At 71.7% G+C, this 56,694-nt stretch carries 50 protein-coding genes (1 of these 50 only partly in view); 25 read left to right on the top strand and 25 right to left on the bottom strand.

Annotation, left to right across the window (positions count from 1 at the left end):
• Positions 1 to 105 precede the first annotated feature (105 nt).
• From tsaD to OJ997_RS20155, 5 genes are read right to left on the bottom strand one after another with little or no spacing between them, the layout of a single operon-like run.
• Entirely contained in the window at positions 106 to 1,074 is a 969-nt protein-coding gene (tsaD, locus tag OJ997_RS20135; protein WP_270027011.1) for a tRNA (adenosine(37)-N6)-threonylcarbamoyltransferase complex transferase subunit TsaD, read from the bottom strand.
• The gene (rimI, locus tag OJ997_RS20140) at positions 1,071 to 1,580 is read right to left on the bottom strand and encodes a ribosomal protein S18-alanine N-acetyltransferase (protein WP_270027012.1); all 510 of its coding nucleotides are present in this window, start codon (positions 1,578 to 1,580) and stop codon (positions 1,071 to 1,073) included. Before rimI ends, tsaD begins: the two co-directional genes overlap by 4 nt.
• Positions 1,577 to 2,317, bottom strand: a complete 741-nt coding sequence (tsaB, locus tag OJ997_RS20145; RefSeq protein WP_270027013.1) for a tRNA (adenosine(37)-N6)-threonylcarbamoyltransferase complex dimerization subunit type 1 TsaB — start codon at positions 2,315 to 2,317, stop codon at positions 1,577 to 1,579. The genes rimI and tsaB overlap by 4 nt, the downstream gene beginning before the upstream one ends.
• Complete coding sequence (gene tsaE / locus OJ997_RS20150) at positions 2,314 to 2,739, bottom strand: tRNA (adenosine(37)-N6)-threonylcarbamoyltransferase complex ATPase subunit type 1 TsaE (protein WP_270027014.1); 426 nt, start codon at positions 2,737 to 2,739, stop codon at positions 2,314 to 2,316. Before tsaE ends, tsaB begins: the two co-directional genes overlap by 4 nt.
• Positions 2,726 to 3,082, bottom strand: coding sequence for a hypothetical protein (locus OJ997_RS20155; protein ID WP_270027015.1), 357 nt, complete (start codon positions 3,080 to 3,082; stop codon positions 2,726 to 2,728). Before OJ997_RS20155 ends, tsaE begins: the two co-directional genes overlap by 14 nt.
• 45 nt (positions 3,083 to 3,127) lie before the next feature.
• On the opposite strand from OJ997_RS20155, the gene OJ997_RS20160 reads away from it, so the two are divergent.
• Both OJ997_RS20160 and OJ997_RS20165 read left to right on the top strand, forming a co-directional pair.
• Entirely contained in the window at positions 3,128 to 5,491 is a 2,364-nt protein-coding gene (locus OJ997_RS20160; protein WP_270027016.1) for a glycosyltransferase, read from the top strand.
• The gene (locus OJ997_RS20165; protein ID WP_270027017.1) at positions 5,484 to 6,200 is read left to right on the top strand and encodes a class I SAM-dependent methyltransferase; all 717 of its coding nucleotides are present in this window, start codon (positions 5,484 to 5,486) and stop codon (positions 6,198 to 6,200) included. Before OJ997_RS20160 ends, OJ997_RS20165 begins: the two co-directional genes overlap by 8 nt.
• Here the strand turns inward: OJ997_RS20165 and OJ997_RS20170 are convergent.
• Positions 6,121 to 10,326: an alpha-(1->3)-arabinofuranosyltransferase domain-containing protein gene (locus OJ997_RS20170; RefSeq protein ID WP_270027018.1), complete on the bottom strand. Its 4,206-nt coding sequence runs from the start codon at positions 10,324 to 10,326 to the stop codon at positions 6,121 to 6,123. The genes OJ997_RS20165 and OJ997_RS20170 overlap by 80 nt on opposite strands.
• Before the next feature lie 185 nt (positions 10,327 to 10,511).
• On the opposite strand from OJ997_RS20170, the gene OJ997_RS20175 reads away from it, so the two are divergent.
• Both OJ997_RS20175 and OJ997_RS20180 read left to right on the top strand, forming a co-directional pair.
• A complete protein-coding gene (locus OJ997_RS20175; protein WP_270027020.1) occupies positions 10,512 to 11,837 on the top strand; it encodes an O-antigen ligase family protein in 1,326 nt (441 codons plus the stop codon).
• Positions 11,838 to 12,005: 168 nt separating this feature from the next.
• On the top strand, positions 12,006 to 13,208 hold the full coding sequence (locus tag OJ997_RS20180; protein WP_270027021.1) for an acyltransferase family protein: 1,203 nt from the start codon (positions 12,006 to 12,008) through the stop codon (positions 13,206 to 13,208).
• On the opposite strand, the gene OJ997_RS20185 is transcribed toward OJ997_RS20180, so the two are convergent.
• The gene (locus OJ997_RS20185; RefSeq protein ID WP_270027022.1) at positions 13,109 to 13,528 is read right to left on the bottom strand and encodes a hypothetical protein; all 420 of its coding nucleotides are present in this window, start codon (positions 13,526 to 13,528) and stop codon (positions 13,109 to 13,111) included. The two genes, OJ997_RS20180 and OJ997_RS20185, sit on opposite strands and share 100 nt — an antisense overlap.
• A 21-nt stretch (positions 13,529 to 13,549) precedes the next feature.
• Here OJ997_RS20185 and OJ997_RS20190 point away from each other — a divergent pair, with 21 nt between their 5' ends.
• Positions 13,550 to 14,032 (top strand): cupin domain-containing protein, encoded by a 483-nt coding sequence (locus OJ997_RS20190; RefSeq protein WP_270027023.1) that lies wholly within the window; start codon positions 13,550 to 13,552, stop codon positions 14,030 to 14,032.
• Here the strand turns inward: OJ997_RS20190 and OJ997_RS20195 are convergent.
• On the bottom strand, positions 13,993 to 15,561 hold the full coding sequence (locus OJ997_RS20195) for a hypothetical protein (RefSeq protein WP_270027024.1): 1,569 nt from the start codon (positions 15,559 to 15,561) through the stop codon (positions 13,993 to 13,995). The genes OJ997_RS20190 and OJ997_RS20195 overlap by 40 nt on opposite strands.
• Positions 15,558 to 17,018, bottom strand: a complete 1,461-nt coding sequence (locus OJ997_RS20200) for an oligosaccharide flippase family protein (protein WP_270027025.1) — start codon at positions 17,016 to 17,018, stop codon at positions 15,558 to 15,560. Before OJ997_RS20200 ends, OJ997_RS20195 begins: the two co-directional genes overlap by 4 nt.
• A gap of 66 nt (positions 17,019 to 17,084) precedes the next feature.
• On the opposite strand from OJ997_RS20200, the gene OJ997_RS20205 reads away from it, so the two are divergent.
• Both OJ997_RS20205 and OJ997_RS20210 read left to right on the top strand, forming a co-directional pair.
• Positions 17,085 to 18,026 carry a glycosyltransferase gene (locus tag OJ997_RS20205; RefSeq protein ID WP_270027026.1) on the top strand — a complete coding sequence of 314 codons (942 nt, stop codon included), beginning with the start codon at positions 17,085 to 17,087 and terminating at the stop codon, positions 18,024 to 18,026.
• On the top strand, positions 18,023 to 18,835 hold the full coding sequence (locus OJ997_RS20210; RefSeq protein ID WP_270027027.1) for a glycosyltransferase family 2 protein: 813 nt from the start codon (positions 18,023 to 18,025) through the stop codon (positions 18,833 to 18,835). The genes OJ997_RS20205 and OJ997_RS20210 overlap by 4 nt, the downstream gene beginning before the upstream one ends.
• A 3-nt stretch (positions 18,836 to 18,838) precedes the next feature.
• Here the strand turns inward: OJ997_RS20210 and OJ997_RS20215 are convergent, their stop codons facing one another.
• The gene (locus tag OJ997_RS20215) at positions 18,839 to 19,714 is read right to left on the bottom strand and encodes a sigma-70 family RNA polymerase sigma factor (RefSeq protein ID WP_372517918.1); all 876 of its coding nucleotides are present in this window, start codon (positions 19,712 to 19,714) and stop codon (positions 18,839 to 18,841) included.
• A gap of 303 nt (positions 19,715 to 20,017) precedes the next feature.
• Positions 20,018 to 21,193, bottom strand: a complete 1,176-nt coding sequence (locus OJ997_RS20220; RefSeq protein ID WP_270027029.1) for a glycosyltransferase — start codon at positions 21,191 to 21,193, stop codon at positions 20,018 to 20,020.
• A gap of 54 nt (positions 21,194 to 21,247) precedes the next feature.
• Here OJ997_RS20220 and OJ997_RS20225 point away from each other — a divergent pair, with 54 nt between their 5' ends.
• The 3 genes from OJ997_RS20225 to OJ997_RS20235 all read left to right on the top strand — a co-directional run bounded on the left by OJ997_RS20225 (position 21,248) and on the right by OJ997_RS20235 (position 24,935).
• Positions 21,248 to 22,330, top strand: coding sequence for a beta-galactosidase (locus OJ997_RS20225; RefSeq protein WP_270027030.1), 1,083 nt, complete (start codon positions 21,248 to 21,250; stop codon positions 22,328 to 22,330).
• Positions 22,331 to 22,348: 18 nt separating this feature from the next.
• The gene (locus tag OJ997_RS20230) at positions 22,349 to 23,551 is read left to right on the top strand and encodes an MFS transporter (RefSeq protein WP_270027031.1); all 1,203 of its coding nucleotides are present in this window, start codon (positions 22,349 to 22,351) and stop codon (positions 23,549 to 23,551) included.
• Positions 23,552 to 23,795: 244 nt separating this feature from the next.
• Positions 23,796 to 24,935 carry an HD domain-containing phosphohydrolase gene (locus OJ997_RS20235; protein ID WP_270027032.1) on the top strand — a complete coding sequence of 380 codons (1,140 nt, stop codon included), beginning with the start codon at positions 23,796 to 23,798 and terminating at the stop codon, positions 24,933 to 24,935.
• Between the two features lie 112 nt (positions 24,936 to 25,047).
• On the opposite strand, the gene OJ997_RS20240 is transcribed toward OJ997_RS20235, so the two are convergent.
• The 3 genes from OJ997_RS20240 to OJ997_RS20250 form a co-directional block, all read right to left on the bottom strand.
• Positions 25,048 to 28,242, bottom strand: coding sequence for an HtaA domain-containing protein (locus OJ997_RS20240; RefSeq protein ID WP_270027033.1), 3,195 nt, complete (start codon positions 28,240 to 28,242; stop codon positions 25,048 to 25,050).
• 66 nt (positions 28,243 to 28,308) lie between these two features.
• Complete coding sequence (locus tag OJ997_RS20245; RefSeq protein ID WP_270027034.1) at positions 28,309 to 29,271, bottom strand: glycosyltransferase family 4 protein; 963 nt, start codon at positions 29,269 to 29,271, stop codon at positions 28,309 to 28,311.
• On the bottom strand, positions 29,268 to 29,573 hold the full coding sequence (locus OJ997_RS20250) for a hypothetical protein (RefSeq protein ID WP_270027035.1): 306 nt from the start codon (positions 29,571 to 29,573) through the stop codon (positions 29,268 to 29,270). The genes OJ997_RS20245 and OJ997_RS20250 overlap by 4 nt, the downstream gene beginning before the upstream one ends.
• 42 nt (positions 29,574 to 29,615) lie before the next feature.
• Between OJ997_RS20250 and OJ997_RS20255 the strand changes: the two genes are divergently transcribed.
• On the top strand, positions 29,616 to 30,227 hold the full coding sequence (locus tag OJ997_RS20255; RefSeq protein ID WP_270027036.1) for a GNAT family N-acetyltransferase: 612 nt from the start codon (positions 29,616 to 29,618) through the stop codon (positions 30,225 to 30,227).
• Here the strand turns inward: OJ997_RS20255 and OJ997_RS20260 are convergent.
• Positions 30,224 to 30,931 carry a uracil-DNA glycosylase gene (locus tag OJ997_RS20260; protein WP_270027037.1) on the bottom strand — a complete coding sequence of 236 codons (708 nt, stop codon included), beginning with the start codon at positions 30,929 to 30,931 and terminating at the stop codon, positions 30,224 to 30,226. The two genes, OJ997_RS20255 and OJ997_RS20260, sit on opposite strands and share 4 nt — an antisense overlap.
• A 39-nt stretch (positions 30,932 to 30,970) precedes the next feature.
• Here OJ997_RS20260 and OJ997_RS20265 point away from each other — a divergent pair, with 39 nt between their 5' ends.
• From OJ997_RS20265 to OJ997_RS20290, 6 genes are read left to right on the top strand one after another with little or no spacing between them, the layout of a single operon-like run.
• Positions 30,971 to 31,696, top strand: coding sequence for a DUF2520 domain-containing protein (locus tag OJ997_RS20265; protein ID WP_270027038.1), 726 nt, complete (start codon positions 30,971 to 30,973; stop codon positions 31,694 to 31,696).
• Positions 31,693 to 32,547: a pantoate--beta-alanine ligase gene (gene panC / locus OJ997_RS20270; protein WP_270027039.1), complete on the top strand. Its 855-nt coding sequence runs from the start codon at positions 31,693 to 31,695 to the stop codon at positions 32,545 to 32,547. The genes OJ997_RS20265 and panC overlap by 4 nt, the downstream gene beginning before the upstream one ends.
• 35 nt (positions 32,548 to 32,582) lie before the next feature.
• Positions 32,583 to 33,476, top strand: a complete 894-nt coding sequence (panB, locus tag OJ997_RS20275) for a 3-methyl-2-oxobutanoate hydroxymethyltransferase (protein ID WP_270027041.1) — start codon at positions 32,583 to 32,585, stop codon at positions 33,474 to 33,476.
• 26 nt (positions 33,477 to 33,502) lie between these two features.
• On the top strand, positions 33,503 to 34,129 hold the full coding sequence (locus OJ997_RS20280) for a DUF47 domain-containing protein (RefSeq protein WP_270027042.1): 627 nt from the start codon (positions 33,503 to 33,505) through the stop codon (positions 34,127 to 34,129).
• 34 nt (positions 34,130 to 34,163) lie between these two features.
• Positions 34,164 to 35,231, top strand: coding sequence for an inorganic phosphate transporter (locus tag OJ997_RS37685; protein ID WP_270027043.1), 1,068 nt, complete (start codon positions 34,164 to 34,166; stop codon positions 35,229 to 35,231).
• Positions 35,228 to 35,461 carry a hypothetical protein gene (locus OJ997_RS20290; protein WP_270027044.1) on the top strand — a complete coding sequence of 78 codons (234 nt, stop codon included), beginning with the start codon at positions 35,228 to 35,230 and terminating at the stop codon, positions 35,459 to 35,461. Before OJ997_RS37685 ends, OJ997_RS20290 begins: the two co-directional genes overlap by 4 nt.
• Here OJ997_RS20290 and OJ997_RS20295 read toward each other — a convergent pair.
• A complete protein-coding gene (locus tag OJ997_RS20295) occupies positions 35,439 to 36,005 on the bottom strand; it encodes an acyltransferase (RefSeq protein WP_270027045.1) in 567 nt (188 codons plus the stop codon). The two genes, OJ997_RS20290 and OJ997_RS20295, sit on opposite strands and share 23 nt — an antisense overlap.
• 185 nt (positions 36,006 to 36,190) lie before the next feature.
• Between OJ997_RS20295 and OJ997_RS20300 the strand changes: the two genes are divergently transcribed.
• The 3 genes from OJ997_RS20300 to OJ997_RS20310 all read left to right on the top strand — a co-directional run bounded on the left by OJ997_RS20300 (position 36,191) and on the right by OJ997_RS20310 (position 39,076).
• The gene (locus tag OJ997_RS20300) at positions 36,191 to 37,069 is read left to right on the top strand and encodes a LysM peptidoglycan-binding domain-containing protein (protein ID WP_270027046.1); all 879 of its coding nucleotides are present in this window, start codon (positions 36,191 to 36,193) and stop codon (positions 37,067 to 37,069) included.
• 69 nt (positions 37,070 to 37,138) lie between these two features.
• Entirely contained in the window at positions 37,139 to 37,612 is a 474-nt protein-coding gene (locus OJ997_RS20305; protein WP_270027047.1) for a MarR family winged helix-turn-helix transcriptional regulator, read from the top strand.
• Between the two features lie 42 nt (positions 37,613 to 37,654).
• Positions 37,655 to 39,076 carry an MFS transporter gene (locus tag OJ997_RS20310; RefSeq protein ID WP_270027048.1) on the top strand — a complete coding sequence of 474 codons (1,422 nt, stop codon included), beginning with the start codon at positions 37,655 to 37,657 and terminating at the stop codon, positions 39,074 to 39,076.
• 580 nt (positions 39,077 to 39,656) lie between these two features.
• Here the strand turns inward: OJ997_RS20310 and uvrA are convergent.
• Genes uvrA through OJ997_RS20330 form a run of 4 tightly spaced genes read right to left on the bottom strand, consistent with a single transcriptional unit; the run spans position 39,657 to position 45,567 of the window.
• The gene (uvrA, locus tag OJ997_RS20315) at positions 39,657 to 42,545 is read right to left on the bottom strand and encodes an excinuclease ABC subunit UvrA (RefSeq protein ID WP_270027049.1); all 2,889 of its coding nucleotides are present in this window, start codon (positions 42,543 to 42,545) and stop codon (positions 39,657 to 39,659) included.
• A 55-nt stretch (positions 42,546 to 42,600) separates the two neighbouring features.
• Entirely contained in the window at positions 42,601 to 44,133 is a 1,533-nt protein-coding gene (locus tag OJ997_RS20320) for a carboxypeptidase M32 (protein WP_270027050.1), read from the bottom strand.
• Complete coding sequence (locus OJ997_RS20325; RefSeq protein WP_270027051.1) at positions 44,130 to 44,765, bottom strand: DivIVA domain-containing protein; 636 nt, start codon at positions 44,763 to 44,765, stop codon at positions 44,130 to 44,132. Before OJ997_RS20325 ends, OJ997_RS20320 begins: the two co-directional genes overlap by 4 nt.
• A 31-nt stretch (positions 44,766 to 44,796) precedes the next feature.
• Entirely contained in the window at positions 44,797 to 45,567 is a 771-nt protein-coding gene (locus OJ997_RS20330; protein WP_270027052.1) for an HhH-GPD family protein, read from the bottom strand.
• A 92-nt stretch (positions 45,568 to 45,659) separates the two neighbouring features.
• Here OJ997_RS20330 and OJ997_RS20335 point away from each other — a divergent pair, with 92 nt between their 5' ends.
• The gene (locus tag OJ997_RS20335; RefSeq protein ID WP_270027053.1) at positions 45,660 to 49,220 is read left to right on the top strand and encodes a family 78 glycoside hydrolase catalytic domain; all 3,561 of its coding nucleotides are present in this window, start codon (positions 45,660 to 45,662) and stop codon (positions 49,218 to 49,220) included.
• Here the strand turns inward: OJ997_RS20335 and OJ997_RS20340 are convergent.
• Genes OJ997_RS20340 through OJ997_RS20350 form a run of 3 tightly spaced genes read right to left on the bottom strand, consistent with a single transcriptional unit; the run spans position 49,207 to position 50,959 of the window.
• Positions 49,207 to 49,635 (bottom strand): hypothetical protein, encoded by a 429-nt coding sequence (locus OJ997_RS20340; RefSeq protein WP_270027054.1) that lies wholly within the window; start codon positions 49,633 to 49,635, stop codon positions 49,207 to 49,209. The genes OJ997_RS20335 and OJ997_RS20340 overlap by 14 nt on opposite strands.
• Positions 49,608 to 50,354, bottom strand: a complete 747-nt coding sequence (locus OJ997_RS20345; protein WP_270027055.1) for a 50S ribosomal protein L11 methyltransferase — start codon at positions 50,352 to 50,354, stop codon at positions 49,608 to 49,610. Before OJ997_RS20345 ends, OJ997_RS20340 begins: the two co-directional genes overlap by 28 nt.
• Entirely contained in the window at positions 50,354 to 50,959 is a 606-nt protein-coding gene (locus tag OJ997_RS20350; RefSeq protein WP_270027056.1) for a TetR/AcrR family transcriptional regulator, read from the bottom strand. Before OJ997_RS20350 ends, OJ997_RS20345 begins: the two co-directional genes overlap by 1 nt.
• Positions 50,960 to 51,008: 49 nt before the next feature.
• Here OJ997_RS20350 and OJ997_RS20355 point away from each other — a divergent pair, with 49 nt between their 5' ends.
• The 4 genes from OJ997_RS20355 to OJ997_RS20370 are packed head-to-tail and all read left to right on the top strand — an operon-like array spanning position 51,009 to position 53,811.
• The gene (locus OJ997_RS20355) at positions 51,009 to 51,968 is read left to right on the top strand and encodes an ATP-binding cassette domain-containing protein (protein WP_270027057.1); all 960 of its coding nucleotides are present in this window, start codon (positions 51,009 to 51,011) and stop codon (positions 51,966 to 51,968) included.
• Positions 51,965 to 52,759 carry an ABC transporter permease gene (locus OJ997_RS20360; RefSeq protein ID WP_270027058.1) on the top strand — a complete coding sequence of 265 codons (795 nt, stop codon included), beginning with the start codon at positions 51,965 to 51,967 and terminating at the stop codon, positions 52,757 to 52,759. The genes OJ997_RS20355 and OJ997_RS20360 overlap by 4 nt, the downstream gene beginning before the upstream one ends.
• 39 nt (positions 52,760 to 52,798) lie before the next feature.
• Positions 52,799 to 53,110 (top strand): ArsR/SmtB family transcription factor, encoded by a 312-nt coding sequence (locus tag OJ997_RS20365; protein WP_270027059.1) that lies wholly within the window; start codon positions 52,799 to 52,801, stop codon positions 53,108 to 53,110.
• Entirely contained in the window at positions 53,107 to 53,811 is a 705-nt protein-coding gene (locus OJ997_RS20370; protein WP_270027060.1) for an SRPBCC domain-containing protein, read from the top strand. The genes OJ997_RS20365 and OJ997_RS20370 overlap by 4 nt, the downstream gene beginning before the upstream one ends.
• On the opposite strand, the gene OJ997_RS20375 is transcribed toward OJ997_RS20370, so the two are convergent.
• Together OJ997_RS20375 and uvrB are read right to left on the bottom strand one after the other, a co-directional pair.
• A complete protein-coding gene (locus OJ997_RS20375; protein WP_308213580.1) occupies positions 53,732 to 54,958 on the bottom strand; it encodes an MFS transporter in 1,227 nt (408 codons plus the stop codon). The genes OJ997_RS20370 and OJ997_RS20375 overlap by 80 nt on opposite strands.
• A protein-coding gene (gene uvrB, locus OJ997_RS20380) for an excinuclease ABC subunit UvrB (protein ID WP_270027061.1) crosses the window boundary here: on the bottom strand, positions 54,936 to 56,694 show its 3' portion. It continues 251 nt past the right edge of the window; only the last 1,759 of its 2,010 coding nucleotides appear in the window; its start codon lies beyond the right edge, outside the window; the stop codon is at positions 54,936 to 54,938. The genes OJ997_RS20375 and uvrB overlap by 23 nt, the downstream gene beginning before the upstream one ends.

Consider the following 56,694-nt stretch of genomic DNA (forward strand, 5'->3'; position numbering starts at 1 on the left):
CCGCCGGTCGGCTGGCCGGCCGGCCCGGGCTCGGCGCGCGCCGACGCGGCGTCGCCACGCGCGGCCCCGTCGGGCTCGCGCGGCGCGTCTTCGCCCTCCGCCACGTCAGGCGGCGCGCTTCGTCGCGTACGCGTCGAGCGCGAGGTAGTCCGGGTACGGCGTGGGCTCGAGGTAGCGGGCCGCGGACGCGATCATCGCCGCGTTGTCCGTGCAGAGCGCGTGCGGCGGGACGTGGACGGGCACGCCGAGCGACTGGGCGCGCTCGCGCAGGAGGCGGTTCGCGGCGACGCCGCCGCCGATCGCCAGGCGCGGCTCGTTCTCTCCCTCCAGTGCGCGCTCGACGCGCAGCATCAGCGCCTCGACGATCGCGTGCTCGTAAGAGGCGGCGAGGTCGGCCTTCAGACCCTCCGCTTCGTCGCCCAGGTCGCGCACCTTGTACAGGAGCGCGGTCTTCAGGCCGGCGAAGGAGAAGTCCAGCCCGGCCACGCGCGCGGCGATCGGGAACTTGAACGCGGTCGGGTCGCCTTCCAGCGCGAGCTTCGACAGCGCCGGCCCGCCCGGGTAGCCGAGGCCGAGCAGCCGGGCGCCCTTGTCGAACGCCTCGCCGGCGGCGTCGTCCAGCGTCTGGCCGAGCGTCTCGTAGCCCCGGTGGTCGGTCACCCGCGCCAGGAACGTGTGCCCGCCGCTCGCGACCAGGCACAGGAACGGCGGCTCGAAGCCGCCGAGGAAGTTCGCGGCGACGTGGCCCTGCAGGTGGTTGACCGGGATCAGCGGCAGCCGACGGGAGGCGGCCAGGCCCTTCGCGGTCGCCACGCCGACCAGCAGCGCGCCCACGAGCCCCGGGCCCTGCGTGACGGCGATCGCGTCGAGCTCATCCCACGACGAGCCCTCCATCGCCTGGTCGACGACCAGGTTCACCAGCTCGAGGTGATGGCGCGAGGCCCACTCGGGCACGACGCCACCGAAGCGCGCGTGCACGCCCTGGGAGGAGACGACGTTCGAGCGGATCTCGCCTTCGCGCGTGACGACTGCGGCACACGTGTCGTCGCAGGAGGTCTCGAGGGCGAGGATCATGTGCCGGGAACGTCGTCGAGGCTGCCACGGAGCGTCGCGGGCGTCCGCCACATGATGTTCGCGTCCTCACCGTTGTCTGCGTAATACCGCCGGCGGACACCCGCCGACCGGAAGCCGAAGCCTTCATACAGCCGGATCGCGCCCGTGTTGGACTTGCGCACCTCGAGCGTCAGCTGCGCGTCACGCTCCACGCGCGAGAGCAGCGACTCGATCATCGCCGTGGCCACGCCGCGGCGGCGCTGCGTCAGGTCCACGGCCACGTTCATGATGTGCCAGACCGTGTCGTAGCGCGAGCAGATCAGGTAGCCGCCGAGCTCCGGCTCGCCCGCCGTCGAGCCGGACATCTCCGCGGCCAGGCAGATCCCCGTCGGCTTGGAGAGCTCCAGCACGAACATGGCCAGCGACCACGGGGACGTGAACGCGCGACGCTCGATCGCGACGACCTGCGGCAGGTCGGCGTAGGTGAGGCGGCGGACTTCGATCGCGGCGGCTGGGGGTGCGGTCACTTGGGTGGGGCGGGAGGGACGGCGTCCGGCTCGCGGTGATAGTCCGGGAGCAGGGCGTCGCGATCGACGGCATCTCGCGCGCGTCCCAGCCGACACACCATCAGGGCGCTGACACGATGCGCGCGGGAACTGTCGGACGGCACCGCCACTCCGGCCCGTTCGAGCTCCGCTCTGAAGCGTACCGCCCCGTCGCCCACACCCAGCATCGGGCTGCGTCCCCACTCACGCCGCGCGGCCACACGCTCGGCCAGCTCCGCCGGCGGGAACACGCCCGGCTCCATGGTCGTGCGGTGGTGGCGGTAGATCGCGGCGTAGACCTCGCCCCGGCGCGCGTCGATGACCGCGAGCACCGGACCGGCCACCTCCGGGTGCCCGGGCAGGTCGAGCTCCTTCGGGCTGGCCATCTCGACCCCGCGCGCGAGCGCCTCCAGCGAGGAGACGCCGACGACCTCGACGTCGTGCCCCTGCGCGAGCGCGCGCGCCGTGGAGATCCCGAGCCGGAGCCCGGTGAACCCGCCCGGCCCGACGCCGACGCAGATCCGCGTCACGTCACTCCACTCCACCGCGGCCTGCTCGAGCGCCCGCTCGATCAGCGGCTGCAGCACCTCGGCGTGGCGGGGCTGGTCGTTCGGGCCCGGGTCGTCACGGCGCTCGACCTCGCGCCCGCCCGGCACCATGACCGCGACGGACGTCGACTTCGTGGACGTGTCGATCCCGACGAGCGCACCCGTGGTCACGCGTCCACCTCGATCCGGCGCTGGTCCCCGCCCGCGTGCGCGAGACGGACGTGGTGCTTCACACGTTCCGGCGGGAACGCGTCAGTCGCCTGCTCCGGCCATTCGACGAACACGATCGCATCGTCCGCGAAAAACGGGTCCAGCAAACCTGGGTCTTCGCCCGCCATCCCCGCGAGCCTATAGAGATCGAGGTGCGAGAGGGGTCCGTGGGTGCCTTCGTGCTGATGACCGACCACGAACGTGGGCGACGTGATCGGGCCTTCGACCCCCAGGCTGCGCAGCGCGCCGCGCACGAACGTGGTCTTGCCGGCTCCCAGCTCACCCGAGACGAGCACGATGTCCCCGGGCGCGAGCGTGCGGGCCAGCTCGGCGCCGGCCTGCTCGGTGGCCTCGGGTCCGGCGGTCAGCTCAGTCCGATTCACGGAGGCGCGCCCGCAGCGCGAGGCCAGAGCCGAGCAGGAACGCTCCTCCGATGGCGATCGGCCAGCCGTCGATACCCGTGTACGGCAGGGTCGGACCACCCGTGCCGGGGGTCGCGGTCGCCTGCGGACCGCCCGGTGTGGCGGTGGCCTGCGACGGCGTGGCGGGCGCGGGGGTGGCGGTCGCGGCGGGCGCCGGAGCGGCGGGCGTCGGCGTGGCCTCCTGCGACTCCTCGTCCCCGAACGGGTCGTTGTACTGGTCGTCACCGGCGCCCTGCGCGAAGGCGGACGCGGGCGCGAGCGCGAGCGCGGCAGCGGCGATGGTCATGGCGTGACGAAGCGACATGAGCGGGCCAGTGTAGACCGGTGCATCGGCTACGGTCCTCCCGCGATGGCCCACATTCTGTTGCTGACCGATCGGGACTGGACGCACCCGCAGGGTGGCGGCACCGGGGCGAACCTGTTCGGTCAGGTCGCGTACTGGCTGGAGTGGGGCCACACGGTCACGGTCGTCGCGGGCACGTACCCGGGCGCGGAGCGCGTGTCCACGCCCGCCGAGGGCCTGGAGCTGCACCACATGGGCTCGCGCCGCTCGGTGTTCGCGCGCGCCGCCTGGGCGGTCCGGCGCGGGCTGGCGAAGGACGCCGACGTCGTGCTGGAAGTGGTCAATGGGATCGCCTTCCTGACGCCGCTGTGGCTGTCGGGCAAGCCGCGCGTCACGCTCGTGCACCACATCCACCGCGACCACTACGTGACGGAGCTCGGCCGGGTGGGCGCCGTCGCCGCGCTCGTCTTGGAGACGCTGCCGCTGAAGCTGCTGTACGGCGGCTCCTCCCCGTTCCTGACGATCTCCGAGTCCGCGAAGACCGACATCGTCGCCCTGGGCGTGCCCGCCGAGGACGTGCACGTCGGCTACCTGGGCGTCGTGCCGTTCGACCAGGAGCTGCCCGCGCGCTCGGAGACGCCACGGCTGCTGTACCTCGGGCGGCTGAAGCGCTACAAGCGGATCGAACTGCTGCTCGACGTGCTCGAGGGGATCCCGGGCGCGGTCCTCGACGTGGCGGGTGAGGGCGATCACCGGCCGGACCTGGAGGCCGAGATCGCGCGTCGTGGACTGGCCGACCGGGTGATCCTGCACGGCCACGTCAGCGAGGACCTCAAGGCCGAGCTGTACGCGCAGGCGTGGGTGAACCTCACCGCCTCCTCCGCCGAGGGCTGGTGCCTGACGGTGATGGAGGCCGCCACGTGCGGCACGCCTTCCGCCGCCCTGGCCGTCGGTGGCCTGCCGGAGTCGATCGTGGACGGCGAGACCGGCCTGCTCGCAGAAGACGTGGACGGGCTCGTGGCGAACGTGCAGCGGCTCGTGGAGGAACCCGGGCTGCGCGAGCGGATGGGCGCCGCGGCGCAGGAGCGCGCCGCCCGCTTCACGTGGGAGCGCACCGCGCGCGAGACGCTGGACGTGCTGGACGCCGCGCGCGAGCGCGAGCCCGTGAAGGTGCGCACGCAGCTGTCGCGGAGCGAGACCTTGAAGGCCGCCGGCATGGCCGCGGCGACGATGGCCAACAACGCGCTGGCCGTGATCTTCACCGTGCTGTTCGCGCGGCTGCTCGGCGCCGAGGACTACGGGTCGCTGGCCGCGGTGGTCTCGACGTTCGTGATCCTCGCCGTGCCCGGGTCCGCGCTGCAGGTGGCCGTGGCGCGTGAGATCGCCCTCGGTCGTCTGGGGTCCGAGGACCGGTTGGCGGCGACGCTGGCGGTCTGGCGGCGACGGCTGCTGGTCGGCGGCGTGGTGTTGACCGCGGCCGCCGTGGTCTTTCGTCAGCCGATCGCGGACCTGATCTCCGTCCCCGAGGAGTGGGCGGCCGCCGCGACCGCGCCGACCGCCGTGCTGTGGCTGCTGCTCTCGGTCGAGCGCGGGGCGCTGCAGGGCGTGCACGCCTACAAGCCGGTCGCGTGGTCGATCGTCCTGGAGGCGTTCGGGCGGCTCGTGTTCGGGCTCGTGCTGGTGGGTGCCGGGATGGGCGTGACGGGCGCGTACCTGGGCACGCCGCTCTCCTTGCTCGCGACGGCTCTGGGCCTGTGGTGGGTGTCGCGCGGGCGGTTCGGGTCGGCGAAGGACGGGTTCGCGGCGCGGCGCCTGTGGGACCTCGTCGGCGGCGCGTGGCCCGCGGTCGTCGCGCTGTTCCTGATCGCCGTGCTCCAGAACGTGGACGTGATCATGGTCAAGCGCCAGATCGGCGGGGACGAGGCGGGCGCCTACGCGGCCGCGGCGGTCGCGGCCAAGGCGGTCGTCTGGCTCGCGATCGGGATCGGGCTGTACCTGCTGCCGGAGGCGACGCGCGCGGCGCGGCACGGGCAGGACCCGCGGCCGGTGCTGGCGCGGGCGCTGGGCGTCGTGGCGGTCGTGGCCGTGCCGATGCTGATCGTCTACGGGATCGCGCCGGAGACGGTGCTGCGGCTCGCGTTCGGGCCGGAGACCGTGGTCGCCGCGGACGCGCTGTTCGTGCTCGGGTGCGCGATGACGTTGCTCGCCGTCGGCTATCTCGGCGTCCAGTACATGCTCGCGCTGGGCCGCGTGTCGTTCCTGCCGGCGCTGGCTGCGGTCGCGCTGGCGGAGATCGCGCTGCTGGGCGGGCTCGGGATCGAGTCGCTGGTGACGTTCGCGGCGATCGTGCTGGGGCTCCAGGCGGCCGCGGCGTTGTCGGTGCTGGCGATCGGGCTGCTGCCCGGTCGGCGGAGGGTGGCCGTTGACTGAGCTGCCCGAGGAGGGCTGGCTCAGCTCGGATCAGGTCGCGCGGCTGGCCGCGGCGGGCGCGCGTTCGCGGCCGGCCGGAGCGGTCGTCGAGATCGGGTCGTTCCGCGGGCGCTCGGCCGTGGTGCTGGCGCGCGCGGCCGGCTCGGTGATCGCGATCGACCCGCATGCCGGGTCGGACCGTGGCCCGCAGGAGATCGAGGCCGACGCCGAGCGCGGCCACTCCGACTTCGAGGTCTTCCACGCGAACCTGGAGCGCTTCGGCGTGGCCGACCGCGTGCGCCACGTCCACAAGTTCTCCTCGGACGCGCACGGCGACATCACCGGGCCGCTGTCACTGCTGTTCGTCGACGGCGCGCACCGGTTCGGACCGGCGCGTTCGGATCTCGCGGACTGGGGTCGGCGGGTCGCGCCGGGCGGCGTGATGCTCGTCCACGACTCCTTCTCGTCGATCGGCGTGACGCTGGCGTTGCTGGTCGAGTGCGCGGGCTCCGCGCGCTGGCGCTACGTCGGGCGGTCGCGGAGCCTGGCCGAGTACGAGCGGCGCGTGACGGCACCCAGCGTGGGTGAGCGGGCGCGCGACGTCGCCCGCCACCTCGCCGACCTGCCTTGGTTCGCCCGCAACGTGGCGATCAAGGTGCTGGTGGTGGCGGGGCAGCGGCGCTGGGCGGAGCGGCTGGGCCTGGAGCCCGACGCCCGCTGGCCCTACTGAGCAGCTCCCGCACCAGCGCGAGCAGCAGCAGCGTGACGCCGGCGACGGCCACCCAGTGGACGACGATCCGGTCCGCCGGGTACTCCGGGTTGAACCCGCCGCGGTTCTCTGGGCGGATGAGGACCGTGAGCAGCGGGACGGCGACCACGAGGATTGCGCCGCCGGCCGCCGCCAGGTGCTTCGCGCCGACGCCCCGATAGAGCACGAGGAAGACGAGCACCGCGAACAGCGGTGTCGCCCGGGCGGCGAACACGAACCCGAGCGCGAGGGCCGCGGGCACGGCGATGAGCGCGGCGCGCCGGGCCGAGAGCCGCGCCGTGGGCGCCTCGCGCGAGGGCGTCTCCTCAACACTCCACACGTTCCCTCTCCGGAACAGGGCCCCGATCAAGATCAGGATGGCGAGGAGCGAGACGGCGTACCCGGCCTTGACCGTGCGGTTCGGCGCGAACGTGATCGCGGCCGTCTTGCACGTCGCCGGGACGCGCCAGGACGTGCCGAACGCGGCGCCGATCTCGGGCTCCCCCAGGTCCTCGCCGTCGCAGGTGGCGCGGCGGCCGCGGGTGTAGCTCTCCGCGAGCACGAGGCGGGCCGGCTCGGTCAGGCTCAGCCGGATGCCGTCGCGGCTGCCGTCGTGGCCGGCCGTGCCGGGGTCGACGACGCGGCCGGGCGAGGCGAGCGCGGCGCTCGATCCGGACCGCAGGCGCAGCAGGTACGGCGCGAGCACCCCCGCCGGCAGCTCGAGCCGCGCCTCGCCCGCGGGCAGGGCGACCGTCTCGCAGCCCGTGACGCGGACGGGCTGGCCCGCGTCGAGGTCCTCGATCGTGCCCACGGCCCGCAGGCGGATCGGCTTGCCGGCGACCGTGCCCGCCAGCAGGCAGTCGTCCGGCAGCGGGCCGCTCAGGCGCGGCTCGACCGTGACGCCGGCTCCGAGGATCTCGGCGATCCCGACCGCGCGCCGCTCGCGCGCGGCCGCGGTGTCCCCCACCGCGCGCAGGATCTCGAGCCGGAAGCGGCTGCCCGTGACCGGACGGGGGAGCTCGACCACGTTGTCCGTCACCGGGAGCACCGGTGACGGGTTGCCGTCGACGATCAGGCGCACGCTCGTCGGCCGCCGGACGCCGCCGACGGGCATCAGCGTCAGGCGCCGCACCGTCCGTTGCCCCGCGGCCCACTCGATCCAGGCCGGTCGGCCCTCCAGCCACGCACCGAGCCACTCGCGCGCGATGCCGTCGAACGCGCTCGACGCCCGGTATTCCGGCCGCCCCTCGAAGCGCCCCGAGCTCCTGAACGTGCCGCGGATACCGACGAGCCGGTCGAACGCCTCGTCGGGCGCCGCCGGGGCCGCGTTCGCCCAGCCGTCCAGCGTCCAGGCACGGGCACTCGGCGGCGAGAACACGCGGCTCAGGCCGGTCTCGCCGTCGAGCCGATCGCGTACCAGCGCCGCGCCGGACGGCCCGCGCTTGGGCGTGCGGCGGAACGGGTCGTCGCCCGTGGTGCGCTGGAAGAGGTACGTGAGCGCGGTGTCGCTGCCCTTCAGCGCGTCCTCGGCGATGGTCGGCACGCGCAGCGCCTCGCGCACCTGCAGGCCCGCGATCCGCAGCTCGCGGATGCCGCCCGCGCCGGCCGTCGGGCCGGTCGGCTTGCGGACGGCCGCGATCCGCACGGTCAGCGTCTTCACGCCGCGCAGGCCGACGTCGAGGCGATTCCAACCGGCCTTCGCCGCGAAATGCCGCCCCTGGACCTCCACGGCCGTGACGGTCGCGCGACGGTCGTTGTACGGCAGCAGCTCGAGGGTCTTTACGTCGCGCGGAGCGTCGAACGTGACGGTCAGCGTGTGCCGGTCGGGCGTGAGCGCGCGGTCGGCCTGCCAGTGCGTCGCGGGGTTCCCGTCGAGCGCCGCGAACGGCCGGTTCTCCGGGAACTGCGGGAACCCGGGCGACGACGGCGCGGTGACCGCCTCGATCCCGTCGTAGACCGCGACCGTCTGCGCCGCTGCCCCGCGGTCCGGGAACGGGTTGAGCACCGCCGCGTCGACCGAAGGCTCCTCGGACGCCGCCAGCACCGGCCCAGCGTTCTGCGCGAGCCGCGACGGCACGAGCACGCGCCGCCGGTTGGAGTCGGTGATCACGACCTCGGACGCCGCCGCGATCGCGCGGGGCGAAAGATCCGCCGCGTAGGCGAGCCCGCCGCGGGACAGCCCCGCCGCCGCGGCCGCGCCGCCCGCCGCGCCCTCGCTGCCCGCCACGTCGTCGTCGCCGCCCGCCGCGGTCTCGCTGCCGCTCGCCACGGTCTCGACGTGGTCGCCTTCGAAGGCGGCCAGCGCGGCCAGGCCCTCGGCCGAGCCGTCCACCACGAGCGGCGGCTGCTCAGGCTCGACGCGGACCAGTCCGGGCGCCATTGGGCGGTCCCAGGCGCGCACGGCCGGGAGCTCGCGCGGGTCGCCGAGCGTTCCCGTGGCGCGCGGTCGGGGACGCCGCTCGCCCCAGGCGGCGACGGGGCCGCCGAGTTGATCGAGGACGTCCGCGGCTTCCGCGGCGGGGGCGGCGCCGCTGCGGGAGCGGTCGTCGTCCGCGCCGGCCACGACCACGCGGGCGCCGAGCAGGTCGAGCAGCGGATCGAGCTGGCCCGGAACGGCGCGGCGCTGCTGGACGAGCGCGTCGACCGTCCACAGCAGGTCAGTGGCGTGCAGGTCCGCGTAGCCGACCGCGTTGCGCGTCGCCACGGGCTTGTCCGCAAGCGTCGGGAGGATCGGGTCGATCGTGCCGCCCCAGTCGTAGTACGCGTACAGCTGGCCGGGGAGGACGACCGCGCGGCCGTCGCCGGCGTTGGCGTCGACGTGGTCGGCCGCGTCCTGCCAGGCCGACGGGATCCGGTCCCACAGCAGCTGGTCGTCGAGCGCGCGACCGCGGGCCAGCGGCCAGCAGGCCACGATCGCCAGCGCCACGAACACGACGGCGCGGGGCTTCGTCGCGGCGAGCCCGGCGAGCACCGCGACACCGAGTGCGACCAGCGGTCCGGCCTTGTACGTCGTGCGCAGGAACTGGACTGGTACGAAATGGTTGTACGTGAAGTTCGACGCTTTGCGGAGCGGCGTGCCCTCCGGGAAACCGACCGTCATCACGATCAGCCCGATCAGCACCAGGCCGAGCGCGAACGGCGCGAAGCGCTGCCCCCGGGTGCGCGAGAAGCTCGCGAGCGCCAGCGCGGGCACGAGCGTTCCGGCCAGCACGACCGGCAGCCCGAACAGCAGCAGGGCCCCGCCGCCGAAGTACGGCCGCAGCTCGCCGCTGTACCCGACGCCCAGATACGAGATCCAGTACCCCATCAGCCGCAGCGACTCCGGCAGCGAGGTCGTCGACCAGATCGTCCCGGGCTGCTCGGTGAAGCGCAGGAAGTCCACGCCGTAGGCCGACTGCACGAGCAGCGGCATCACCCACCAAGCCGACGCAAACGCGGTCGCGATCCCCGTGCGCCAGCCGAACGACCACAGCGCCCGCGGCCGCACGGCACCCGTCCACCACAGGTACAGCCCGAGCAGCACCGGCCCGAGCAGCACCCACGCGGTCACAGCCGCGTTCACGCCGCCGCCGGACGCGGTCACGATCAGCGCGAACGCCGCCGGCCAGCGCCATCCGCGCGCGAGCAACCCACGCCGGACCGCGACCAGCAGCCACGGCAGCGCCGCGTAGCCGAGCAGCGTGATCGACGTGCGCGCCGTGAACACCACGACGTACGGGTTCAGCAGGAACAGCAGTCCGGCGACCACGTGCGGCAGTCCGCGCGTCGGGCCGACCAGCTCGTCCATCAGGCGCACGGCGCCCCACGCCGCCAGCGCGAGGATCAGCGCCAGCCACAGCCGCTGCACGAGCCACGGCGCGCCGCCCAGCGCGTGCCCGAGCGCGAAGAACGGCCCCATCGGGAACAGGTAGCCGCCGTACTGCCCGCCCTGGACGTGCCCGAGATCCCCCGTCGACGACCACGCGGACGCCACGTCGGCCAGGAACCCGGCCGGATCGACGTGCAGATCGATCTTCGTGTCCGACGACGCCTTCCCCGGCCGCTGGAGCAGCGAGATGAGCAGCGCGAGCGCCGCCAGAGCAGCGGGAAGGAACCGACCTCGGGACACGAGGCGGGTGAGCATAGGCGGGCCGCCGCCGCGCGAGCCGCACTCGCCGCCCCGCCCCACTCGCCCGCTCCCCGCCCGCCCCCACTCGCCGCCCCGCGCCCACTCGCCCCCGCGCGGCCTCGCCCCACTCGCGGCCCGCCGGATCGGCCCGTCCCTCCGCGCGGCCGGATACGCTGCGCGCCCGGATGCGCCGACTCGCCGCCGCAGCGCTGCTCGCGCTTCCCGCGTTGCTGGCCTTCGGGCGGGGCGGCTACTTCGGGGTCACCCGGGTCCGGGTGGCGCTGCTCGCGTGTGTGCTGCTCGCCGTCGCGGCGTTCGTCGCGGAGCGTCCCCTCCCCCGCTCGCGCCACGGTCGGCTCGCGCTGGGCGGGCTCGCCGCGCTCACGGCGTGGACCGGCCTGAGCCTGCTGTGGGCACCCGTGCAGGGTCCCGCGTTCGCGGACTTCGAACGGCTGATCCTCTACACGGCGGCGTTCGGCGCGGGCATCGCGCTGTTCCGTGATTCCCGCTGGGTCGAGCCTGCGCTGCTGGGCACGATCGTCGCGACCGCGCTGTACGGGCTCTCGGAGCGCGTCCTGCCGTCCATCTTCGCGCTCGATGCGCTGCCGTCCGCCGACGACCGCCTCGCGCATCCGCTCACGTACTGGAACGGGCAGGGCGCGCTCGCCGCAATGGGGCTCGTGCTGGCGGCGGGCCTCGCCGCGCGTGGCCAGCGACTCGCGGTCGCCGCGGCGCCGATCCTCGGCCTCGACCTGTATCTCACGCTCTCCCGCGGGGCGATCGGCGCCGGGCTGGCTGGCCTGGCCGTGCTGGTCGCGCTGCAACCCACACGGGCGGGTCTTCGGGCGGCGCTCGTCGTCGTGGCCGGCGCGGCGCTGGCGAGCGCGGCCGCCCTCGCGCTCCCGGGCGTGCAGGACGTCGACGGCTCGACCGGACAGGGCATCGTGATGATCGCGGTGATCGCGGCGCTGTCGGCGGCCGCGTACTTCGCCATGCGCGCCGACGCCACGCCCGTCCCGCGCCTGCGCCCGCTCGCGACCGCGGCGCTCGTGGCCCTGCTCGCGGGCACGGTGATCGCGGTGGCCACCAGCGGCAGCCAGGGCGCGGCCGGCTCGACCGAGGCCGGCCGACTGGTCAGCGTGCAGAGCAACCGGTATGCGTACTGGGAGGTCGCGGTCGACGTGTTCGCCGATCACCCGCTGCAGGGCGTCGGCTCGGGCGCGTTCGCGGTCGAGTGGCTCCAGCGGCGCGACATCGCGGAAGGCGTCAAGGACGCCCACTCGCTCTACCTCGAGACCGCGGCGGAGCTGGGGATCGTCGGCCTGCTCGCGCTCGCGGCGTTCCTGGTCGGGATCGTCGGCGCCGCGCGCCGGCGCGGCGCCGAGCCCGCGATCATCGCCGCGCTCGTCGTGTTCGCGCTGCACGCGGGCCTGGACTGGGACTGGGAGTTGCCCGCGCTCGGCCTCACCGCGATCCTGCTGGCGGCGAAGCTCCTCGCCGAGGCAGACTAGTGTCACGATTCAGAAGTTCGCGGGCACCTAGCGGACGTCTCGCCGCGCCTGGCGGCCGCCGGCGATCCCGCACGTACACCCGGTATGCGCTGGAATCACCGCCGGACCCAGCCACGACGATCGGGCCCGCTATGCGCACGCCAACTTCCGACTCGCGACACTAGGCCTGTGCCGCCCCAGGCCGTCACCCCGCCGCCGGGCAACCCGCGCTTCCCGCTGCTCGACCCGCTGCGGGCGATCGCTGCGATCTTCGTCGTCGTGACGCACACGACGCAGCTGGGCGGCTTCAACGCGGGCGAGTTCCTCGGCGCCTGGACCGCGCGACTGGACAGCGGCGTCGCGATCTTCTTCGTGCTGTCGGCGTTCCTGCTCTACCGGCCGTTCGTGCGCGCGCGGCTCGACGGGCGCGCGCCCGTCAAGGTCGGGCGCTACGCGTGGCGGCGCGCCCTGCGGATCCTGCCCGCGTACTGGCTGGCGGTGGTCATCCTCGGCCTGCTCGATCCCGACCGCAACCCGGGGCTCTTCGGCGAGCACTGGTGGGTGTACTGGGGGCTGCTGCAGAGCTGGAGCGAGCACACGATCATCAACGGGATCGGCGTGGCGTGGAGCCTGTCGGTCGAGGCCGCGTTCTACGTGCTGCTGCCGGTCTACGCGGCGCTCATGGCGCGGCTGCTGCGGGGCCGTGACCGTGACACGCAGGCCCGCCTCGAGCTGCTGATCCTGGCGGGGAGCGCCGTGCTTGCGCTCATCGTGCGGGCGATCGTCGCGTCCTTTGACCCCCACGGTCCGTTCGGCAACCAGCTGCCGGGCACGTGGCTGTGGTTCACCGGCGGGCTCGTGCTGGCCGTGACGAGCGCCTGGGGCGTGCAGTCGCGGGCCGTGCGCTTCGCCGCCGAGCGGCCACTCGCCTGCTGGGGGCTCGCGTTCGCGTGCCTGACGGCGTCCGCGTGGGCGATCGGCATGCCGCGCGACCCGTTCTCGCCCGACATCAGCAACGCGAGCCTGCAGCTCAAGCACCTGCTGTACGCGGGGATGGCGTTCTTCCTGGTCGCGCCGATGGTGTTCCATGACGGCCGCCGCTCGCTCCCGACGATGCTGCTCTCCACGCGCCTGCTGGCGTGGCTCGGGCTCGTCTCGTACGGGATCTTCCTCTGGCACCAGACGTTCGTGTTCGAGTTCCTGGACACGCGCGTGTGGCCGCCCGTGGCCGGAATGGCGCTCTACACGGTGCTCGTGATCGCGGCGGCGACGGCCTGCGCCGCCGCCTCGTACTACTTGGTCGAGCGGCCGCTGCTGCGCTTCAAGGAGCCGACGGGCGGCGCCAGGACGCGCACCCGCGCGCAGGCCGTCGCGGCCAAGTCCGAGTCGTAGCGCTTCGCGACGCTGCACAGGAGCTGGAACGCGCGGGCGTTCTCGGGCTCCTGCTCGGTGACGGTGACGATCCGGGCGCCCGCCTGCTCGAAGCGGCCCGCGCGCGCCTCGGCGATCGCGAGGTCCAGCGCGGGCGTGGTGTCCGGGTTCCACTTGGTCGCCGTGGCGAGATCAGCCTGCGCGTCGGCGAGCCGCTGCGGGTTCGGGTCGGCGAGGGCGGCGCCGGTGATCCGGTCGGCCGCGCGGGCGCCGCGCTCCTGCACGACGAGGAAGCCGGCGCCGGCGAGGGCGAGCACGGCGACGAGGATCCGGGCGAGCATTCCGTGCAAGTATCGCGGGTCATGAGGGGCGATCCGAATGTGTTCGAGCCGGAGTGGCAGGAGGGCACGCCGCCGGGGCTGAAAGGGCTGATGGTCGGCGCCGCCGCGGGCGCGACCGAGCTGGGCGCGACCGTCTACGAGCTCGAGCCCGGTGTGGCCGTCTCGCCCTACCACGTGCATCACGGCAACGAGGAGCTGCTCGTCGTGCTGCGCGGGCGGGTCTCGCTGCGGACGCCCGACGGCGACCGTGAGCTGGAGCCGGGCGCCGTCGTCGCGTTCCCGCGCGGGCCCGACGGGGCGCACCGGGTGGCGGCGGGCGCCGAGTCGGCACGCGTCCTGGTCATCTCGACCATGCACTTCCCGGAAGTCGCCGAGCACGTGTCCACCGGCACGACGCTCACCATGACCTCGCCCGGTGAGGGCAAGGCGTTCGGCGCCGACGGCGAGCGGCCGTTCCTCGACCTCTACCGCGAGGCGATGGAGCGCGACGCGAGCACGTCGTAGTACCCGTAGCGCGCTCTGAGCGTGTAGTTCGCGTCGATGTACTCGTCCAGCGCGCGTGAGCCGCTCGGGCGGCCTCTCGCGTTGGGCTCACGGCTCGCCGAGGCGGGATCGGTCCAGCGGATGATCACGCGCGGCCGTGTCTGCCGGAGCTTGGCGACGATCGCCGCTTGTTCGTCTGGCTTGGCCTGCAGGAGCACGTCGCGGCGCAGCACGTTCGGGCGGTCCGTCAGGCGGTGCAGCAGCGGGTTGGAGAAGCTGACGAGGTCGCTCCTTCGCGGCGCCACGTAGATCGGCTCGCCGGGTGGGACGAGCTCGTGGACGAGCGCGATCGTCTTCGTGAGCGCCTCGGCCTCCTCGGGTGGGATGCGCACGGAGTCGAAGGCGACGAGGTCCGGGGGTCTGAGCAGGGCCGACGCGCGGTTCCCGACACCCACCGCGATCAGGATGGCGAGCAGCGCGGCTCCGAGCAGTCGCGGACGGATCACCGCCGCGAGCCCCGCGGCAACGACGAGCAACCCCTGCGCGTGCTCCAGGTCCGCCCGCGAGAGGAAGTAGATCGCCGCGCCCGCGCCCAGCACGACGAGCCCGACCGCCCGCCGCTGCACCGCCGCGACCACCAGGACGATCAGCGCCCCGTACGGCGCGAGCCACTGCAGGAAGTCCTTCGCGTCGCCACCGGGGAACCCGTCCGGGAACGGCAACCGCCAGTACTCCCCGTCCCGCGTGGCCTGCACGACGAGCGCATCCCACACCGTGCCGGGCCCGGCCGCGACGATGAACGGCGCGTACAACGCGAGCCCGACGAGGGCCGCGCTGACGAGCGTGACGACTGCGGCCCGCGGCCCGCTCGTCGTCGCGACGTCGCCGCCCGCCGCCACGCCACGTCCGGCCGCGGCGTTGTCGCCCACCGCCGCTCCACGCCCCGCCGCCCTCTCGCGGTCGCGGCGCTCCGCCACGAACACGGCGGCGGCCGCCAGCGCGGCGATCGCGCCGACGTCCGGGCGCCAGAACGCGGCCAGCGCGGCCAACGCGCCGGCCCAGGCGGGTCTGCCGCGCGTGGCCAGGAAGACCGCGCCGAGTGCGAAGGCCAGCGCCGGTGCGGTCGGGTTCGCGCTCGTCGGCTGCGCGGCGGTCACCGCGGCCGCCAGCCAGGCGGGAAGCGCCCAGCGCGGCCGCGCATTCCGCACGAGCGCCCAGATCAGCACCGCGGCGGTCGCGTCCGCGGCCACTCGGAAGATGCGCCAGGAGAGCAGCGAGTCGCCGAGCGCGAGCTGCGCCAGCGGCTGGCCGGGTCCGTAGGCCCAGCCGAAGTCGCGCCACGGCCACTGTCCGTCCGCGATGCGCGACGCGGCCTGCAGCAGCACGCCCTCGTCGAGCGGACCGAGGTAGCGGCGGGCCGTGAAGCCGCTGATCAACGCTGCCGCCACCCACAGCAGGACGACGCGCCAGGGCGCCGCGCCGTCGCTCCACGACCGCCCGCCCGGCCACGCAGCGCGCCACGTCCCGCCGGTCTCTCGCGCCGCGCTCACGTGGCCGGCCTCAGGTAGCCGCGGAGCTCGCCGAGGAGGTCGCCCTCGAGGCGTTTCGTCGCGATGGCCAGCGCGCCCAGCCAGAGCGCCAGCTCCACGGCCGCCTGCCACAGTGGCCGTTCTCCGCCCCAGAGCGCCAGGCGCAGCGCCACGACGGGCACGGTCGCGATTACCACCGGCACCGCCGCGCGCAAGGCCATGCCCAGCATCCTCGCGCCCGGCAGGAGCCGCCGCACGTACACGGCGCGCACGACCAGGACGCACAGCGTGCAGCCGATCCGGCCGATCACGAAGCCCCACTCGTCCCAGAGCAGCGCGCCCGGAACCGCGAGCGCCGCGAACGACGCGCCGAACGCCAGCGACTCGACCGCCTGTGGCCAGGACTCGCCCCGCGCGCGGTAGAACGCGAACCACGAGTAGCCGACCTGCTGCAGCGCCACGGCCACCGCGAGCCCGCCGAGCAGCACGATCGCGCCGCGCCACTCATCCCCCAGCACGAACACGATCAGGTCCGCGCCGAACAGCGCCAGCCCCGCGCCGAACGGGAACGCCCACATCAGCGTCAGCCGGTTCGCCTTCGCGAACAGCTCCTCGAGCACGTCCCCACGCTCGCGGACGCGCACGATCGCCGGATAGATCGTGGTCGCCAGGATCTGGTCGGCGCGGTCGGCGTACCGGGTCAGGGTCGCCGCGAGCGAGATGAAGCCCACGGCGACGATCCCGTCGCGCAACCCGAACACCGCCAGCTGCCCATGCGCGACCAGCAGCGCGACGAGCGACGTGACGAACACGGGCCACGAGAACCGCAGGTAGCGCCGCGCGGCCTCCCGGTCCGGCCGCAGCCGCAACGCGTACGGCGAAGCGCGCCAGGCGGCGACCACCGCGACCAGGTTCCCCACGAACGGCCCGATCACCAGCGACCACACCCCCACGCCCGCGAGCAGCAGCGGCACCGCGACCGCCACCGTCCCCAGCGGCACGATCACCTGCAGCATGCGCAGCCGCACGTACTCCATGCGCTTGAAGAACACCCACTGCGGCGCCTGCAGCGCGAACGCCACCGGCAGATAGGTCACCGCGAGCGTGAGCCCGAGCAGCCGCGAGTCGTCATACACGGCGGCCAGCACCGGCGCGAGCGCCGCCACCGCCAGCGCGCCGAGCACCCCCAGCGCCAACTCGACCGTCAGCGCCCGCTGGAACTCGGCCTCCTCGTCGTCGGCGGCCGTCTGCACGAACGCCTCGTCGATCCCGACCCGCCGCAGCGCGACGATCGTCATCGCCGTCGTCGTGACGATCCCGTACAGGCCGATCGCATCCGGCCCGAGCAGCGCCGTCGCCAGCAGCCCTTGCAGCAGGACGAGCAGCTCGGCGCCGGACAGGAACGCGGCATTGACCACGCCGCCACGCGCCGTGCGCGCACGCAGGCCGGGCGAGTCCGATCCGCGGCGCGGCGCCATGAGGGCAGCGATGCTAGTCGCGCGCTCCGACGAACCTAAAGGGCCTGGCCCTTTATGTTGGGCGGCGTGATCCTCTTTGCCAGCTATGCCGGGGTGCTCGGTGGGGCCGAGCGCGTGCTGCTCGACTGCGTGACGCGGCTCGAGCGGCCGTTGCGGGTCGCGTGTCCGGAAGGACCGCTCGCGGACGAGCTGCGCCGGGCCGGGATCGAGCACGCGCCGCTCGAGGATCGGGGGCTCAGCAAGAGCGTGAGCGGCACGGGTGGGCTGGCGTTCGAGCTGATGAAGCTCAAGCCGGAGACGCTCGTCGCTTGGGGCGCGAAGGCGGTCATGGCGGCCGCGATAGTGCCGGCGAAGCGGCGTGTGGCGGTGCATCACGACCTGTTCGACGCGCCCGCGTTGCGCGGTGCCGTGCGGGCCACGACGCGCCGGGCGGACGTGGTGGTCGCCGCGAGTCAGGCGATCGCCGACGACCTGCGGCTCGACGCCACGATCCTGCATCCCGGCGTGGACCTCACCGCATTCACGCCCACCCCGCTCCCCGACGGTCCGCCGAAAGCGCTCGTCGCCGGGGCGCTCGTGGGCTGGAAGCGGCCGGACCTCGCGGTGGAGATCGCGCGGAGGATGCCCGAGCTGCAGATCACGTTCGCGGGCGAGCCGCTGCCCGGCGACCCGATGCCGGACCTGGACGCGCCAGAGAACGTCACGTTCGCCGGGCGCGTCGACATGCAGCAGGCGCTGCAGGAGCACCACGTGCTGCTGCACTGCGCCGATCGCGAGCCGTACGGGATGGTCCTGGTCGAAGCGCTCGCTGCCGGAAGACCGGTCGTCGCGCCCGCCGCGGCCGGCCCCCTCGAGATCCTGGACGACGGGCTTTACACGCCCGGAGACGCTGACGCCGCCATCGCCCAGCTCGAGGCCAAGCTCGCGGACCCGGGCAACCCGCGCGCCCGCGCCGAGCAGTTCGACGTCAACGCGAGCGTCGCTCGTCTGGACGCCGTGCTCGGTTGAGCTGGGCCGCCGTCATCGTCCTGTACCGCAGCCGGGCCGAGCTCGCCCGCCTGTTGCCGACCCTCCAGGCGCCGCAGCTGGTCGTCGTGGACGTCGGGCCCGATGACGGCGGCGCGCAGCTCGCGAGAGACCACGGCGCGACGGTGATCGAGCGCCGCGACAACCCCGGGTACGGCGCGGCGAACAACATCGGCATCACCCGCGTGACGCAGCCGGTTACCGTGCTGCTGAACCCGGACACGATCGACCACGCGGGCGTCCTGCCGGCCCTCGCGGACCGCGCCACACGCCCCGGCCTGCACGCCCCAAGGCTCCTGAACGAAGACGGCAGCGTGCAAAGAAGCGCGCACCCGGTCCCGGGCACGCTCGGCGCGTTCCTCCCCGCCGCCCTCCCGTGGCTCCCACGCCCGCTGAGAGACCGCGCGGAGCCGTACACAGCCGACACGCCGCGCACCGTCGGCTGGGCGATCGCCGCGTGCCTGGCCGCGCCGACGCACCTGATCCACTTCGACGAACGCATCCACCTGTTCGCCGAGGACATGGAGCTGTGCCTGAGAGCCCGCAACGAAGGCCTCAGGACCTACCTCCACACCGATCTGGCGCTCACCCACACGGGCGGTCACAGCATCGACACAGAGCCGTTCGCCCAGCTGGCCCACAATCGACGCACGGTGGTCGAGCGCACGCGAGGCACAACCGCGGCACGACTGGACGACGCCGCCCAGATCCTCACGTTCGCCCTCAGAACGTACAAAGGCCGCCGCGAGCGCAATCAGCTCGCGGCGGCCTTGAAACTACGGAACTGCTAGGTGCTAAGCGGCTTCGCGCAGAGCCACGAGCTCCGGGCGCTGCGAGAGGCGCTTGAGGGCGCGCTCCTCGATCTGGCGGGCGCGCTCCGTCGACACGCCGAGCTTGCGGCCGGCCTGCGACAGGGTCTGCGGCTCACGGTCGCCGGCACCGAAGCGCATCTCGATCACGTCACGCTCGGGCTCGGGGAGCTCGGCGATGGCGTTGAGGAGCGTCTCGGACTTCAGCGCCTCGTGGACCTCTTCGTCCACGGCGGGCGTCTCGATCGCCAGCAGGTCGCCGAAGGCGGTGTCGCCGTCGTCGCCCACGGGCTTGTCGAGGCTGACCACCGCGCGGTCGGCCTTGCGGATCTCGATGACGTCCTCGAGCGGCAGGTCCGCGGCGGACGCGATCTCCTCGTCCGACGGCTCATGGCCGAGGCGAGTCGTGAGCTCACGCTCGATGCGGCCGACCTTGCGCGAACGCTGGGCGACGTGAACGGGGAGACGGATCGTACGGCTCGTGTTCTCGAGGCCACGCTGAATCGCCTGGCGAATCCAGAGCGTCGCGTAGGTCGAGAAGCGGAAGCCCTTGCGCCAGTCGAACTTCTCGACGGCGCGGATCAGACCCAGCATCCCTTCCTGGATCAGGTCACCGAGGGCGAGGCCCTGGCCCTGATAGCGGCGCGCGTTCGCGACCACCAGGCGGAGGTTGGAGTTGATCATGCGTTCCTTGGCTGCCAGGTCTCCGCGCTCAATCCGCTTGGCGAGTTCGATCTCCTCACTCGGCTTGAGCAGCGGGTACCGGCCAGCCTCACGCAGGAGCAGCTGCAGCGAATCGAGGGTCGGGTCGACCTCGTGCTCAGCGTCGCGTCGGCGTGGGGTGTCGGTGATGGTGCTCAGTTTGGGGTCCTTCCGAAGTCATCTCAAAGCCCTAGTGGGGCACTAGGGATTATATGCCAAGTTACTTGTTTCTGCAACCACCTTGCCGAGGCCCGTAAGACATCACCGATCCCGGCGGCTCTTCTTCTCTTTTGGTGGGACAACCCCGTGTGTCCACGGCCGTCCCCCCGGAGAGGTCCTGACCATGCCGCTAAGCTTGTGACCGTTGCGGCGAAATCAGGGCGCAGGCGTGGGCCCGCGCACAACAGACAACCCGAAGAATGCCACAGGGTTACGCTGATTGTCCCCAGGCAGGGGAGAGATTTAACGGGTCCTCATCGATTCCGCGCCTCGCCGTGACGATCTGAGGGGCAAAAGGCCCCCGACCGGACGGTCCACTTCTGGCGCTGTACGGCCCTTTGCGGCCGTCTCCTCGACGATTGCCTGAAGTCGTTCCTTGAATCGTTCGGCACCGAATCTGTGTGCGGATCTCACACACGTGGATGAGTCCACACGCGCCACATCGAAGCCCGCGACGGCCGCCGCGAGCGAGCGCGGGTCGTCCGCGTCGTCGTAGAACGCGCCCGTCACGCCCTCTTCGACGGTCTCCAGAACGCCCCCGGCGCGCAGGCCGATCACCGGTCGCCCGCTCGCCAACGACTCGACCGCGGCGATCCCGAACTCCTCCTCGGCGGTGACGACGAGCGCCTGCGCGGTCCGCAGCAGGTCGGCGACCTCATCGTCCGAGATCCGGCCCGTCAAACGCACCGTCGGACCCGCCATGCGCTTGAGCCGCCGGTACTCCGGCCCGTCGCCGACGACCACGAGCGGGAGCCCGAGCGCGTTGAACGCGCGCACGGCGACGTCGATGCGCTTGTGCGCCATCAGCTCCGCCAGCACCAGGTAGTGCCCGCCGACCGACCCGGGATAGAAGCGCGAGAGCTCCACCGGCGGGTGCAGGATCGACGAGTCGCGCCCGAAGTAGCGCTTGATCCGCTTCTGCGTGATCGCGGAGTTCGCGACGTAGGCGTCGACGCGCTGGGCGGCGATCCAGTCCCACTGACGCCAGCGCGAGAGCAGCAGCCGCAGCGCCGGGCGCGTCAGCGGACTACGGGCGGCGAGCGTCGCCTCGCGCTCGGACCACGCGTAGCGGAACGGGTTGTGGCAGTAGGAGACGTGGACGGCGCCCGGGTCCACGAGCACGCCGTGCGCCCACGCGCTCGAGCTCGACACCACGATGTCGTAGCCGCGTAGGTCCAGCGACTCAATCGCGTGCGGGTAGAACGGCAGCAGCGGGCGGAACGTACGGGACGTGGGCCGCAGCTTCTGCAGGAACGACGCCTGCGGGTCACGGTCGGCGAACCGGCCCTCGGTTCCCTTCTCGTCGTAGACCGCGGTGAAGACGTCGGCTTCGGGCCAGGCGTCGCAGATGGCGGCGAAGACGCGCTCGGCGCCGCGCACGTCGAGGAGGAAGTCGTGAATCAGGGCGACGCGAGGCATGAACGCGCCATCCTACGTACCCGCATGCGCGTACTCGCCACATTCGTCCTCCTTTTGGGCCTTCTGGTCCCCGCCACCGCCCACGCCGCGAAGCGCCAGGTGCCGCGCGGCTGGCTCGGCGTCGTCGCCGACGGCCCGCTCAACGACCCCGCCTACGCCCAGGGCCCGGCGGAGTGGGACAAGATGGCGACCAGCGGCGTCGAGGCGGTGCGCACCGCGTTCTACTGGCGCTCGATCGAGCCCACCGCCGGCCAGTACGACTTCTCCGTCAAGGATCAGCTCGTGCTCGCCGCCGCCAAGCGCGGCCTCGGCGTGCTGCCGGTGATCCAGGGCACCCCGGACTGGGCCGCCCGCACCGCGGGCGATCCTGCCTCTCCCCCGCGCGATCTTGCCGACTTCGCTCGCCTGATGACCGCGCTCGTCACACGCTACGGCCCCAACGGGTCTCTGTGGCTCGAGCACCCGGAAGTCGCGAAGCAGCCGATCCGCGCATGGCAGATCTGGAACGAGCCGAACCTCACGCGGTACTGGAACGTCGCCCCTTGGGCCCCGTCCTACGTCGCGCTGCTCAAGACCGCCGACAAGGCGCTCAAGGCGGCCGACCCGGGCTCGCAGACCGTGCTCGCCGGGCTCCCGAACGAGAGCTGGAAGGCGTTGGAGGCGATCTACAAGGCGGGTGCGCGCGGGTCGTTCGACGTCGTCACGCTGCACCCGTACACCGGCAAGGTGGAGAACACGGTCCGGGTCGTGAAGATCGTCCGGCGGGTGATGGAGCGCCGCAAGGACGCGAAGATGCCGATCTGGGTCACCGAGCTGTCGTGGCCGGCGTCGGCGGGCAAGGCCAAGCAGGAGGGCGGCGACTTCGCGACCACGGACGCGGGGCAGGCCTCGCGGCTCGACGCGGCGCTCAAGCTCTTCGCCAAGGAGCGCAAGGCGCTGCGGGTGGAGCGCCTGTATTGGTACACGTGGCTGTCGGTCGAGGGGATCACCGCGAGCGGCTTCGACTACAGCGGGCTGCGCAGGGTCCGGAACGGGGTCCTTCAGGACTCGCCCGCGTTGACGGTTTTCACACGCGCGGCACGACGCTTGCAGGGGTGCCCGAAGGTGGTGGCCGACGCGCGCCGCTGCCGGACTTAGGCGTACGCTTAGCGCGGCGTGCGGGACACCAGCGGGGGCTACGGCGCTGTCCTAGCAGAGCGGCCGATCCGAGATCTGCTGCTCGCTTCGCTCTGCGGTCGTTTTGCCTTCAACGCCCTCGGGCTCGGCTTCGTGCTGTTCGCGGCGGCCGAGACGGACTCGATCGCGGTCACCGGGGCGATGATCGCGGCCTTCGCGATCACGACCGCCCTGGCCCCCGCGCGGGGACGCCTGGTCGACCGGCACGGTCCGGGCCTGTTGGCGGTGCTGGCGCTCGGGAGTGCCGGCGCCGTGGGGCTGTTGGTGGTCGCGGGGGCTGCCGATGCTCCCGCGTGGACGTTCGTGCTGTCGGCCGGTCTCGCGGGGCTCTTCGCGCCGCCGCTCGGGCCCTTCGCACGGTCGGTCTGGAGCGGGCTGCCGGGCGAGGGCGACCTGCAGCAGCGGGTCCACGCGCTGGACGCGGCGGGCGAGGAGTCGGCGCTGATCGTCTCGCCGCTGATCGTGTCCGTGCTCGTGCTCGTGGGCTCGCCCGGGCTGGCGCTGAGCGTGTGCGCGGTGGCGCTGCTGGGTGGTGCGGCGGCGGCCGGGCGGACGTCGCTGGCGCGTGCTCCGGGCTCGCGCGCGTCTCCCGCGGCGCCGTTGCCGCGGTCGCTGTGGCTGGTGTTCATCGCCTTCCTGCCGACCGCGGCGGCGCTGGGCGCGTTGGACATCGCGATCCCGGCGGCGGCGACCGAGCAGGGGCACCCGGCGGCGGCGGGCGCGATCGAGGCGGCGATGGCGGTGGGCACGGTGGCGGGCAGCCTGCTCGTCGGGCGCTTGGTGTTCGGGTCGCCGGAGCGTCGCGTCTTGTTGACACAAATCGTGCTCGCGGGCGGACTCGCGGTGGCGACGTTGTTCGCGACGCAGCTCGTGCTCCTCGGCGTCGTGCTCGTGGTGCCGGGGCTCGCGCTCGGAGGCCTGTTCGCTTCGTTGTATCTCCTGGTGGGCAGGCTCGCCCCGGCGGGTTCTGGCACGCGGACGTTCGGCTGGCTGGTCACGACGAACAACGGCGGGCTGGCGCTCGGGGCGGCGGGTGCGGGAGCGCTCAGCGAGTCGTCGGGGCCGAGCGCGGGCCTCTGGCTCGCCGCGGCGTGCGCTCTGGCCGGAATCGTGCCGGCGCTCGGCGCGTTGATTTTGTCCGCGCGCGTACCACAGACCGACATACCGCACAGGATTCGATGAGTACCTTCCGACAAACGGCGCGTTGGCGCTATTCGGGGGATCGAGCAGAGGGAGGGGTCATGGGCCACATCAAGTGCTGAGGCGATGAATGTCGCCGCGCTTACATGCGCGCTCCCCCAACCTCCCTATTCGCACGGTCGCACCGCCTGCACGGCGTATACGCTTGCGCGCACTCGTGTCGTTGCCATCGGCATCCCATCCGCGAGTCGCACTGGCCCTGCACGGCGCCGCGGCGGCTGCCCTCGTGCCCGCGTTCGTCTGGCTCGCCCCGCCCTCGCGGTGGGACCAGCCGGGCCTGCTGCTGCTCTTGATCGTGCTCGCGGTGATCGCCGACATCAGCGAGGTCAAGCTGCCGAACGGCCTGTCGTTCGACGCCGCGCTGGAGCTCGTCTTGATCGCGCTCGTGTTGCTGGGCCCGCTGCCGGCGTTCCTCGTAGCGGTGGTCCCGATTGCGATCGGCGGGCTCATCCGCCGGGAGCGGATCATCCGCCAGGGCAACCTGGCCAACGTCGCCGCCTACGGCTGGGAAGCGCTCGCGGGCGCCGCCCTGCTGTCGGCCGCCGGCGTCTCCGCCACGGCGCTCGGCCTCGAGGCGATGCCCTGGGTCCTGCTGTGCGGCATGGTCATGTACGCCGTCCAGGTCTCCGTCGGCCCGGCGCTCTACGTCCCGCTGTACCTCGGCCACCCGTGGTCCACGGTCCCGCGCATGGTGGCCGACCCGGTGCCCACCACCGTCGTCATGGTCACGCTCGCGGCCGTGACCGCCGTGCTCTATCCCCTGCTCGGGATCCTGGCCTTGGCGCTGTTCGCCGTGATCGCGGTGCTGCCGCAGACGGCGCTGTTCCTCGCCGCGCGCACCCGCCCGGTCGCGGCGCTGGATCCGCTGGTCGCCACGCGCCGCTACTCGCACGCGCTGGCGCTCCACCTCGGCCTTGACCGCGCGGAGCGTCGTCACCTCGTGCGCGTGACCGAGCTGGCGTTCGCCCGCCGCGCCGAGGCCGGAGACCCGATCGCCTACGCCCGCCAGACCCTCCGCGACCCGTCCCGCGCGTCGTGGGAAGCCGGGCACGTCGGCGAGTGGTGGAACGGCGGCGGCGGCCCGGCCGGGCTCCGCGGCGCCGTGACGCCGATCTCCTCGCGCATCGTCGCGGTGGCCGACACCTGGTCGGCCTTGACCGCCAAGGGCGGCCCGGAGCTCTCGCACGCGGACGCGTTGGTGGAGCTGGAGAACGCGGCGGGCACGCGGTTCGACCCGCGCGTGGTGCAGGCCGCGTACGCGGTCGTGGCTGAAGAGTGCGTGTCGCCGGCCGAGCCCGCGCCGGTGCCGAAGCTACACGCCCTGCGGGTGCCGGCGCCGCTGCGTCGCGCGCTCGCTGCTTCGTAGGGCTATTCGCGCGGGCCGATCCGTCAGTTGCCGCCCCTGAGGGGCGGAAAGTGACGGATGACCGGGGTGGCGAGCTGGTCCGCCGCGAGCGCGCCACCCGAGCGGAGCTCCACTACCGCCCGCGCACCCGCACGCTCACGGTTCGCCGCACCCGCTCAGATCCAGCCGCCACCGTGACGGTCACCTTCACCGTCACCGCCCGACGGCCCAGCACGCGCAGCGCGCTCGCAGGCAGCCGCAGCGCCACAGAGCCCGTGCGACCCGCTGCGACGCGCGTGGAACCCGTCACCACCGCGCGGTACGTGCGCCCACCAACGCGCACGGACACCCGCGCCGGCCGCGTCACCGTGCACGCCGCGCTTCCGCACGTCACGGTCGCCACGCGCACCACACCGGTCCGGGACACGGTCTGCCGCGCCGCGCCCGCCTTCAGCGTCGGCCTGCGCACCGGCGCGACGGTCGGGACGGGCGTCGGCGAGGGCGCGGGCACGACGACGGGCGGCGTCGGGGTGGGCGTGGCCTCAGGCGTCGGCGTCGGCGTCACCTCGGGCTCCTCCTCGGACGGCGGCTCGTCGCCCGCCTTCACCCACGAGGAGACGTTGACCACGGCCGGGTCGAGCACCGAGCCGGCCGCGTAGAAGCCCGCGAAGGCCGGGGCGCCCGGCTCGGTCAGCGTCGCGCCCATCGGGCCGAACACGGTCGACGGGCCCGAGAGGTCCGGCGCGAGCGCGCTGCCGTCCAGCACGGCGAAGCGGACGTTCGGGAAGTCCTCCATCGCGCCCGAGTTGAGCGACTTGCTCTTGACGTCGGCATACAGCGTCACCGCCGCTCCGTCCACGACCACCCGCGGGTTCGTCAACGTCATGTCCAGCAGCGGCCCCATGCCCGAGTCGTGGCCGGTGAAGCGCACGGTGCCGCGCGCGCGGAACTCGCCCGTCCTGCGGGTGCGGTCGTACTCGCCGCCCGCGAGCGGGAAGCGGAACGTGCCGTCGGCGTTCTCGCTCGCGCCGTCGCTGTAGGCGATCGCGCCGTGGGCGATCGGCCCGCGGATGTACGAGCGGAACGACGCCTTCAGGCCCCAGTCCAGCGCGCCAGCGGCGACGCGGAAGACGTCCGGCGGCGGGTCGGTGACGGTGAGCGTGAGCTCACGCGAGTAGGTCGTGTCGATGCTGTTGCGCAGCCGCGCGCGGAACCGCGCGCCCGACATCGCCGTGTTGGCGTCCTCGACCGTGAGGAAGCTGCCGGTCGCGCCCGGGATGTCCTCCCAGAAGCCGTCGTCGCGGCGCTGCCACTGGATGTCCGGGTACGGGTTGCCGGACGGGCCGACCTTGAACTGCGCGTCGAAGCCCTCCACCACGGTCACGTCAGCGGGCTCGACCAGCACCTTCGGCGCGGCGCGCACCTCGAGCGAGGCCGGCGCCGACGCGATCGACCCGCCCGCGTTGGTGAACACCGCGCGGTACTCGCGGCCGTTGTCGTCGAAGGTCACCGTCTGCGCCAGCGCGGCCGCCGTGGCGCCCGCGATGTCGCGCCAGGTGGCCGCGCTGCTGGTACGCGACTGCCACTGCACGGTCGGCGCGGGGGCACCGATCGCGCCCGCCTGGAAGGTCACGCTCTTGGACGTCTCGCCCTTGAGCAGGGTCCGCGAAGCGCTCTCCGGCGGGGCGGTCACCGTCGGCGACGTCGCGACCAGCTTGTAGGCGAACAACTTCACGGGCGCGACGTTGTTGCGGAGGAACAGCGTCCCGCCGTACGCGCCGACCGCGTTCGCGAACAGCTCGGCCACACCCGTCGGCGCCTGCGTGAGCGCGCCCGCGAGCGCGCCGTCACGCAGGACGACGGTGCGCTTCGTGTTCAGCGCCGCATAGATCAGCCCGTCCACGGGATCGACCGCCACGTCCAGCACCGTGCCGTTGAACGTGTGCTGCGTCGTCCCGACGAAGCCGGTCGCGGTCGTGTCCAGCGTCATCAGCGAGCCGGACGTCACGCCACCCTCGACGAGCGTCACGTTCGAGCCCGGCCCGGGCGTCGGCGACGCGTAGCCGAACGTGAACGAGCCCGCGGGCTTCGGCGGCACCGAGCCGGCGATCTCCACGACCGTCAGCTCGCTCCCGGTGTCGACCAGCTGCACCGCGGGGCTCGCGGAGATCGTCGCCGGGCTCGGCGTGCCGGTCACCGTGGCGTGCTGGGTCGCGACGATCCGCCCCTGCAGGCTCACCGCGAGGCCGCTCACGGCACGCCCGCCGGTCGCCAGCGCCGGGTAGTCCTTCACGCTCCAGCCCGCGCCGTCACGGGCGATCACCACCGCCGCCGGGGAGACCGGCACGGCGGTGTCGGTGAAGTTGCCGCTGGCGAGCCCCTGGACGGCGTAGAGCTTGTCCGTCCGCGTGTCGTAGGCCAGGTGGTTCCGCGCCCACGAGCTCGTCCCGGGGATGGCCGCGAGGTCGTAGGTCTTCGTCTGCGTGTTCCACGTCGCCGTGCGGAGCGGCTGCCCGGCCGTGCCGGCCAGGAAGATCGTGCCGGTCTCCGAGTCGTACGCGTACGCCGTGACGCCGCTCAACGTCGTCGCGCCGAGCGGTTCGACCGTCGTCAGGTCGACCGCCGTCAGCGACGTCGTGTTGATCGCGTGCAGCAGGCCCCGCCCCGGCTCGGGGAAGTAGGTGTCCGCGTAGATGTCACGTCCGTCGGCGACCTGCGAGTACTTGGGCGTTCCGGCCGGGGTGAACGCGTCCACCGCCACTGGCTTCCCGCCCGGTCCGGTGTACCGCAGCGTCAACGGATCGAGCGCCTGCCCCGGCTGGTAGAAGCCCGCGAAGGCCGGCGCGCCCGCGCCGGTCAGCACGGTCGGCACCGCCGACCACACGGTCGTCCCGGTCGGCGTGACCGCGGAGAGGTCCAGCTCGGCGAGCAGCACGTCGTCGAACACGACGAGGTCACCGCCGCTCAGCGGCTTGCTGGTCACGTCGGCCACCAGGGTTGACCCACCGGCCGCAAACTTCACCCGCGGGTCCTTGATCGTCAGGTCGAGCGAGCCGTCATGAGCGACGAACCGCACCCAGCCGCCGAGGGTGACGTCGGTCGTGTTCTCACCGGCGGTAAAGCTGCCCGACCGCAGCGGGAAGCGATACGTGCCGTCGGCGTTCTTGGTCGCGCCGTCGCCGACCGTGACCGTCCCGTGCCCGATCGAGCCCTCGACGTAGCTGCGGAAGGACGCCTTCACGCCCCAGTCGAGCGAGCCCGACGTGATCTGTTGGGCGAGCGCGGGCGATGCACTCGAAAGCAGGAGCGCCGCGACGAGCAGCACCATCCTCCGGACACGGTTCAACATGGGCCTTCCTTGTCAAGGTCACTTCACAGCACGTATTAGGGTACCCTAATACGTGCTGCGGACCACCGCGTCCACTCCACGTGCGGTGCGCTCCCAGCTGAACTGCCGGGCTCGACCCAGCCCCATGTTCCGTAGTCGCGCCCGCTCGGTCTCGTCCCCCACGAGGCCGAGCAGCGCGTGGCGAAGCGCCTCCGGATCGGGCTCGACCAGAAGCGCCGCGCCGCCGCTCGTCTCCGGGAGCGCGGTGACGTTCGTCGTCACCACCGGCGTCCCCGCGGCCATCGCCTCGAGCACGGGCAGGCCGAAGCCCTCGTAGACCGACGGCAGCACGAACGCGAGCGCGCCCGCGTACAGCGCCGGGAGCGCCTCGTCGGGCACGGGCCCGAGCAACGTGAGCGCGTCCAGCCCTTCCTCGGCGGCGAACTGCGGCCGGTGTCCGCCGGCGACGCGCAACTCCACCCCCTGGCGCGCCAACGCCTGCGCCGCCGGAACCAGCGCCCGCAGGTTCTTGCGCGCCGTGTGGGACGCCACGCACAGCACGTACGGCCGCTCGGCCTTCTCCCCCGGCGCGAAGCGCGGATCGACGCCGCCGTAGACCACGTGCGCCTCCACCCCGAGCAGCTCCCGCAGCTCGTCGCGGGAGAACTCGCTGACGGTGATCACCGCACGGGCACGGCGCGCGATCAGCGGCAGGATCCGGCGCTGGAACGCGGCGTAGGCGCCCGAGTACCAGCCGGGATGGCGCAGCGGCGCGGCGTCGTGGATCACGACGACGACGTTGCGCGCCGCGACCGGAGCGAGGTTCGCCGGGCACAGCAGCGCGGGCGCCCGCGCGCTCAGGACCGGCAGCACCGCCTGCTCCCATGCGTGGCCGGCGCGGTGCACCAGCGCCGGCGGCGGGCGGTGGATCGTGTACGGCAGCCGGGCGCACAGCTCACGCGCCCAACGCTCCACCCCGCCGAGCTCAGGCCGCGCCGCGGCGCGCGCGTCGATCGCGGGCGGTCTCACTCCTTCACGGAGAAGACGGCGAGCTCGCCCTTGATGTTCGTGACCGTGACCTTCAGCGGCCCGACGGTGCCGGACTCGCCCATCTTGAACGACTTGCGGTCGGACTCGGCCTCCAGCGTCACGCGGTCGTCCGCGGTCTCCACGACCTCGAGCGTCTCGCCGAACTCCCGCTCGAAGTCGAGCGTCGCGGGCCCGGACGTCTCGACCTCGCAGGTGCCGTCGTTGCACACGAACTTGTACTGGCTCGCCGCGCAGCCGACCAAGGTCACGCAAAGAACCGCCATCACCATCAAACGCCGCATCGCTCGCACTGTATTCCGGCGTGCGCTTTGATAGGCAGCCGCATGAAGAGGCCAGTGCTTCGTCGCCGCCCGGGAGAGGCCGTCCGCCCCTCCGACATCGAGCTCCCCGACCCACCGTCCGGCGCCCGCGTGCTGCTGCGGGTCCTCACCCGCGAGGACCGGCCGGAGTTCCTCAAGCTCGCCCGTGAGAGCCACCGGCTGCACCGGCCGTGGACGTACCCGCCCGAGCGCGCCGACCAGTTCGACGAGCTCTACGGCCGCTCGCGCCGCGACGACTTCCTCTGCCTGCTCGCCTGCCGCACCGACTCGGGCGCGATGGCCGGCGTGTTCACGATCTCCCAGATCGTCCGCGGCGCCTTCCAGTCGGCCTACCTCGGCTACTACGCCCACGAGGCCCACGCCGGCCAGGGCCTCATGCGCGAGGCGCTCGAGCAGATCCTCGACCACTGCTTCGGCCCCCTCGGCCTGCACCGGGTGGAGGCAAACATCCAGCCGGGCAACGGCCCGTCGATCGCGCTGGCCCGCGGCGCCGGGTTCCGCCTGGAGGGCTTCTCGCCGCGCTACCTGCTGATCGGCGGCCAGTGGCGCGACCACGAGCGCTACGCGATCACCGCGGACGAGCACGCGGCGGCGAAGGCTTCTCAGGCGGCTTAGAAGAGGCCGAGCTGCTCGTCGTACACGAGCTCGGGCTCAGGCTCGGGCTCGAGGACCTCGAGCTCGGGCTCCGGCTCAGCCACGACCGGCTCGGGCTCGGGCTCGGGCTGGTCGAGCGCCGGCAACGCCAGCAGCTCGGGGATGCGCTGGAAGTCCGCGCGCAGGATGTCCAGCATCGAGCGCGTGTAGAGCGCGGCCGCCGGGTGGTAGATCGGGTACAGCCGCACCCGCCGCGGCCCGATCTGGCGCTCCTCGTCGCGCCCGTGCAGCCGCGTGATCCCGGTCGGATCGCCGCGCAGCAGCTTGGTGGCGAAGTTCCCGAGCGTGCAGACGACCTTCGGCTCGATCAGCTCCAGCTGGCGATACAGGTAGTCCTGGCAGTTGTCGAGCTCCTGCGGCAACGGGTCGCGGTTGCCGGGCGGCCGGCACTTGAGCGTGTTGACCACGAAGACGTCGGCGCGCGTGAGGCCGATCTCGCCGAGGAGCTGGTCCAGCAGCTTCCCCGCCTGGCCGACGAACGGGACGCCCTGCTTGTCCTCGTTCGCGCCCGGCGCCTCGCCGACGAACATGAGGTCGGCATCCGCGTTGCCGGAGCCGAAGACCACGGTCGTACGACCCGCGGCCAGCTGCGGGCATCTCACGCAGGACTGAGCCTCGTGAAAGACGGCCTTGAGCTCCTCGCGCCGCTCCAAAGCGCTGGACATGTCGCCACGGTACCGCCGCACACGGCAGAATCGAACGCAATGCCCGCATCGTCCGTGACAAGCATCACCTGCGCCGTCGTCGGCGCCGGCCGAATGGGCACCGTGTTGGCGGCCGGGCTGCAAGCGCCCGCGCTCCGCCGTGGCGAGCCCGTTCCCGCCGACGTCGACGTCCTCCTCCTGGCCGTGCCGGACGGCGCCATCGCCGCCGTCGCCGCCACCATGCCCGAAGGCCCGCTGCTCGGCCACGTCTCCGGCGCGACCGGCCTCGACGTGTTCGGCGACCGTGAAGGCTTCAGCCTGCATCCGATGATGTCCACGCCACCCGGAAGCGCCCCGAGCATCCTGCGCGGGGCCGGCGGTGCCGTCGACGGCACCACGGAACACGCGCTCGCCACCGCCTTCGCGCTCGCCGACCGCCTCGGGCTGGACGTGTCGCGCGTCCCCGCCGAGGACCGCGTCGCCTACCACGCGGCAGGAGCGATCGCCGCGAACTTCCTCGTCGCGCTCGAGGCCTGCGCCGAGCGGCTCGCGGCCACGGCCGGGATCACGCGCGCCCAGCTCGCGCCGCTCGTGCTGGCGACCGCGCGCCAGTGGGCGGAGATCGGCCCGGAGGCCGCGCTGACGGGCGCGATCGCCCGCGGCGACGAGGGCACGGTGGAGCGCCACCGGGCGACGATCGAGCAGCGCACGCCCGAGCTTTTGCCCGTCTGGGACGAGTTGGCGGAGGTGACCCGCGCCGTCGCGGGTAGACGGAGCTGGACATGAGAACGATCCGGACCATTCCCGAGATGCGCGCCTGGCTGGGGAACCTGCGCGCCGAGAACCGGTCGGTCGGCCTCGTGCCGACGATGGGCGCCTTCCACGCCGGCCACCACTCGCTGATGCGTGCGGCCAAGGACGAGCACGACGCCGTCGTGGTCAGCCTGTTCGTGAACCCGACGCAGTTCAACGACGCCCGCGACCTCGCGAACTACCCGCGCAGCGAGGCCAACGACGCCGTCGAGGCGTCCGAGCTGGGCGTCGACGTGCTGTTCGCGCCGCCGACCGCCGAGATCTACCCCGAGGGGTTCGCGACGACCGTGAGCGTCACCGGGTTGTCCGAGATCCTCGAGGGCGCCGAGCGCGGCCCCGGGCACTTCGCCGGCGTCTGCACCGTCGTCTGCAAGCTGCTGAACATCGTCGCGCCCGACGCCGCGTACTTCGGGCAGAAGGACGCGCAGCAGGTCGCGGTCGTCAAGCGGATGGTGCGCGACCTGGACCTCCCGTCCAAGATCGAGGTCCTGCCGACGATTCGGGAGCCGGACGGCCTCGCGATGAGCTCGCGCAACGTGCGCCTGAGCCCGTCCGAGCGTGAGGACGCGCTGCAGCTCTCCCGCGCGCTGTTCGCCGCCCGCGACGCCGTCGCCGCCGGTGAGCGCGACGCCGAGCGCGTCCGCGCCGTCGCGCTCTCGCATCTCGACGACCCCGAGTACCTCGCGATCGTCGACCCGCTCTCCTTCACGCCGTTGACCACGATCGCCGCTCCCGCGCTCGTCGCGGTCGCGGCACACGTCGGACCCGTCAGACTGATTGACAACCTCGTGCTGGAACCCGTTCCGGCTCCGGTGGCGACCTGAGCACCAGGCGTCAACCAACCCCCAGGAGGAACCACATGTCCACCCCGCCCAAGGACCCCAACCGCAAGCGGATCACGCTCACCAAGCTGCACGAGATGCGTGCGCTGGGCGAGCCGATCGTGATGATCACCGCCTACGACCATCCGAGTGCGCTCGTGGTCGAGGAGGCGGGCGTCGACGTCGTCCTCGTCGGCGACAGCGCGGCCAACACCGTGCTCGGCTACGCCGACACCGTGCCGGTCACGGTCGAAGAGCTGCTGATGCTCACGCGCGCGGTGCGCCGCGGGCTGCGCGCGCCGCTGCTGGTCGGCGACCTGCCGTTCGGCTCCTACGAGGCGAGTGACGCGCAGGCGATCGAGACCGCCCACCGCTTCGTCAAGGAAGCGGGCTGCGACGCGATCAAGCTCGAGGGCGGCGGCACCTCGGCCGAGCGCGCACGCGCCATCGTGCGAGCGGGCGTACCCGTCATGGGCCACGTCGGGCTCACGCCCCAGACGGCCACGATGCTCGGCGGCTACCGCGCCCAGGGCCGCACCGCGGCACGGGCCCGCGCGGTGCTCGACGACGCGCTCGCGCTGCAGGAAGCGGGCTGCTTCAGCATCGTCTTCGAGGCGATCCCCGCCGCGGTCACCGACGCGATCATGCCCTACATGGAGATCCCGATCATCGGGATCGGCGCCGGGGCGAGCACGGACGGCCAGGTGCTGGTACTCCACGACCTGCTGACGATCAACGACGGCTTCCAGCCCAAGTTCGCCAAGCGCTTCGCGGCGGTCAAGGACGAGATGCGCCGCGGCGTGGACGCCTACGCCGAAGAGGTGCGCTCACGCACGTTCCCGGCCCCGGAGCACACCTACAACATCGCCCCGGAGGAGCTCGAGCGCTTCCGCTCCGAGCTGCCCTCGATGCCCCGCTCACACGTGGGTTGATAACGAGTCGTTAACATCGCCCGGCGATGAGCCGGTTAACGCAGCTGTTCGCGTCCAAGGAGCGGGAGTTCTTCGATCTGTTCGAGGAGGCGGCGCGCAACTCCGTACGCGCCGCCGAGCTCCTCGTCACGATCCTCGAAGAGTGGCCCGACAACGCCACCGCCGCGCGCGACATGGTGATCTGCGAGCAAGAGGGCGACCGGATCACGCACGACATCATCCAGCGGCTGAACCACACGTTCGTGACGCCGTTCGACCGCGAGGACATCATCGCCCTCGCGTCCGCCCTGGATGACATCGTCGACTTCATCGAGGAGGTCGCGGACTTCCTCGGGCTGTACCGGATCGAGGCGCCGATGGAGCAGGCCGAGCGGATGGCCGCCGTCCTGCGCGACGCCACGCGCCAGATCTCCGAGGCGATGCCGCGGCTGCGGACGCTAAAGGACATCCACCACTACACGGTGGAGGTCAACCGCCTCGAGAACGAGGGCGACCGGATCTTCCGCGAAGGCGTGGCCTCCCTCTTCGAGCACGGGATCGACCCGCTGATGGTCATCCGCTGGAAGGACATCTTCGAGCGCCTCGAGGAGGCGATCGACGCCACGGAGCGGGCGGTCAACACGCTCGAAGGCATCATCATCAAGAACCGCTAGCGCAGTGCATTCCGACATCGTTCTCTGGATCGTCGTGGGCACGGCTCTCGCCTTCGACTTCACCAACGGCTTCCACGACACCGCGAACTCGATCGCCACCTCGGTCTCGACGCGGGCGATGGCGCCGAAGCTGGCCGTGATGATGGCCGCCGCCCTCAACTTCGTCGGCGCGTTCCTGTCGCTGGCGGTGGCCGCGACGATCGCCAAGGGCATCGTCGACGCCGCCTCGATCACGCTCCTGACCGTCTTCGCCGGGCTGATCGGCGCGATCGCCTGGAACCTCGTGACCTGGTGGCAAGGGTTGCCGTCCTCGTCCTCGCACGCCCTCATCGGCGGCATGGTCGGCGCGACGCTCGTCGCCCAAGGCTCGTCCGCCGTGCTCTGGGACGGCCTCATCGAGAAGGTCGCCGTGCCGGCGCTCGTCGCCCCGGTGCTCGCGATGCTCGCCGCCGGCCTCGCGATCCTGGTCGCCTACCGGATCATCGGCCGTCAGAAGCCCGGCGTCGTCTCGCGCGGATTTCGGCTCGGGCAGCTCGCCTCGAGCGCGCTCTTCTCCCTGTCGCACGGCACCAACGACGCGCAGAAGACCATGGGCATCATCTTCCTCGCGCTGGTCGCGAACGGGAACACGGGCGCGGACGCCGACATCCCGCTGTGGGTCGTCGTCTCGGCCGCGACCGCGATCGCGCTCGGCACCTACTTCGGCGGCTGGCGGATCGTCCGCACGATGGGCTCGCGGATCATCAAGATGGACCCGGCGCAGGGCTTCGCCGCCCAGGGCGCGGGCGCGGCGGTCATCCTGTCGGCCTCGCACGTAGGGTTCCCGCTGTCGACGACGCACGTGATGAGCGGGGCGATCATGGGCGCCGGCGCCGCCAAGCGGCTCTCCGCGGTGCGCTGGGGCGTGGCCGGCAACATCGTCGTGGCCTGGATCCTCACGCTGCCGTGCTCGGCCGCCGTCGGCGCGTTCACCTACGGCGTGGTGAGCATCTTCGGTGACGGCTCGGTCGGCCCGATCGTGGTCGCGAGCGGGTTGCTGCTCGCCCTGCTGGCGTTCTTCGTGAGGAAGGCGCGGCGCGCGCCGGAGGTGGTGCCGGCATGATCCTCGGCGTCGTCGAGCTGGGGCAGATCTTCGAGGTGATCTGGGTCTCGCTCGTGTGCGGCGTGGGGATCACCGCGGCGTTCTCGTTCGTGGTGCTGGGCCTGGCGCGCTACGTGGACTCGCACGGCGGCGTGCGGCTGGCCTGGGGCGCGATGGCGCTCACGGCGTTCGCGATCTTCGTCGCCGGCGTGGTGCTCGCGGTGCAGATCATGCTGACCAAGGGCGGATGACGCGGGCGGGCACGCCCGCGGCGATGCTGAAGGGCGGGATGTCGGTCGTGACGACGCTGTTGGCGCCGATCACGCACCGTTCCCCGATCGTGACGCCGGACGTGATGACGACGTTCGCGCCGCACCAGACGTTGTCACCGATGGTTGTCGGGCCCTTGGACGTGAAGCCCTGCCAGGTGATCGGCTTCGTGACGTCGTCGTAGCGGTGGTTGGCGTCGGTGATCAGGCAGCCGTTGGCGAACATGCAGTGCGCGCCGATCGTGACGCGGTCGATGGCCGCGACCTGCACGCCGAGGTTGAGGAAGCTGCCCTCGCCGATGTCGATGTGCCCGGTGCCGGTCAGCCACACGTTCGGCTCTAGGACGACGTGCTCACCGAGGGTGAGGCGGCCTTCGGCGAACAGCTCGAGGATCTCGCCGTGGAGCGGCCATTTGGCGAACGACCGCCGTTTGGCGAACTCGTAGTGGATGCGCGCACGGTTCCACGGCAGGCTGTTGCGTTGGTACCAGCGCCACTTCTGCAGCCACAGCTTCAGGTCGTCCAAGCTCCGCAGGATGCCATGCAGGGGGACGTAAGGCCGCGCGCGGTGCTTCCAATGTGAGAGCGGAAGGGCAAGCCTCGGTGGAGTCACACCCTACGCAGGAGGCATGTACCTTGCGGATCGCTCCGCTGTACGCCGTCGTATTCGCGCTTCTCTTTGCTGCTCCTTCCAGTGCCGCCGTACCGCACGTGGTGCAACCCGGCGAGACGCTCTGGTCGATCGCGGCGGCCAACAACTTGACCACGCGCACCGTGGCGGCCTTCAACGGCCTGTCGGAGAGCTCGCAGGTCGTGCTCGGCTCGACGATCCAGGTGCCGTCCACCACCGAGGGCTACGCGGCCCTGCAGTCGGCCGGGCTGGTGACCTCGGCGCCGGCTTCCGCTCCAGCGGCTGCTCCCGCCGCGTCCACGGCCGCGCCCGTGCCCGCGTCGTCCGCGCCCAAGCCGATGGGCGGCTACACCGTCCGCGCCGGGGACACGCTGTCCGGGCTCGCCGCTTCGTCCGGCGTGTCGCTGAGCAACATGGCGGCCATGAACGGGCTGGACCCGCATGGTGTCCTGCTCACCGGCACCGTGCTCAAGCTGCCCACGGGTGCGCCGGCTCCCGCGCGTGCCGCCCAGCCGGAGCCCGCCAATCACGTCGTCCCGGCCGCGGCGCCCGCGCCGACCGCGACGCGCGTGGGGGCCACCGACGTGCAGTCGGTCGCCTCCCAGCACGGCGTCTCCCCGTCTCTGGCGACCGCGATCGCCTATCAGGAGAGCGGGTTCAACAACGCGATGGTCTCGTCGGCCAACGCGCGCGGCGTGATGCAGGTCATGCCCGGCACGTGGGACTACGTGCAGCAGAACCTCGCCCAGCGCCAGCTCAACCCGAACTCGGCGCACGACAACGTGACCGCGGGCGTGCTGTACCTGAAGCAGCTGCTCAACCAGACCGGCGGTGACGAGAGCTCCGCCATCGCCGCCTACTACCAGGGGTTGGGCGCGCTGAGGTCGCGCGGCGTCTTCGACGACACCAAGCAGTACGTCGCCAACGTCCAGGCGTTGCGTGGCCGCTTCGGTGGCTAGATAGTTGCTTGAGAGATCGGTCCGCGGCGAAACCATTTCGTCGCGGATCGTTCTTGCTACGGTTGAGTCGTGGCTGTAGCTAGCGAACGCGTCGATCTCATCTTCCTCCTGTCGCAGGCCGCCCATGCCCTGCAGACCGAGATGACCGCGGCGCTCGAGGACATCGGCGTCACCCCGCGGATGCACTGCATCCTCTCGCGCGCGGTGCACGGCGAGTTCACCCAGAAGGAGCTCGCCGACCAGTGCGCGCTCGACAAGACCACGATGGTCGTGACCATGGACGCGCTCGAGAAGGCCGAGCTGGCCGAGCGGCGCCCCTCCCCCACCGACCGGCGTGCGCGGATCATCACCGTGACCGATCGCGGGGCCGAGCTGGTCGAGCGGGGCGACGCGATCATCGCCGGCCTCTACGCGGACGTGCTCGATTCGCTGCCCGAGGATGAGCGTGGCGCGTTCGTCGGCTCGCTCCAGAGCCTGATGAACGGGCGCCTGTCGAAGCCTGCCGTGTGCTCGAGCACGGTTCGACGACCTAGGTCATCCTGAACTAGATCGTCTACTACGGGATCATTTGCTACGGTTCGGTCTATGACCGACCGATTTGCTCTGCGTCCCGAGAACCGCTGGTTCGCCCTCGTCGTCCTGTGCGTGGGGTTCCTGATGATCGTCCTCGACTCGACGATCGTGAACGTGGCGCTCCCCGCGATCCAGACGGACCTCGACCTCTCCTCCGGTGGTCTTGCTTGGGTCATCAACGCGTACCTGATCGCGTTCGGCGGCCTGCTGCTGCTCGCCGGCCGCGTCGGTGATCTGGTGGGACGCCGGCAGGTGTTCCTCGCCGGACTCGCGCTGTTTACGTTCGCCTCGTTGCTGTGCGGCGTTGCGACCACGTCCGGCCAGCTGATCGCGGCCCGGTTCGTCCAGGGCGTCGGCGGCGCGCTGGGCTCCGCGGTGATCCTCGGGATGATCGTGACGATGTTCCCGAAGCCGGCCGAGCAGGCCAAGGCGATCGCGGTCTTCTCGTTCGTCGGGTCCGCCGGCGCCTCGATCGGCCTGCTGATGGGCGGCGTGCTGACCCAGCTGCTGAGCTGGCACTGGATCTTCATCGTCAACGTGCCGATCGGCATCGCGGCGTTCCTGCTTGCCCGTCCCCTGCTGGCGCGCGAGCCGGGCCTCGGGTTGAGCGCCGGCGCCGACGTCCCGGGCGCGGTCCTGGTGACGGGCGCGCTGATGCTCGCCGTCTACACGATCGTCGACGCGGAGTCGTGGCTGCTCGGCGGTGTCGCCGTGGTGCTGCTGGCGCTGTTCGTCGCCCGCCAGGCGACGGCGTCGAAGCCGCTGCTGCGCCTCGGCCTGCTGCGCAACCGGGACGTGGTCGGCGCGAACGTCGTCCAGATGATCGCGGTCGCCGGCATGCTCGGCATGTCCTTCCTCGCCGTGCTCTACCTGCAGCGCGTGCTCGGCTACGACGCGTTCACGACCGGCGTGTCGTTCCTGCCGATCTCGATCGCGATCGGCGTCCTGTCCCTCGGCTTCTCGGCCCGTTTGATCACGCGCTTCGGCGCGCGCCTGGTGCTGCTCCCGGCGCTCGCGTTCATGGCCGCCGGGCTCGCCCTGCTCGGCCAGGCCGGCGTGGACGGCCAGTACTGGATCGACGTCCTCCCCGCCCTGCTCCTCATGGGCATCGGCGCCGGCCTCGTCATCCCGGCCCTGATGACGCTCGCGATGTCCGGCGTCACCCCCGAGGACGCGGGCTTTGCCTCGGGCCTCGTCAACACCACCCAGCAGGTCGGCGGCGCCTTCGGCATCGCGATCCTCGCGACCGTCGCGGCCAACGAGTCCGGCGGCGCGACCGACCCGGCCTCGCTGGTCGCGGGCTACAACGCGGCGTTCATGATCGCGGCGGCTTTGGCGGCGGCGGCTTTGGTGCTTGCGGCAGTGGTGCTGCAGCGACGCGGCGCGGGCACGGAGACGGCGGTCGAGGCGGAGCCGGCGGTCTTGGTCGGCTGAGCGGCGCGGCGCGGCGCGCGTGGGCGGCGTGGAGCTCCGCGCGCGACGCGCCTTGCTGCGCCGCCACGTCCGGGGAGCACACCGTCGGGCGCCGCGTCAAGAAACTCGTGCCCGCCACGGCGGCGGAGTGCGCCGCCGTCGTCACGAGTTTCTTGACCCGACGCGGCCGGCGCGCTCTGGGCTGGTCAGGCCGGCTGGGGCCGGCGAGCCCCCGCGCGGGCCAAGTGCGCACGTGCACGCGAGCGCTGGATTTCTGGGCGCAGCGACCAGAAACCCAGCACTCGCGTGTCCAACGCCACGCGAAGGTTCACGAACTCGGCCCGGGGACGAGCAAGTGAACGCTCGCGTGGCACCACGACGCAAACGAGCGCACCGCGCCCGCGCCCGGGCGCCCCCGGGGCACCCGGCTCACCCGCACAAGAGCGCGCCGGCCGCGGCGGGTCAAGCGGCCAACCGCGAAGCGTTGGACGCTTGACGCGACGCCCGACGGTGTGCTCCCCGACGCGAACGCGAGCCCACGCGCGCCACCCGAGCGGAACGCCACGGCGACAAGGCCGGCCCGCGCCGCGGGCCGGAGGCGCTACGCGGCCGCGGCGACCTTGCGTGCCCGCGGCTTGCGGACGGGCTTCGCCTTCGCCGGCGTGAGGTCTCGGAGGAACGCGCCCGTGTAGGACGCTTCGTGCGCCGCAACCTCTTCCGGGGTGCCGGCGACCATGAGGGTGCCGCCCTCCTCGCCGCCTTCGGGGCCCATGTCGATCAGGCGATCGGCGGTCTTGATCACATCGAGGTTGTGCTCGATGACGACCACGGAGTTGCCGGTGTCGACGAGGCGCTGCAGCACTTCCAGCAGCTTCTGGATGTCGGCGAAGTGCAGGCCCGTGGTGGGCTCGTCGAGGATGTACAACGTCCGCCCGGTTGCGACCTTGGCGAGCTCCGACGCGAGCTTGATGCGCTGGGCCTCGCCGCCGGACAGCGTGGTGGCGGGCTGGCCGAGGCGCATGTAGTCCAGGCCGACGTCGTGCAGGGTCTGGAGGCGGCGCTTGAGCTTCGGGATGTGGGCGAAGAACTCGAGCGCCTCTTCGACCGGCATATCCAGGACGTCCGCGATCGTCTTGCCCTTGAAGCGGATGTCGAGGGTCTCGCGGTTGTAGCGCTTGCCGTGGCACTGCTCGCACGGGACGTAGATGTCCGGCAGGAAGTGCATCTCGATCTTGATCTGGCCGTCGCCCTTGCAGACCTCGCAGCGGCCGCCCTTGACGTTGAAGGAGAAGCGGCCGGCCTTGTAGCCGCGGGCGCGGGACTCCTGCGTCTTGGAGTACAGGTCGCGGATCTGGTCGAAGAGGCCGATGTAGGTGGCCGGGTTCGACCGCGGCGTGCGGCCGATCGGCGACTGGTCGACCGCGATGATCTTGTCCAGGTGCTCGAGGCCCTTGATGCGCTTGTGGGCACCCGGCCGCATCCGCGCCCGGTTGAGCTTGTTCGCGACGGCCTTGTAGAGGATCTCGTTGATGAGCGTGGACTTGCCGGAGCCCGACACGCCCGTGACCGCGCAGAAGACGCCCAGCGGCACCTTCACGTTCACGTTCTTGAGGTTGTTCTGCGACGCGCCGACGATCTCGACGTAGTTCGACGGCTTGCGCCGCGCGCCCGGCGCCTCGATCTTGCGCGTGCCCGCGAGGAACTGGCCGGTGAGCGAATGCTCGACCTGCTGGATCTCCTCAGCCGTGCCCTTCGCGACCACGTGCCCGCCGTGCTCGCCGGCGCCCGGACCCATGTCCACGACGTAGTCGGCCGCGCGCATCGTGCCCTCGTCGTGCTCGACCACGAGCACGGTGTTGCCGAGGTCACGCAGGCGCTCGAGCGTCTTGATGAGCCGCTCGTTGTCGCGCTGGTGCAGGCCGATCGACGGCTCGTCCAGGATGTACAGCACGCCGACCAGCGACGAGCCGATCTGCGTCGCCAGGCGGATGCGCTGCGCCTCGCCGCCCGAGAGCGTCGACGACGCGCGTTCCATCGACAGGTAGCCGACGCCGACGTTGTCCAGGAACCGCAGCCGCTCGTCGATCTCCCGCAGGATGAGGCGCGCGATCGCGCGATCCTGGTTCGAGAGCTCCAGCGCGTCCATCCACTCGATCGCGCGCTTGGCGCTCATCGCCGTGAACTCGTTGATCGGGAGCCCGCCGACCTTGACCGACCGGGACTCGGGCCGCAGGCGCGCGCCCTTGCACTCCGGGCACGGCCGCATCGACATGTACTCCTCGATCTTCTCGCGCGACCAGTCGGAGTCCGTCTCCTTGTAGCGGCGCTCGAGGTTCGGGACGATGCCCTCGAAGGTCGTCATGTAGGAGCGCTTGCGCCCCATCCGGTTCCGGTAGGAGACGTACAGCTTGTCGCCGTTCGTGCCGTACAGGAACAGGTTCTGCTGGTCCTCTGGCAGCGTCTCCCACGGCAGGTCCACGTCGACCTCGTACCGCTCGGAGATCGCCGCCGTGATCTGCTCGTAGTAGCCCGTCGCGCCGGACGCCCACGGAAGGATGGCGCCCTCGTTGATCGACAGCGACGGATCCGGCACCACGAGCTCCGGGTCGATCTCCATCATCGAGCCCAGGCCGGTGCAGCGCGGGCAGGCGCCGTGCGGCGCGTTGAAGGAGAACGAGCGCGGCTCCAGCTCCGGCATCGAGATGCCGCAGTGCAGGCACGCGAAGCGCTCGCTGTACGTGAAGACCTCGCCCTCGCCCTCACGCGGGACGGTCTGCACCTCGAGGATGCCGTCCGCCAGCGTCACGGCCGTCTCCACCGAGTCGGCCAGGCGCTTGCGCAGATCCCCGCGCATGACCAGACGGTCCACGACCACCGAGATGTCGTGCTTGTACTTCTTGTCCAGGACGATCTCTTCTTCGAGCTGACGCAGCTCGCCGTCCACCTTCACGCGCGTGAAGCCCTCGGACCGCAACTCGGCCAGCTGCTTGCCGTACTCGCCCTTGCGCCCGCGCACGATCGGCGCCATGACCATGAAGCGGGTGCCCTCTTCCATCCCCATGATCTGGTCGATGATCTGCTCCGCCGACTGCGCGGCGATCGGCCGGCCGCAGTTGAAGCAGTGCGGCTTGCCGACCCGCGCCCACAGCAGGCGCAGGTAGTCGTAGATCTCCGTGACCGTGCCGACCGTCGACCGCGGGTTGCGCGACGTGGTCTTCTGGTCGATCGAGATGGCCGGCGACAGCCCCTCGATCGAGTCCACGTCCGGCTTGTCCATCTGCCCCAGGAACTGGCGCGCGTAGGCCGAGAGCGACTCGACGTAGCGGCGCTGACCCTCGGCGTAGATGGTGTCGAAGGCGAGTGAGGACTTGCCCGAGCCGGACAGGCCGGTGATGACCACGAGCGAGTCTCGCGGCAGCTCGACGGTGACGTCCTTGAGGTTGTGCTCGCGGGCGCCCGTGACGACGATTGAGTTCTGACGGCTCGACATAAGACCGCCTCTCAGTCTAGGCCCCGCCCGGACGGACTTCTCGAACAGACGTTCGCTACGAGCGGGGAACGCGTGCCGGAGCGGTCAGCAAACCGGCGTCGAGCAGCTTCCCCTCCAGGTAGGCGAGGAACGGCTCCACGCTGAGCTCCTCGCCGGTCGCCCGCCGCAGCAGCTCGCGCGAGTCGAACTTGCGCCCGTGGCGGTGGATGTTGTCGCGCAACCACTCGCGCAAGGGCGCGAAGTCGCCCGCGGTGATCGCGTCGTCCACGTCCGGCACGTCGGCGCGCAGCCCTTGCCACAGCTGCGCGGCCATCAGGTTGCCGATCGTGTACGTCGGGAAGTAGCCGATCATCCCGGCGCCCCAGTGGATGTCCTGGAGCACGCCCTCGCCGATCGACGGCGTGTCGAGGCCGAGGAGGCGGTGCGTCGCCTCGTTCCAGGCGTCCGGGAGGTCGGCGACGGAGAGCCGCCCCTCGACCAGCGCCAGCTCGAGCTCGAACCGCAGCGCGATGTGCAGGTTGTAGGTCGTCTCGTCGGCCTCGATCCGGATCAGCGAGAGCCGCACCTGGTTGATCGCGCGGTACAGGTCCGACGGCTCCTGCGCGTCGAAGTGCCCGCCGAGGTGCTTGCGCAGCACGGGCAGCACCCACTCGCAGAACGGCTTGCTGCGGCCGATCAGGTTCTCCCACAGCCGGCTCTGGGACTCGTGCGTTCCGAGCCCCGCCGCGTCGGCCAGCGTCGTCCGGTAGTGCGATGGGCTCATCTGCGCCTCGTAGAGGCCGTGCCCGAACTCGTGCAGGCACGAGTAGAAGGACATCGCGAGGTCGTCCGGCTCCCAGCGGGTCGTCAACCGCACGTCCGTGTGCGCGAGCGAGCGCGCGAACGGGTGCACCGACGGGTCCAGGCGCCAGTGCTCGGGGTCGTAGCCGACGGCGCCCAGGAGCGCCTCGGCGAACGCCTGCTGGCCCTCGATCGGGTAGTGCCCCGGGAACACGCGGCCGTCCTCCCCCGCCGCGGCGGCCGCGCTCACGAGCGGCACGAGCTCCTCCTGCAGCACCGAGAACAGGCTCGTGACCTCGGCAGTCGTCAGCCCGGGCTCGTAGTCGTCGAGCAGCACGTCGTAGGGATGTGCGAACTCGCCCGTGCCGTCGAAGCACGCGATGTACCGGTGCTGGAGCTCCAGGATCCGCTCCAACGACGGCGCGAAGTGCCCGTAGTCGTTCTTCTCGCGCGCCTCGAGCCACGCCTGCTGCGCGTGCGCGGCGGCCAGCGACATCGCCGCGGCCAGCTCGGTCGGGACGCGCACGGCCTTCTCGTGGTCGCGCCGCAGGACCGCGACGAGCCGGACGTCGTCGGAGTCCGGGTCCTCGGACGCCGCCCACGGCTCCAGCGCGTCCAGCACGCGCCCGAGGCCCGGGTCGGTCAGCTGGTCGTGCAGGATCCGCTCGAGGGCCTCGAACTGGTCGGCACGCGCGCCGGCCCCGCCCGGCGGCATCATCGTGTTCTGGTCCCACAGCAGCAGGCCACCGATCCCGTTCAGGTCGGCGATGTCCCGCGCGCGGCGGCGAAGTTCCTGGAGCTCGTTCATCGACCTGCCCTGGCGTAGACGTCGTCGAGCAGCGCCTCGGGGTCGGCGAGCTCGAAGTGCTCCGCGAGATACGCGGCGGTCTCCTCGCGTGGGCTGCCGCCCAGGGCCATGTTGAGCGCGATGAGACGGGCGCCGGCCTCGTCGTTCGGGAGCGAGGACACGGGCGCGGGGGCCGATTCGGCGGGGGGCGAAGAAGGCGCGTCGGCGGCGGGCGACGAGGGCGCGGCGCCGTTGGCGGCGGGCGGCGACGCGCCGGCCACGTCCGCCTGGAGCTGCTCGAGGCCCTGGCTCAGGCGTTCGCCGGAGGCGCGCAGGGACGACAGCAGGCGGCCGAGCTCCGACTCGAGCTCGTCGAGCTTGGAGAGCATGCCGCTCGTGGCGTCCTGGACCTGCGCGACGTGGTCGGAGGCCTCGCGCTGGGCGGACTCGCGGACCTGGGAGACGCTGCGCTCCGCGGCCTCGAGGATCTCGCGGACCTGCTCGGAGGTGGAGCTGGCGAGCGTCGGCGCAGGCGGGTGCGAGTTGGCCGCGAAGGCGTCGGCCACCTGGCGCAGGTGCTCGTCCACTGCGGCTGGGTCATAGCCCCGGCGTCCGGTCGGAAAGTCCCGGCGCTGGATCAGGTCGCGATCCACGACCGGTCAGGATAGGAGGCGTGGACGTTTTTCACGGCAGTTGCGGGCGTCCAGTCGCATCACGGACGATCAGGCCGTCCCGTTCGAGGCCGACCAGAGCCCGTTCCAACCGCTCGCCTTCGAGCGGAATCTCCGTCTCCTGAAGCAGCGACGCGATCACGCGCCCGCGTGCCCATCGATCCGTGTCTTCGAAGCGCACTGACTTGACGCGACGGACGGGAGTGACGACCAGACGGAGGCAGCCGCGCTCGACCGGGCACTGCGCGCAGTCCGGGTTGCGAGGGCGGCAGACCGTGGCGCCCAGCTCCATCATCGCCTGGTTGAACGGTGCCGCACGCCCGCGCGGGAGCAGCTCGTCGGCGCGGGCAGAGACGTCGACGTCGAGTCCCTCGCGGCGGGTCAGCACGCGGCGCACATTGGTGTCCACGGCGGCCATGTCCCGATCCCACGCGAACGACGAGACCGCCGCGGCCGTGTACTTCCCCACGCCGGGAAGCTCGGTGAGGTCGTCCGGCCAGCCGTGCTCGCTGACGAAGACGGCCGCGCGCTGGAGCGCCAGCGCCCGCCGGTTGTAACCCAGCCCCGACCACAGCTCGAGCACGTCCCGCACCGGGGCGACCGCCAGATCAGGGGCAGTCGGGAACTCGGACAGCCACCGCTCGTAGTACGGCACCACCCGCAGCGCCTGGGTCTGCTGGAGCATCACCTCGCTCACGAGCAGCGCGTACGGATCACGCGTCTCGCGCCAGGGCAAGGGCCTGCGCACCCGCTCGTACCACTCCAGCAACGCGTCGACGTCCACACGCAGACCATAAAACGCAAAGTTCGGTTGCGCTCACTCATGTTCGTTTTGTAGCTTTCGTGGCCAGCAATCCACCAGGAGGAGAGAGGAACTTGCTGCAACGCGCCTTCGCGGCCGCGGCGATCACCGCTGCCTGCGTCGCGATCCCGGCTGCCGCACAGGCGGCCACCCCGCTCAGTCCCAGCGGGCTCACGGTCGATCGCCTCACCGCCCCACTCGGCCTCGGCAGCGCCCGTCCCGCGCTCGGCTGGACCCTCACCGGCGACGGTCGCAACCGCTCGCAGTCGGCCTACCAGGTGGTCGTCTCCCAGGGCGACAACACGCTCTGGGACAGCGGCGAGGTCAACAGCCCCGCCTCCGCCAACGTGCCCTACTCCGGCCCCGCGCTCGAGTCGGCCACGAAGTACAGCTGGAAGGTCCGCGTCTGGGACGAGACCGGCAAGGTCAGCGACTGGAGCGCCCCGACCACGCTCGAGACCGCCCTGCTTACGAGTACCGACTGGACCGCGAAGTGGATCGCCGCGCCCGCCGATGATCTGAACCTCAGCGGCGCGAAGTGGATCTGGCACGAGGACGGCACGCAGAACATGCCGGCGATGACGCGCTACCTGCGCGCCACGGTCACGCTCCCGAGCGCTCCCGGCACCGCACGCTTCCTCTTCACCGTCGACGACGAAGCGGTCGTCTACGTCAACGGCACCCAGGTCGTCGACACCAAGACCCTGCGTGACAACGACGAGAACGCCTGGCAGAAGGCGCAGATCGTCGACGTCACCAGCCTGCTCAAGGCCGGCGCGAACACGATCGCCGTCCAGGTCAAGAACCGCCTCAATGGCTCCGGCGCGGCAACGCCCGGCGCCTTCATCGGTCGCCTGAAGGCCGACAACCTCACCTTCACCACGGGCAACACGTGGAAGTCGAGCGCCTCGGGCCCCGCCGGCTGGGAGCAGCCGGCCTTCGACGACACGACGTGGCAGGCCGCACGCGAGCTCGCCACCTACGGCTCCGGCCCGTGGGCGAGCAACGTCTCGCTCCCCAGCCAGCCGAGCCCGTACCTGCGCAAGGACTTCACGGCCGACAAGACGATCGCGCAGGCCCGCCTGTACGTCTCCGCGCTCGGCCTGTACGAGGTCCACATCAACGGCCAGAAGGTCGGCGACCACGTGCTCGCCCCGGGCTGGACGGAGTACACCAAGCGCGTCCCGGCCCAGACCTACGACGTCACGGACCTGGTCCGAACCGGTGACAACGCGATCGGCGCGATCCTCGGCGAGGGCTACTACGCCGGCCGACTGCAGGGCGGGCGCAAGTGGGGCACCAACCCCGCGCTCCTCGCGCAGCTGAAGATCACCTACACCGACGGCACGTCAACGCGGATCAACTCCGACGACAGCTGGCAGGTCGGCACGGGCGGCCTACGCGCTTCGAGCATCTACGACGGCGAGACCTACGACGCCCGCCTCGACCGCGCCGGCTGGGACCAGCCCGGCTTCAGCGGCGGCTGGCGCAACGCCGTCCTGCGCACCGAGACGATGACGATCGAGCCCGACAAGTCCCCGGCGATCCGGGTCCTGAAGACGCTCGAGCCCAAGACGGTCACGACGCCCAAGGCCGGCACGACGGTCTACGACCTCGGCCAGAACTTCGCGGGCTGGGCGCGGATCAAGGCCACGGGCGCCGCGGGCACGCAGATCAAGCTGCGCTTCGGCGAGATCCTCAACCCCGACGGCACCGTCTACACGACCAACCTGCGCTCAGCCCAGCAGACGGACACGTACACGCTCAAGGGCGGCGGGCAGGAGACCTATGAGGCGCGCTTCACCTACCACGGCTTCCGCTACGTGGAGGTCACGGGCGCCGCGCTGGACAGCCTCGAGGGTCGCGTGGTGAGCAGCGACCTCCCCGAGTTCGGCACCTTCACCAGCTCGAACGCGCTCGTGAACCAGATCCAGAGCGCGATCCACTGGGGCCAGTGGTCGAACTTCCTGGCCGTCCCGACCGACGCCTCCCAGCGCGACGAGCGCCTCGGCTGGACCGGTGACATCCAGGCCTTCGCCACCACGGGCACCTTCAACGGCGACGCGTACGGCTACCTACGCCAGTGGCTGCAGACGCTGCGCGACAGCCAGTCGGCCAACGGCGCCTTCCCGGACGTCGCGCCGGTCACGTGCTGCGGCGACGGCGTCGCGGGCTGGGGTGACGCGGGCACGGTCGTGCCGTTCGCGCTCTACAAGCGCTACGGCGACCCTCGGATCCTGCGCGAGAACTACGACGCCATGAAGCGCTGGATCGCGTACCTGCAGGCCAACTCCTCCAGCCTGATCCGGCCCAACAGCGGCTACGGCGACTGGCTGGCGACGGACACGACGAACCAGGACTTCATCGGCACGGCGTTCTTCGCCTTCTCCACCGACCTGGTCCGCCAGGCGGCGCAGGTGCTCGGCGAGGACGCCGACGCCGCCACCTACGCGAGCCTGTACTCCCAGATCAAGTCCGCGTTCGCGAACCGCTGGGTCCGCGCCGACGGCACGGTCGGCTCCGGCAGCCAGACGAGCTACGTGCTCGCGCTCAAGTTCGGCCTCGTGCCGGACAACCTGAAGGCCGCCGCGTTCAACCGGTTGGCGGACGACGTCGCGCGCCGCGGGAACCACCTCAGCACCGGCTTCCTCGGCACCCCGTTCCTGCTCAACGTGCTCCAGGACGGCGGCCGCGCCGACCTCGCGCACCAGCTCCTCGTGCAGGACTCCTACCCGAGCTGGGGCTACATGCTCAACCGCGGCGGGACGACGATCTGGGAGCGCTGGGACGGCATCCGCCCCGACGGCTCGCTCCAGGACGCCGGGATGAACTCGTTCAACCACTACGGCCTGGGCTCGATCGGCGACTGGCTCTACGACGTCGTCGGCGGCCTCGCGCCGCAGGAGGCGGGCTACAAGAAGATCCTCGTCGCGCCGTCCACCGGCGAGTTGGGTGCGGCCTCGAGCGCCGTGAAGACGGCGTACGGCCCGGCCAAGACCGCCTGGTCCAAGGACGCCGAGGGCCGGTTGACGATCGACGTCGACGTGCCGGTCAACGCGCGCGCTGAGGTGCGGGTGCCGATCAAGGACGGCCAGGCCGTGTTCGAGAGCGGCAAGCCCGCGGGCGAGCAGCCGGGCGTGACCTATCGCGGGACCGCGAACGGCGTCGCGTCGTACGACGTCGGCTCGGGCAGCTACCGCTTCCTGGCCGCCGTCTCCAACACCACGAGCGTGAACAGCGGCGTGGCCGGCAACGTGCCCGCGACGCTCGCGCTGAGCGTCGGCACGGCCTCGCTCGGCACGCTCACGCCGGGGGTCGCGCGTGACTACAGCGCCGAGGGCACCGCGACCGTCACCTCGACCGCCGGTGACGCGGCGCTGAGCGTGTTCGACCCGAGCGCGACGGCGACCGGGCGACTGGTGAACGGGGCGTTCGCGCTCGCCCAGCCGCTGCAGGTGGACGGCAAGCCGGTCGGCGGCTCGAGCGCCCCGACGCCGCTGCACGCCTGGCTCGGCCCGGTGAGCAACAGCGAGGTCAAGCTCGCGTTCAAGCAATCGGTCGGGGCCAACGAGGGCTTGCGGACCGGCAGCTACGCGAAGACGCTGACCTTCACGTTGAGCACTACGGCGCCGTAGCGACCGGACGGATCTCCGCCTTGGCCACGAAGTGCGTGGCCAAGGCGTCCCGTTCCGTGAAGCTCAGCACGTGGATCCAGACGGTGAGCTGATCCCCGAACGTCCCGTGCAGCTCGATCGGCGCCGGCCCGGAGGCGTCGCGGTAGCCGTCCCACGACTCCTCCGCCGCGCGCCAGTCGACCTCCCAGCCGCAGAGCACGCGCGGGTACAGGCCGAGCGTCTCCTCCTGCGGCGTGAGGTCGAGCCGGAAGAGCCCGGGAGCGAGCAGGATCGCCGCCCGCGCGCCGAACTCGACCAGCCGCGAGGCCGTGATCAGCAGCCCGCCGTCCGGAAGCTCGCACGCGAGCTGGCCGAGCGCGGCGCCTTCCGCTGCCGCCCGGTCGGGGCTCAGCAGCTCAGCCGGAGCGCGATCCACTCGTCCTCCGTTCCCAGCGCCTTCGCGACCTTGAAGCCCGCGTAGGCCTTCACGACGTCCTCGACCTCGTCCGCGACGATGCCGGAGACGATCACGTGGCGGACCCGCTCGTCCACCGCCGCGGCCACCCGCGCGTGCACGGGCGGCGGCGCGTTCACGAGCAGGACCTCGGCGAGCGGCGGGTCGTCGATCGCCAGGTCGGACACGGCGAGGTCGATGTTCACCGCGTTGCGGGCCGCGTTCTCGCGCGCGACCTCGATCGCCACCGGGACGCGGTCCACGCCGACGACCGGCGCCCAGCCGAGCTTCGCGGCCACGATCGCGAGCGTGCCGACGCCGCAGCCGAGGTCGGCCACTCCCCCGCTCGGCTCCAGCTCGAGCAGCAGCGCGACGCACATCTGCGTCGTCGGATGCGAGCCGGACCCGAACGCGCTGCCGCGGCGCTCGACCACGACCTCGATGGGGGCGCTCGACTTCTGTTCGAACGGGGAGCGGATCGAGACGACGCCGCTGATCACGACGCCGCTGCCGACCTGGCGCTGCCGCCAATCGGCGGGCACCTCGTCGACGGCGCCGCCGGTCGCCTCCAGCACGGCAGGCGGGAACGGCGCGCCCGAGAACGCGACCAGCTCGTCCCCATCCGTGTGCACGCCGGCCGGCAGCAGCGGGAGGACGACGTCGAGGAGGTCCTCGTCGCCGGAGAAGGTGAGCCGGTACATCAGGTGCCGAAGCCTGCCAGACCGCTCTCGAGCCGGGCGTACACCCGGCGCGTCTCCAGCCGCAGCTCGGCCACGACCGTCAGCGCGTGCTCGCCCCCGAGCAGGCGCATCATCGCGGCGCGGAAGACCATCCGGTGCGCCCAGGCGAGGGAGCGCACGGCGGTCGCGGCGACCAGGTCGTAGTCCTCGCTCACCGCCAGCGTCAGCTCGTGCGCCTCCTGCTCCCAGTAGCTGAGCAGCCGGCTCTGGAGGGCCGGGCTGCTCTGGACGAGCCGCGGCAGGGTCATCATCTGCTCGAACCGGCCGGACTCGATGCGGTCCAGGAGCTCCATCGTGTGCGCCTCGAAGACCTGGCTGATCGAGGTGCCGGGCGCACGGGTGCGGATCGCCTCGACCTGCGCCGCGAGCCGGTCGTCCGAGCGGAAGAAGACCAGGTCCTCCTTGGTCGCGAAGTGGTTGAAGACCGTCTTCTCGGCGACGTCGGCGGCCCGCGCGACGTCCGCCACCGTGACGGCGTCGAACCCGTGCTCGCGGAACAGCTCCATCGCTTTGGCGGCGATCGCTTCCTGGGTCTGGCGCTTCTTGCGCTCTCGGAGTCCTTCCATCAGCGGCTCTCATTGTATGTGCTTACAGTCGCTGTATGTTTACAGTCACATGATCGAAGTCAACGACCTGCGGAAAGCGTTCGGGGACGTCGAGGCCGTGCGCGGCGTCTCGTTCTCGGTCGCCGCCGGCGAGGTGTTCGGGTTCCTGGGACCGAACGGCGCCGGCAAGACCACCACGATCAACATGCTCTGCACGCTCGCCAAGCCGACGAGCGGCAGCGCGACGGTCGCCGGGCACGACGTGGCGTCGGAGCGCGACGACGTGCGCCGCCACATCGGCCTCGTGTTCCAGGATCCGACGCTCGACGGGCACCTGACCGCCGGGCAGAACCTGAAGCTGCACGCGGAGCTGTACGGCGTGCCGTCCGAGCTCGTCGCGCCGCGGATGGAGCAGGTCCTGACGATGGTCGGCCTGATGGACCGGCGCGGCCATGAGGTCAAGACGTTCAGCGGCGGCATGCGACGGCGACTGGAGATCGCCCGCGGGCTGATGCACTCGCCGCGCGTGCTCTTCCTCGACGAGCCGACGATCGGCCTGGACCCACAGACCCGCTCCTCGATCTGGCGCTACATCCACGAGCTGCGCGAGCGTGAGGAGATCACGATCTTCATGACCACGCACTACATGGACGAGGCCGAGTTCTGCGACCGGATCGCGATCATGGACCAGGGCCAGATCGTCGCGCTGGACACGCCGGCGGCGCTGAAGGCGCAGGTCGGCGCGGACCGGATCAAGATCGAGACCGAGGACGACGACGCCGCGCTCGAAGCCCTCCACCCCTACGACGCGAAGCGCTCGGAGGGCGGGATCGCGTTCTACGTCCCGGAGGGCGCCCAGTTCGTCCCGCGGCTGTTCGCGGAGCTCGAGGTGCCGATCACGTCGGTCAGCGTCTCGCGGCCGAGCCTCGACGACGTCTTCATGAGCTTCACCGGCAAGACGATCCGCGACGCCGAGTCCGCCCCGGACGGCAACCGGATGATCATGCGCGCGATGACGGGCCGCCGATGAGCACGCTCGACGTCGTCCGTGTGATCGTGCCGGAGCGCTCGTACCGCAACGAGCTGCGCGCGATCAAGATCGTCTGGCTCCGCGAGCTGATCCGCACCCGCAAGGACCGCCTCGGCATGGTGACGTCGCTCGTCCAGCCGTTGCTGTTCCTCTTCGTGCTGGGCTCGGGGCTCGGCTCGACGACCTTCATCTACCCGGGCATCCTCTGCATGTCGGTGATGTTCACCGCGATCTTCAGCGCGGCCACGATCGTCTGGGACCGCGAGTTCGGGTTCCTGCGCGAGATGATGGTCGCGCCGGTGCGGCGGAGCTCGATCGTTATCGGCAAGTGCCTCGGCGGGGCGACCGTCGCGTCGCTGCAGGGCGTGATCCTGATCGTGCTCGCGCCGTTGGCGGACGTGTCCTACAGCGTGCCGCTCGTGCTGGGCATCTTCGGCCTGATGCTGCTGCTGTCCTTCGCGATGACCGCGTTCGGTGTGATGCTCGCGGTCCGCATCAAGCAGATGCAGTCGTTCATGCGCCTCACGCAGATGCTGATCATGCCGATGTTCTTCATCTCCGGCGCGCTGTTCCCGGTGACGGAGCTTCCGGGCTGGCTCGCCTTCCTGAACCGGCTCGACCCGATCACCTACGCCGTCGACCCGATGCGCCGACTCGTGCTGGGCGGCGACACGCCCGGCGTGACCTGGTTCGGCTGGCCCGTGCCGGCCGGCCTCGAAGTCCTGATGATCGCCGTGCTCGGGCTGATCATGCTCGCGATCGCCGTCTGGGAGTTCTCGGACACCGAGTAGCCGGTTGACGGTATATACCACTCACGGTATGTTCGTCGCATGTTGTCGACCTTCGAGGTGCTGTCGCTGCCCGCGCGGCGCGACATCATCGAGCAGCTCCGTGGCGGCCCGAGCTCGGTGGGCGAGCTCTCCGGGGCGCTCGGGCTGAGCCAGCCGATCACGTCCAAGCACCTGCGGGTGCTGCGGGACGCCGGGTTCGTGACCGTCCGCCCCGACGCGCAGCGGCGCTGGTACGAGCTCCGCGCCGAGCCGCTGAAGGAGCTCGCGGACTGGCTCGACCCGTACCGCTGGATGTGGGAGGACCGGCTGGATCGGCTCGGCCGGCACCTGGACGAGGAGGCTTCGTCATGACCGAACCCGTGTACTTGACCGACGGCGCGCGGCCGGCGGTGCGCGTCGAGCGCCGCTACGCGCATCCGATCGAGGCCGTCTGGAAGGCGGTGACGTCGCCGGAAGGCCTCGCCGCATGGTTCCCGGTCCCGGCGACGTTCGAGCTGCGTGCGGGAGGCGTCGTCGACTACGGGGACGACACGGGCGAGGTGCTCGAGGTGGAGCCGCCGCATCGGCTCGTGTTCACGTGGGGCGGGAACCAGCTGGAGTTCGCGTTGCGCGCGGACGGCGACGGCACCGTGTTCGTCCTCACCCACGCGTTCGACGATCGCGGCGGAGCGGCGAGCTTCGCCAGCGGCTGGGAAGGCTGCCTGCTCGTGCTGCTGGCCGTGCTCGACGACCGGCCGCTGCCGGAGCCCGACCGGCGCGAGGCGCGGCACGAGGAGCTGGTGGACCGGTTCGGGATCTCTGAGCCGGTCGTCATTCGCGGCGACGCGGGCTGGAGCGTGCGGATCGAGCGCCAGCTGGTCGTCCCGGCCGCGACCGCGTGGGAGCGACTGCGCGAGCTGTCCCTCGACGTGCCGAACGTGTTGCTCAGCCTGAGTGACGGGACGGGCCACGGGGCCCGGCTCGTCGTCGCCGTCAATGGAGCTGACGAGGCGCAGCTACCGCCGGCGACGGCATGGGTGCGCGACGCCGTGCGACGAGCAGCAGCGGGGTGAGCAGCATCAGCACGCCGGCGGCGCCGATCGCGAAGCGCAGGCTCGTCAGGTGGGCGAGCACGCCCCAGCTCGCGGTGAGCGCCGCGGTCGTCAGGTTGCTCGTGATCGTCCAGGCCGCGAGCGTGCGAGAGACGCGGTCGTCGGGCGTGAGCTGCAGCCGGCGCGTCGCGTAGAGCGGGTTGAAGACGCCGATCGCGACGAGCAGTGCGAACTGGGTGACGAGCACGAGCGCGAGGCCGGGCGCGCCGGACATGACGAACGCGAGCGGGAGCGAGCAGCAGGCGCGCAGCGTGCCGGAGACGATCAGCGCGCGCTGGCTCGCCCAGCGCCGCGCGAGCCGGGCGCCGACGATCCCGCCCACGCACGGCACGCCGAACGCGACCGCGTACAGGAACGGCGAGAAGCCGAGCTCGCCGAGCATCAGCACGGCCATCAGCGGCGCGGTGGCCATGATCAGCGCGTTCACCAGGACGGTGTTCAGGAACAGCGGGCGCAGCTCGGCGTGGCCGAGGATGAACCGCCAGCCCTCGGCGATGTCACCGAGCCGCGGGGTCGCGCGGGGCGCCGGACGCGGCTCTCCCCCACGGATCGCGCCCAGGCTCAGCGCCGACAGCAGGAAGCTCGCCGCGTTCGCCACGACGGTGATCGCGGGGCCGAGGACGCCGATCGCGGCACCGCCCAGCGGCGGGCCGAGCACGGTGGCCGTCCACGTGGTCGACTCGAAGCGGGCGTTCGCGCGCAGCAGCTCGTCAGGCGGGACGAGCCGCTTCAGGTAGGCCCCGCTCGCCGCGCGGAACGCGATCCCGCTCGCGGCGACGATCACCGACACCACGAGCAGTTGCACGAACGTCAGCCAGCCCGTCCAGATCGCGACCGGCACGCTGCAGAGCGCCGCGAAGCGCACGAGGTCCATGCCGATCATCACCGGCCGCTTGCGCCGGAACTCGACCCACGGGCCGAGCGGGATCGCCACCAGCGCGCCCGCCGCCAGCCCCGCGGCCGCCAGTGCGGAGACCGCGGCCGGGCCGGCGTCCAGCACGAGGATCGCGATCAGCGGGAACGCGTCGAACGCGAGGAACGTGCCGAAGATCGAGACCGCGTACGCGGTCCAGACCCACTCGAAATCAGTCGGCCGGCGCAGTGGCAGCGTCGTAGTCGCGGCGGAGGTCGCGGATCTCGTCGCGGAGCTTCGCGGCGTACTCGAAGCGCAGCTCCTCGGCGGCGGCGAGCATCTCCTCCTCGAGCTCGCGCATCATCTTCTCGATCTCGTTGACCGACATGTCGGTCTGCTTCTCGCCCCGGCGGCGGCGCTTCTTGGGGACCTTGGACTCGCTGGAGGTGAGGAACTCGGTGATGTCCGAGATGCCCTTGACGATCGTCTCCGGCGTGATGCCGTGCTTCTCGTTGTAGGCGACCTGGATGGCGCGGCGGCGGTCGGTCTCCGAGATCGCCTTCTGCATGGCCGCGGTTTCCTTGTCCGCGTACATGATGACCTTGCCCTCGATGTTGCGGGCGGCGCGGCCGATCGTCTGGATGAGCGACGTCTCGCCGCGGAGGAAGCCCTCCTTGTCGGCGTCGAGGATCGCCACCAGGGTCACCTCGGGCAGATCGAGACCCTCGCGGAGCAGGTTGACGCCGACGAGCACGTCGTACTCGCCGAGTCGCAGCTGGCGGATGATCTGGATCCGCTCCAGCGTGTCCACCTCCGAGTGCAGGTAGCGCACGCGGAAGCCCATCTCGAGCAGGTAGTCCGTGAGGTCCTCGGACATCTTCTTGGTCAGCGTCGTCACGAGCACGCGCTCGTTCTTGTCGACGCGCATCCGGACCTCGCCCATCAGGTCGTCGATCTGGTTCTTGGTCTCGCGGACGTCGATCTCCGGGTCCACGATGCCGGTCGGGCGGACGATCTGCTCGACGATCGTCTGCGAGTGCTCACGCTCGTACGGACCCGGCGTGGCGCTCACGTACACGATCTGCGGCGTGATCGAGAGCCACTCGTCGAACGTCTGCGGCCGGTTGTCCATCGCGCTCGGCAAGCGGAAGCCGTAGTCCACGAGCGTCGTCTTGCGCGAGCGGTCGCCCTCGAACATCGCGCCGACCTGCGGCACGGTCTGGTGCGACTCGTCGATGAAGCAGACGAAGTCCTTGGGGAAGTAGTCGATGAGGCAGTAGGGGCGTGAGCCCGGCATCCGGCCATCGAGGATGCGCGAGTAGTTCTCGATGCCCGAGCAGAACCCGACCTCCTTGAGCATCTCCATGTCGTACTGCGTGCGCTGGCGCAGGCGGTGCGACTCCAGGAGCTTGCCCTCGGCCTCGAGCGTCTTGCAGCGCTCGTTGAGCTCGTGACCGATCTCGGCCACGGCGCGCTCCATCGTGCCTTCCTTGACGTTGTAGTGCGTGGCCGGCCAGATCGCGACGTGCTCGAGGTCGTCCTTGATGATCTCGCCCGTCAGCGGGTCGAAGTGCTGCAGCCGCTCGACCTCGTCGCCGAACAGCAGCGCGCGGAACGCCGTCTCCTCGTAGGCCGGGAAGACCTCCAGCGTGTCCCCGCGCACGCGGAACGTGCCACGGCCGAGCGCCGTGTCGTTGCGGTTGTACTGCAGGTGCACGAGCTTGCGCAGGAGCTCGTCGCGGTCCACGTAGTCGCCCTTGACGATGACCTGGCAGTTCTCGTTGTAGGTCTCCGGCGAGCCGAGGCCGAAGATGCACGAGACGGACGCGACGATGATCACGTCGCGGCGCGCGAACAGGGAGGCCGTCGCGGCGTGCCGCAGGCGGTCGATCTCCTGGTTGATCGCCGAGTCCTTCTCGATGTACAGGTCTCGCGACGGGACGTACGCCTCAGGCTGGTAGTAGTCGTAGTAGGAGACGAAGTACTCGACG

Source organism: Solirubrobacter phytolaccae (genome assembly GCF_027587195.1).
In the GTDB taxonomy this organism is placed as follows: domain Bacteria; phylum Actinomycetota; class Thermoleophilia; order Solirubrobacterales; family Solirubrobacteraceae; genus Solirubrobacter; species Solirubrobacter phytolaccae.

What these genes read in the sequence shown, in the direction of transcription:
- OJ997_RS20310 (WP_270027048.1), top strand. Translation starts at nt 37,655, where the DNA reads ATGACCGACCGATTTGCTCTGCGTCCCGAGAACCGCTGGTTCGCCCTC.
- OJ997_RS20175 (WP_270027020.1), top strand. Translation starts at nt 10,512, where the DNA reads ATGCGCCGACTCGCCGCCGCAGCGCTGCTCGCGCTTCCCGCGTTGCTG.
- OJ997_RS20190 (WP_270027023.1), top strand. Translation starts at nt 13,550, where the DNA reads ATGAGGGGCGATCCGAATGTGTTCGAGCCGGAGTGGCAGGAGGGCACG.
- OJ997_RS20280 (WP_270027042.1), top strand. Translation starts at nt 33,503, where the DNA reads ATGAGCCGGTTAACGCAGCTGTTCGCGTCCAAGGAGCGGGAGTTCTTC.
- OJ997_RS20345 (WP_270027055.1), bottom strand. Translation starts at nt 50,354, where the DNA reads ATGTACCGGCTCACCTTCTCCGGCGACGAGGACCTCCTCGACGTCGTC.
- OJ997_RS20320 (WP_270027050.1), bottom strand. Translation starts at nt 44,133, where the DNA reads ATGAACGAGCTCCAGGAACTTCGCCGCCGCGCGCGGGACATCGCCGAC.
- OJ997_RS20185 (WP_270027022.1), bottom strand. Translation starts at nt 13,528, where the DNA reads ATGCTCGCCCGGATCCTCGTCGCCGTGCTCGCCCTCGCCGGCGCCGGC.
- OJ997_RS20370 (WP_270027060.1), top strand. Translation starts at nt 53,107, where the DNA reads ATGACCGAACCCGTGTACTTGACCGACGGCGCGCGGCCGGCGGTGCGC.
- OJ997_RS20200 (WP_270027025.1), bottom strand. Translation starts at nt 17,018, where the DNA reads ATGGCGCCGCGCCGCGGATCGGACTCGCCCGGCCTGCGTGCGCGCACG.
- panC (WP_270027039.1), top strand. Translation starts at nt 31,693, where the DNA reads ATGAGAACGATCCGGACCATTCCCGAGATGCGCGCCTGGCTGGGGAAC.
- OJ997_RS20255 (WP_270027036.1), top strand. Translation starts at nt 29,616, where the DNA reads ATGAAGAGGCCAGTGCTTCGTCGCCGCCCGGGAGAGGCCGTCCGCCCC.
- OJ997_RS20290 (WP_270027044.1), top strand. Translation starts at nt 35,228, where the DNA reads ATGATCCTCGGCGTCGTCGAGCTGGGGCAGATCTTCGAGGTGATCTGG.
- OJ997_RS20250 (WP_270027035.1), bottom strand. Translation starts at nt 29,573, where the DNA reads ATGCGGCGTTTGATGGTGATGGCGGTTCTTTGCGTGACCTTGGTCGGC.
- OJ997_RS20220 (WP_270027029.1), bottom strand. Translation starts at nt 21,193, where the DNA reads ATGCCTCGCGTCGCCCTGATTCACGACTTCCTCCTCGACGTGCGCGGC.
- OJ997_RS20355 (WP_270027057.1), top strand. Translation starts at nt 51,009, where the DNA reads ATGATCGAAGTCAACGACCTGCGGAAAGCGTTCGGGGACGTCGAGGCC.
- OJ997_RS20365 (WP_270027059.1), top strand. Translation starts at nt 52,799, where the DNA reads ATGTTGTCGACCTTCGAGGTGCTGTCGCTGCCCGCGCGGCGCGACATC.
- uvrA (WP_270027049.1), bottom strand. Translation starts at nt 42,545, where the DNA reads ATGTCGAGCCGTCAGAACTCAATCGTCGTCACGGGCGCCCGCGAGCAC.
- OJ997_RS20350 (WP_270027056.1), bottom strand. Translation starts at nt 50,959, where the DNA reads ATGGAAGGACTCCGAGAGCGCAAGAAGCGCCAGACCCAGGAAGCGATC.
- OJ997_RS20265 (WP_270027038.1), top strand. Translation starts at nt 30,971, where the DNA reads ATGCCCGCATCGTCCGTGACAAGCATCACCTGCGCCGTCGTCGGCGCC.
- OJ997_RS20155 (WP_270027015.1), bottom strand. Translation starts at nt 3,082, where the DNA reads ATGTCGCTTCGTCACGCCATGACCATCGCCGCTGCCGCGCTCGCGCTC.
- OJ997_RS20160 (WP_270027016.1), top strand. Translation starts at nt 3,128, where the DNA reads ATGGCCCACATTCTGTTGCTGACCGATCGGGACTGGACGCACCCGCAG.
- tsaD (WP_270027011.1), bottom strand. Translation starts at nt 1,074, where the DNA reads ATGATCCTCGCCCTCGAGACCTCCTGCGACGACACGTGTGCCGCAGTC.
- OJ997_RS20260 (WP_270027037.1), bottom strand. Translation starts at nt 30,931, where the DNA reads ATGTCCAGCGCTTTGGAGCGGCGCGAGGAGCTCAAGGCCGTCTTTCAC.
- OJ997_RS20240 (WP_270027033.1), bottom strand. Translation starts at nt 28,242, where the DNA reads ATGGTGCTGCTCGTCGCGGCGCTCCTGCTTTCGAGTGCATCGCCCGCG.
- panB (WP_270027041.1), top strand. Translation starts at nt 32,583, where the DNA reads ATGTCCACCCCGCCCAAGGACCCCAACCGCAAGCGGATCACGCTCACC.
- OJ997_RS20360 (WP_270027058.1), top strand. Translation starts at nt 51,965, where the DNA reads ATGAGCACGCTCGACGTCGTCCGTGTGATCGTGCCGGAGCGCTCGTAC.